The organism is Siphonobacter sp. BAB-5405 (assembly GCF_002872335.1).
In the GTDB taxonomy this organism is placed as follows: Bacteria; Bacteroidota; Bacteroidia; order Cytophagales; family Spirosomataceae; genus Siphonobacter.
In genome coordinates this window covers 57,672-115,206 of record NZ_NJAG01000010.1, presented here as the reverse complement: position 1 = coordinate 115,206, position 57,535 = coordinate 57,672, and the positions used below count along the sequence as shown (strand labels likewise).

56 protein-coding genes and 2 tRNA genes (2 of these 58 only partly in view) are annotated in these 57,535 nt (G+C 49.3%); 30 read left to right on the top strand and 28 right to left on the bottom strand.

The genetic code is table 11. The features are described from left to right. Positions 1–325, top strand: the 3' portion of a protein-coding gene (gene cdd / locus BWI97_RS10130; RefSeq protein ID WP_094809963.1) for a cytidine deaminase. It extends 167 nt beyond the left edge of the window; 325 of the gene's 492 nt are visible here — the last part of the coding sequence; its start codon lies beyond the left edge, outside the window; it ends in the stop codon at positions 323–325. A 134-nt stretch (positions 326–459) separates the two neighbouring features. Here the strand turns inward: cdd and BWI97_RS10125 are convergent, their stop codons facing one another. From BWI97_RS10125 to BWI97_RS10115, 3 genes are all read right to left on the bottom strand, one after another. Next, entirely contained in the window at positions 460–2,985 is a 2,526-nt protein-coding gene (locus tag BWI97_RS10125; RefSeq protein ID WP_102200919.1) for a glycosyl hydrolase, read from the bottom strand. A 172-nt stretch (positions 2,986–3,157) separates the two neighbouring features. After that, on the bottom strand, positions 3,158–4,099 hold the full coding sequence (locus BWI97_RS10120; RefSeq protein ID WP_094809959.1) for an ROK family protein: 942 nt from the start codon (positions 4,097–4,099) through the stop codon (positions 3,158–3,160). 174 nt (positions 4,100–4,273) lie between these two features. Then, positions 4,274–5,035: an SDR family oxidoreductase gene (locus BWI97_RS10115; RefSeq protein WP_094809957.1), complete on the bottom strand. Its 762-nt coding sequence runs from the start codon at positions 5,033–5,035 to the stop codon at positions 4,274–4,276. A gap of 109 nt (positions 5,036–5,144) precedes the next feature. On the opposite strand from BWI97_RS10115, the gene BWI97_RS10110 reads away from it, so the two are divergent. From BWI97_RS10110 to BWI97_RS10095, 4 genes are all read left to right on the top strand, one after another. Next, positions 5,145–5,903 (top strand): outer membrane beta-barrel protein, encoded by a 759-nt coding sequence (locus BWI97_RS10110; protein ID WP_102200918.1) that lies wholly within the window; start codon positions 5,145–5,147, stop codon positions 5,901–5,903. 186 nt (positions 5,904–6,089) lie between these two features. Further along, on the top strand, positions 6,090–6,827 hold the full coding sequence (locus BWI97_RS10105) for an ABC transporter permease (protein ID WP_094809953.1): 738 nt from the start codon (positions 6,090–6,092) through the stop codon (positions 6,825–6,827). 52 nt (positions 6,828–6,879) lie between these two features. Then, a complete protein-coding gene (locus BWI97_RS10100; protein ID WP_094809951.1) occupies positions 6,880–7,635 on the top strand; it encodes an ABC transporter ATP-binding protein in 756 nt (251 codons plus the stop codon). Between the two features lie 4 nt (positions 7,636–7,639). Further along, positions 7,640–8,023, top strand: coding sequence for a VOC family protein (locus BWI97_RS10095; protein ID WP_102200917.1), 384 nt, complete (start codon positions 7,640–7,642; stop codon positions 8,021–8,023). Between the two features lie 68 nt (positions 8,024–8,091). Here BWI97_RS10095 and BWI97_RS10090 read toward each other — a convergent pair whose 3' ends face one another. Both BWI97_RS10090 and BWI97_RS10085 read right to left on the bottom strand, forming a co-directional pair. Continuing rightward, positions 8,092–8,679, bottom strand: coding sequence for a YceI family protein (locus BWI97_RS10090; protein WP_102200916.1), 588 nt, complete (start codon positions 8,677–8,679; stop codon positions 8,092–8,094). 49 nt (positions 8,680–8,728) lie between these two features. Beyond that, the gene (locus tag BWI97_RS10085; RefSeq protein ID WP_094809945.1) at positions 8,729–9,226 is read right to left on the bottom strand and encodes a MarR family winged helix-turn-helix transcriptional regulator; all 498 of its coding nucleotides are present in this window, start codon (positions 9,224–9,226) and stop codon (positions 8,729–8,731) included. Positions 9,227–9,471: 245 nt separating this feature from the next. Here BWI97_RS10085 and BWI97_RS10080 point away from each other — a divergent pair, with 245 nt between their 5' ends. The 8 genes from BWI97_RS10080 (at position 9,472) to BWI97_RS10050 (ending at position 19,360) form a co-directional block, all read left to right on the top strand. Continuing rightward, positions 9,472–10,302, top strand: a complete 831-nt coding sequence (locus BWI97_RS10080) for an MOSC domain-containing protein (RefSeq protein ID WP_102200915.1) — start codon at positions 9,472–9,474, stop codon at positions 10,300–10,302. 31 nt (positions 10,303–10,333) lie between these two features. After that, a complete protein-coding gene (locus tag BWI97_RS10075; RefSeq protein WP_102200914.1) occupies positions 10,334–11,008 on the top strand; it encodes a response regulator transcription factor in 675 nt (224 codons plus the stop codon). Between the two features lie 2 nt (positions 11,009–11,010). Next, entirely contained in the window at positions 11,011–11,757 is a 747-nt protein-coding gene (locus BWI97_RS28295) for a methyl-accepting chemotaxis protein (protein ID WP_233207800.1), read from the top strand. Next, positions 11,754–12,389, top strand: a complete 636-nt coding sequence (locus tag BWI97_RS28290) for a sensor histidine kinase (protein ID WP_369826556.1) — start codon at positions 11,754–11,756, stop codon at positions 12,387–12,389. Before BWI97_RS28295 ends, BWI97_RS28290 begins: the two co-directional genes overlap by 4 nt. A gap of 141 nt (positions 12,390–12,530) precedes the next feature. Then, positions 12,531–13,940 (top strand): TolC family protein, encoded by a 1,410-nt coding sequence (locus tag BWI97_RS10065; RefSeq protein WP_102200913.1) that lies wholly within the window; start codon positions 12,531–12,533, stop codon positions 13,938–13,940. 2 nt (positions 13,941–13,942) lie between these two features. Further along, complete coding sequence (locus BWI97_RS10060; protein WP_102200912.1) at positions 13,943–17,188, top strand: efflux RND transporter permease subunit; 3,246 nt, start codon at positions 13,943–13,945, stop codon at positions 17,186–17,188. A gap of 19 nt (positions 17,189–17,207) precedes the next feature. Next, positions 17,208–18,323: an efflux RND transporter periplasmic adaptor subunit gene (locus BWI97_RS10055; protein WP_102200911.1), complete on the top strand. Its 1,116-nt coding sequence runs from the start codon at positions 17,208–17,210 to the stop codon at positions 18,321–18,323. Positions 18,324–18,532: 209 nt separating this feature from the next. Continuing rightward, entirely contained in the window at positions 18,533–19,360 is an 828-nt protein-coding gene (locus tag BWI97_RS10050) for a hypothetical protein (protein WP_146010904.1), read from the top strand. 410 nt (positions 19,361–19,770) lie between these two features. On the opposite strand, the gene BWI97_RS10045 is transcribed toward BWI97_RS10050, so the two are convergent. From BWI97_RS10045 to BWI97_RS10015, 7 genes are all read right to left on the bottom strand, one after another. Next, positions 19,771–21,105: a hemolysin family protein gene (locus tag BWI97_RS10045; protein WP_094811336.1), complete on the bottom strand. Its 1,335-nt coding sequence runs from the start codon at positions 21,103–21,105 to the stop codon at positions 19,771–19,773. 138 nt (positions 21,106–21,243) lie between these two features. Next, the gene (locus BWI97_RS10040; protein WP_094811338.1) at positions 21,244–21,480 is read right to left on the bottom strand and encodes a hypothetical protein; all 237 of its coding nucleotides are present in this window, start codon (positions 21,478–21,480) and stop codon (positions 21,244–21,246) included. A 4-nt stretch (positions 21,481–21,484) separates the two neighbouring features. Beyond that, positions 21,485–24,088: a cytochrome c biogenesis protein CcsA gene (ccsA, locus tag BWI97_RS10035; protein ID WP_102200909.1), complete on the bottom strand. Its 2,604-nt coding sequence runs from the start codon at positions 24,086–24,088 to the stop codon at positions 21,485–21,487. A gap of 68 nt (positions 24,089–24,156) precedes the next feature. Then, entirely contained in the window at positions 24,157–24,576 is a 420-nt protein-coding gene (locus BWI97_RS10030; RefSeq protein WP_094811342.1) for a cytochrome c maturation protein CcmE, read from the bottom strand. A 51-nt stretch (positions 24,577–24,627) separates the two neighbouring features. Then, complete coding sequence (locus tag BWI97_RS10025; RefSeq protein ID WP_094811378.1) at positions 24,628–24,837, bottom strand: CcmD family protein; 210 nt, start codon at positions 24,835–24,837, stop codon at positions 24,628–24,630. A gap of 122 nt (positions 24,838–24,959) precedes the next feature. Further along, the gene (gene ccsA / locus BWI97_RS10020) at positions 24,960–25,595 is read right to left on the bottom strand and encodes a cytochrome c biogenesis protein CcsA (RefSeq protein ID WP_233207799.1); all 636 of its coding nucleotides are present in this window, start codon (positions 25,593–25,595) and stop codon (positions 24,960–24,962) included. Between the two features lie 60 nt (positions 25,596–25,655). Further along, the gene (locus tag BWI97_RS10015; protein ID WP_094811346.1) at positions 25,656–26,318 is read right to left on the bottom strand and encodes a heme exporter protein CcmB; all 663 of its coding nucleotides are present in this window, start codon (positions 26,316–26,318) and stop codon (positions 25,656–25,658) included. Between the two features lie 308 nt (positions 26,319–26,626). On the opposite strand from BWI97_RS10015, the gene BWI97_RS10010 reads away from it, so the two are divergent. After that, positions 26,627–26,851, top strand: a complete 225-nt coding sequence (locus BWI97_RS10010) for a FeoA family protein (RefSeq protein ID WP_094811348.1) — start codon at positions 26,627–26,629, stop codon at positions 26,849–26,851. A 28-nt stretch (positions 26,852–26,879) separates the two neighbouring features. After that, positions 26,880–28,991 (top strand): ferrous iron transport protein B, encoded by a 2,112-nt coding sequence (feoB, locus tag BWI97_RS10005; protein ID WP_102200907.1) that lies wholly within the window; start codon positions 26,880–26,882, stop codon positions 28,989–28,991. A gap of 531 nt (positions 28,992–29,522) precedes the next feature. Here feoB and BWI97_RS10000 read toward each other — a convergent pair. The 6 genes from BWI97_RS10000 to BWI97_RS09975 all read right to left on the bottom strand — a co-directional run bounded on the left by BWI97_RS10000 (position 29,523) and on the right by BWI97_RS09975 (position 34,825). Then, positions 29,523–30,710 (bottom strand): acyltransferase, encoded by a 1,188-nt coding sequence (locus BWI97_RS10000; RefSeq protein ID WP_102200906.1) that lies wholly within the window; start codon positions 30,708–30,710, stop codon positions 29,523–29,525. Positions 30,711–30,782: 72 nt separating this feature from the next. Beyond that, positions 30,783–31,400, bottom strand: a complete 618-nt coding sequence (locus tag BWI97_RS09995) for a YigZ family protein (RefSeq protein WP_094811354.1) — start codon at positions 31,398–31,400, stop codon at positions 30,783–30,785. A 6-nt stretch (positions 31,401–31,406) separates the two neighbouring features. After that, positions 31,407–31,736 (bottom strand): L-rhamnose mutarotase, encoded by a 330-nt coding sequence (locus tag BWI97_RS09990; RefSeq protein WP_094811356.1) that lies wholly within the window; start codon positions 31,734–31,736, stop codon positions 31,407–31,409. A gap of 16 nt (positions 31,737–31,752) precedes the next feature. Next, positions 31,753–32,922 carry a 1-deoxy-D-xylulose-5-phosphate reductoisomerase gene (locus BWI97_RS09985; RefSeq protein ID WP_102200905.1) on the bottom strand — a complete coding sequence of 390 codons (1,170 nt, stop codon included), beginning with the start codon at positions 32,920–32,922 and terminating at the stop codon, positions 31,753–31,755. A gap of 41 nt (positions 32,923–32,963) precedes the next feature. Then, positions 32,964–34,463, bottom strand: a complete 1,500-nt coding sequence (locus BWI97_RS09980; protein WP_102200904.1) for a GH3 auxin-responsive promoter family protein — start codon at positions 34,461–34,463, stop codon at positions 32,964–32,966. 56 nt (positions 34,464–34,519) lie between these two features. Beyond that, positions 34,520–34,825 (bottom strand): co-chaperone YbbN, encoded by a 306-nt coding sequence (locus BWI97_RS09975; RefSeq protein ID WP_094811362.1) that lies wholly within the window; start codon positions 34,823–34,825, stop codon positions 34,520–34,522. A 617-nt stretch (positions 34,826–35,442) separates the two neighbouring features. Between BWI97_RS09975 and BWI97_RS09970 the strand changes: the two genes are divergently transcribed. From BWI97_RS09970 to BWI97_RS09935, 8 genes are all read left to right on the top strand, one after another. Next, positions 35,443–36,432 carry a pyruvate dehydrogenase complex E1 component subunit beta gene (locus BWI97_RS09970; protein WP_255157807.1) on the top strand — a complete coding sequence of 330 codons (990 nt, stop codon included), beginning with the start codon at positions 35,443–35,445 and terminating at the stop codon, positions 36,430–36,432. Positions 36,433–36,628: 196 nt separating this feature from the next. Further along, positions 36,629–37,489 carry an STAS domain-containing protein gene (locus tag BWI97_RS09965; protein ID WP_094811366.1) on the top strand — a complete coding sequence of 287 codons (861 nt, stop codon included), beginning with the start codon at positions 36,629–36,631 and terminating at the stop codon, positions 37,487–37,489. A 3-nt stretch (positions 37,490–37,492) separates the two neighbouring features. Beyond that, complete coding sequence (locus BWI97_RS09960) at positions 37,493–37,891, top strand: STAS domain-containing protein (protein ID WP_094811368.1); 399 nt, start codon at positions 37,493–37,495, stop codon at positions 37,889–37,891. Beyond that, a complete protein-coding gene (locus BWI97_RS09955) occupies positions 37,875–38,285 on the top strand; it encodes an anti-sigma regulatory factor (RefSeq protein WP_094811370.1) in 411 nt (136 codons plus the stop codon). The genes BWI97_RS09960 and BWI97_RS09955 overlap by 17 nt, the downstream gene beginning before the upstream one ends. After that, a complete protein-coding gene (locus BWI97_RS09950) occupies positions 38,278–39,282 on the top strand; it encodes an ATP-binding SpoIIE family protein phosphatase (protein ID WP_102200903.1) in 1,005 nt (334 codons plus the stop codon). The genes BWI97_RS09955 and BWI97_RS09950 overlap by 8 nt, the downstream gene beginning before the upstream one ends. Before the next feature lie 41 nt (positions 39,283–39,323). Then, positions 39,324–40,952, top strand: coding sequence for an ATP-binding protein (locus BWI97_RS09945; RefSeq protein ID WP_158242730.1), 1,629 nt, complete (start codon positions 39,324–39,326; stop codon positions 40,950–40,952). A 152-nt stretch (positions 40,953–41,104) separates the two neighbouring features. Beyond that, complete coding sequence (locus BWI97_RS09940; RefSeq protein ID WP_102200902.1) at positions 41,105–41,824, top strand: tetratricopeptide repeat protein; 720 nt, start codon at positions 41,105–41,107, stop codon at positions 41,822–41,824. Positions 41,825–41,842: 18 nt separating this feature from the next. After that, a complete protein-coding gene (locus BWI97_RS09935; protein ID WP_102200901.1) occupies positions 41,843–42,211 on the top strand; it encodes a transmembrane 220 family protein in 369 nt (122 codons plus the stop codon). A 34-nt stretch (positions 42,212–42,245) separates the two neighbouring features. On the opposite strand, the gene BWI97_RS09930 is transcribed toward BWI97_RS09935, so the two are convergent. Next, positions 42,246–43,754 carry an acetyl-CoA hydrolase/transferase family protein gene (locus BWI97_RS09930; protein WP_102200900.1) on the bottom strand — a complete coding sequence of 503 codons (1,509 nt, stop codon included), beginning with the start codon at positions 43,752–43,754 and terminating at the stop codon, positions 42,246–42,248. Between the two features lie 260 nt (positions 43,755–44,014). After that, positions 44,015–44,731, bottom strand: a complete 717-nt coding sequence (locus BWI97_RS09925) for a DUF1080 domain-containing protein (protein WP_158242729.1) — start codon at positions 44,729–44,731, stop codon at positions 44,015–44,017. A gap of 557 nt (positions 44,732–45,288) precedes the next feature. Here BWI97_RS09925 and BWI97_RS09915 point away from each other — a divergent pair. Continuing rightward, on the top strand, positions 45,289–46,290 hold the full coding sequence (locus tag BWI97_RS09915) for a glycosyltransferase family 9 protein (RefSeq protein WP_102200897.1): 1,002 nt from the start codon (positions 45,289–45,291) through the stop codon (positions 46,288–46,290). A 71-nt stretch (positions 46,291–46,361) separates the two neighbouring features. Here the strand turns inward: BWI97_RS09915 and BWI97_RS09910 are convergent, their stop codons facing one another. From BWI97_RS09910 to BWI97_RS09890, 5 genes are all read right to left on the bottom strand, one after another. After that, a complete protein-coding gene (locus BWI97_RS09910; protein ID WP_094812573.1) occupies positions 46,362–47,417 on the bottom strand; it encodes a sugar phosphate isomerase/epimerase in 1,056 nt (351 codons plus the stop codon). Positions 47,418–47,491: 74 nt separating this feature from the next. Then, positions 47,492–48,637 (bottom strand): Gfo/Idh/MocA family protein, encoded by a 1,146-nt coding sequence (locus tag BWI97_RS09905; protein WP_094812575.1) that lies wholly within the window; start codon positions 48,635–48,637, stop codon positions 47,492–47,494. A 19-nt stretch (positions 48,638–48,656) separates the two neighbouring features. Further along, complete coding sequence (locus tag BWI97_RS09900; protein WP_102200896.1) at positions 48,657–49,013, bottom strand: DUF5615 family PIN-like protein; 357 nt, start codon at positions 49,011–49,013, stop codon at positions 48,657–48,659. Further along, positions 49,013–49,258 carry a DUF433 domain-containing protein gene (locus BWI97_RS09895; protein WP_094812579.1) on the bottom strand — a complete coding sequence of 82 codons (246 nt, stop codon included), beginning with the start codon at positions 49,256–49,258 and terminating at the stop codon, positions 49,013–49,015. Before BWI97_RS09895 ends, BWI97_RS09900 begins: the two co-directional genes overlap by 1 nt. Positions 49,259–49,283: 25 nt before the next feature. Beyond that, positions 49,284–50,420: a Gfo/Idh/MocA family protein gene (locus tag BWI97_RS09890; RefSeq protein WP_102200895.1), complete on the bottom strand. Its 1,137-nt coding sequence runs from the start codon at positions 50,418–50,420 to the stop codon at positions 49,284–49,286. Between the two features lie 410 nt (positions 50,421–50,830). Here BWI97_RS09890 and BWI97_RS09885 point away from each other — a divergent pair, with 410 nt between their 5' ends. The 5 genes from BWI97_RS09885 to BWI97_RS09865 all read left to right on the top strand — a co-directional run bounded on the left by BWI97_RS09885 (position 50,831) and on the right by BWI97_RS09865 (position 54,971). Beyond that, positions 50,831–52,084, top strand: coding sequence for a sugar MFS transporter (locus BWI97_RS09885; protein ID WP_094812585.1), 1,254 nt, complete (start codon positions 50,831–50,833; stop codon positions 52,082–52,084). A gap of 100 nt (positions 52,085–52,184) precedes the next feature. After that, a complete protein-coding gene (locus tag BWI97_RS09880) occupies positions 52,185–53,018 on the top strand; it encodes an SMP-30/gluconolactonase/LRE family protein (RefSeq protein ID WP_102200894.1) in 834 nt (277 codons plus the stop codon). Positions 53,019–53,345: 327 nt separating this feature from the next. Then, positions 53,346–53,417, top strand: a tRNA-Glu gene (locus tag BWI97_RS09875). 356 nt (positions 53,418–53,773) lie between these two features. Further along, on the top strand, positions 53,774–54,598 hold the full coding sequence (locus tag BWI97_RS09870; RefSeq protein ID WP_102200893.1) for an SDR family NAD(P)-dependent oxidoreductase: 825 nt from the start codon (positions 53,774–53,776) through the stop codon (positions 54,596–54,598). 298 nt (positions 54,599–54,896) lie between these two features. After that, positions 54,897–54,971, top strand: a tRNA-Glu gene (locus tag BWI97_RS09865). 50 nt (positions 54,972–55,021) lie between these two features. On the opposite strand, the gene BWI97_RS09860 is transcribed toward BWI97_RS09865, so the two are convergent. The 3 genes from BWI97_RS09860 to BWI97_RS09850 form a co-directional block, all read right to left on the bottom strand. Then, positions 55,022–55,978 (bottom strand): sugar phosphate isomerase/epimerase, encoded by a 957-nt coding sequence (locus BWI97_RS09860; RefSeq protein ID WP_102200892.1) that lies wholly within the window; start codon positions 55,976–55,978, stop codon positions 55,022–55,024. Between the two features lie 360 nt (positions 55,979–56,338). Then, positions 56,339–56,776, bottom strand: a complete 438-nt coding sequence (gene aac(6'), locus BWI97_RS09855; RefSeq protein ID WP_102200891.1) for an aminoglycoside 6'-N-acetyltransferase — start codon at positions 56,774–56,776, stop codon at positions 56,339–56,341. A gap of 80 nt (positions 56,777–56,856) precedes the next feature. Beyond that, positions 56,857–57,423 carry an NAD(P)H-dependent oxidoreductase gene (locus BWI97_RS09850; RefSeq protein ID WP_094810485.1) on the bottom strand — a complete coding sequence of 189 codons (567 nt, stop codon included), beginning with the start codon at positions 57,421–57,423 and terminating at the stop codon, positions 56,857–56,859. A 106-nt stretch (positions 57,424–57,529) separates the two neighbouring features. Here BWI97_RS09850 and BWI97_RS09845 point away from each other — a divergent pair, with 106 nt between their 5' ends. Beyond that, positions 57,530–57,535, top strand: the 5' portion of a protein-coding gene (locus tag BWI97_RS09845) for a helix-turn-helix domain-containing protein (protein ID WP_094810483.1). Its footprint extends 369 nt past the window's final position; 6 of the gene's 375 nt are visible here — the first part of the coding sequence; the start codon lies at positions 57,530–57,532; its stop codon lies off the right edge, out of view.

Sequence of the window (57,535 nt, the reverse complement as noted above, 5' to 3'; positions counted from 1 at the left end):
CATTTTTACGGCTGGCAATCAGGAAAATGCAGCTTTCCCTTCAGGCTCCTGTGCCGAACGCTCGGCTGTCTTTTACGTAGGATCCAATTACCCCGATAAGAAAATCAAAGCCATTGCGGTACTGGCTCGTCCCGGCACGGGCGATGTATTTCAGGCCGTATCGCCTTGCGGTAATTGTCGGCAATCGTTGTTGGAGTATGAACATCGGCAAAAACAGCCCATTCGTTTATTGATGTTACAGCCGAAGGGCGGCATTATTGCCATGGATTCCATCGCTGATTTGCTACCGGTGAAGTTTGACGCGGATGATTTGTTTGGTAAATAGTTAAGGACGGATTGAAATCCGTCCTTAATAAATTAGCCGAGCCTACGGCTCTGCAATGTCCCCTAAGAACATCAGTAAGAGCCATAGGCTCGACCCATCTTGTAAGGTCGGATTTCAATCCGACCCCAGCCCCCTCATTTCAACAACACCACCGGCCCCAACAACCCCGAAGGTTCCGGCTCCCATTTGGAAGCGTCAAACGGTTTATATTGAATGCTCACAAAGTTGATATCGTAGAACTTACGCCAGGGGAACTTGTCCTCATCCAGCTTACGGATTCGGTTGGCGGAACTATTCGTCACGTCAATTTCCAATATATTCTCCTCCTGCAGTACATTGGCCGGAAGCTGAATCCGGTAGGGTAAACTCCAGAGTTTCCCCAAGGATACCTCGTTTAGCCGCACCTGAGCCGTTTCGCGTACTACTCCCAAATCCAGCAGGATTGGTTGATCGGTCTTCCAGGCTTCCGGACGTTTGAATCGTAATGTATACCGACCCGTTCCACTAAAATTCTGACTTTCCGCGTGATCCAGTTCCGTCCAGGAAACCAGTCGCGACGTAGCCAATGGCATGGGTAGTTCGGGCTGTCCTTCCTGAAAGTCAATCTGCCAGATTCCGGTTAATTTGAGCGTATCCTTCGTAGCGGGGTACTCCGGCCAGGGAGCCCCTTTTCGCAGGGACGCGTACGTCTGGAGGAATACCGATTCGCCCGGTTCCAGAGCCAGTTCAATGTCCGACGTACTATCTGCCTGAGCTTGTACGGGTACGTACCCCTGCCGTTTCCGCAAAGGATCGGTTACCTGCACCGAGCGGGCCCAGCTGCCGAGTCGTACTGTCCCCCGATGAAACTGATTACCAAGATTAGTTACGAAGTATAAGGTTCCTTCCGTATTGGTTTTCCGTAAGAACGAAAGTCCCTGCTCTGCCATTTTTTCCTGCCGAATCTTCAAACGCTTGAGTTCAGACAGGTAATCTTTCTTTACCAGCGTCGCTAATGATTTGCGAATATTTTCCAGTTGCTGTTGCCGGTTTTTCCAGTCCTTGTAGCCACTCACCCGACCCGGGGCTTCGGCGAAGACTACGTTAGCTCCCTGCTGTACCAATTGCTGAATCTTTTTCAACGTTTCCAGCGGGACATACTGCGTTTTGGGAATCAGCAATACCGGATACGTCGTACCCGCCGCTGAAATCAGCTTTCCTGCTTTTACTGAGAAACCCTGTAAGAGACTATCCGAAACAAAATCGGTCTGGTACCCGTGATTGCGAAGTTGTTGAGCCGTTGCTCCGAAGGGCGTATCGTGCAACCAGCGGCGGGAGTTGGCGTGTACGTCAAAGAGAAAGGGAGCTTCGCCCGCCGCTACGCCGTGCCAAATGTCCTGTACCGGAAAGTACAGCAACACGCTGGCATCCGGACGAGCCGTTTGTAAGCGTTGCTGACACTGTTCGATGTACTGGTTGAGTTCGGGTAAGTCTTTCCAGAAGTGACTTTGCTGATTGTAGTTCGTGGACGCGTAAAACAGCCAGCCCGGCCATTTTTCCTCCGGAGGTGAGTACGGGATACCGTGGTAGAAAATGTGATTCACGCCGCCCGTAAACAATTCATCCACAATGGGTTTGATCTGCGAAAGCGATACGCGGAAGTGCTCCGCCAGCCAGGTAGAGGTCTCCGAAGATACGAGTGGCTTTCCCGTCAGGTGAGCCGCCGAAGACGCAAATTGCATAGTCAGTACGCCTGGCACGCCGTAACGGGTAGAATCATAATCCGGATCGAGGCGATAGTTCGGAATGGCGTATTGTTTACTACCAAAATACTCGGTTTCAGGAATGTCCGTCAGGGCGTACAAATCTAGCAGGTTTCCCGGCGAGCCATGGGCCTGATCACGGGTGATTTTACCCTGTTGCTGCGACCAGCCCGTCCACATGCGGGTGAAGCGGTCCCGCAGTAATTCCGACAGCGTCGTATGGTAATCGGCCCAGATGCGGCGTTCGTCTTCCGTTAAATTCTTCGTTTTAGTAAGAACCGCTGGTTTGAGACTATATCCCCGACGACGTTTAAATTCGGCCAGAAAATCGTTCGTCCAGTTGGCTCCATATACTTCATAGGAATCATTGTAAAAGGAACGAACCGTATTGCCTTTGGGCAGATTCGCGTCGAAATGCTCCAGGTAGTTTCGTACGGCCGTTTCATCGAACGGGTTCATCACCAGCCCTTCGCCCCCCGGTGCAGCCCGTTTGACCTGCTGCTTCGTGGGCAATACCAACAGGGAATCGCCCTGAATACTGAATTTCTGAGCTCCATCACGGGCGGATACCCAGGGACCTCCGTAGGGCCAGCCCGTACCCAGCGATAAATCAATGCCCAGCCCTAACTTCTGGGCTTCTTGCAGGGTGAAGGTTAAGGCTTTGTTCCACTCGGGACTCAGAAAAGGAAGAAATTGCTGCTCGTACCCTTTGACGCCGTAGATGGGAATGATATGCAATCCTCCCAGACCGGCTTTGGCGTAATCCTGTAAATTTTTCCGGATGCCCTCTTCCGTCACGGCACTGCCCATCCACCACCAATACGCCCAGGGCTTGGCCGTATTCACATTACTAGCTGGGGCCTGGGCCAGGGAAGAAAACGACCACAAGATCAGCCATGCACAAACGATACGCTTCATTCTGTTCAAATTAATCCTCTAAAAAAACAATACGCCGGACGATGTCCTAGTATTTTTTCAATTCTTTCTTGGAAAGACGATGAACGGAATGACTTTCTCGTACGGGTAGAACGATAAAAAGCCCCGCTTCGCGAACGAAACGGGGCTTTTAAAGGGGATATATTCGTGATGCTTAACCTTCTGCACCCACGCCATCCTGTACTTCAAAGCACAAGGAAGCGGCTCCCAGCAAACCAGCATCATTACCGAGCGTAGCCCGTTTGATTTCCAGTGTGTCCAGGTTATACGGCGTCAGCCAGTAGTTTAATTTCTTGAATACGGCCGGCATAATGAAATCAAAGGAAGCCGACAGACCGCCACCAATCAGGATGAGGTTGATGTCCAGAATCCGTACCAGCGAGGCCAGACCGTCGCCCAGAATTTCACCCACCCGCTCAAAGATTTGCAGAGCCAGAGCGTCGTCTGCCGCAGCAGCTGCTACCAGACCGGTCGTTGAGATCGTACCATCGCCGGGTAATTGTGTCGCTCCCGTGTATTCGGAACGCATTTTCGTGGCGAGGTTCAGCAATTCATTTTTACCAATGTTCCGCTCCAGTACTTTTCCTTCTACGGAAGGAATATGGCCGGGCTCCATGGCATTTCCGTTACCGCCCGTAAATACGCGGCGATTCAGGATGGCGGCACCGCCTACGCCCGTTCCCAGGGTAATGAAAATATAATTTTCGTCGATCTTTTCTTCACCGAAATAGAATTCGCCCAAGGCCGCAGCGTTGGCGTCATTTTCCAGATAGAAGGAAACGCCAGCAAACCGATTGGACAGGTACTCGACCAGCTTTACATTATTTAACTCCGGAATGGCCGTAATTTCAAGGGGTACGGTACGCTTGCTGTTGATCATTCCCGGCAGACCAATTCCTACTTTCGTAAGCGTAGGGTTATCGAGCAGTTGCAGAGAAATGGCATCGCCCAGTCGTTCTTCAAAGTGACCGGATTGCCGCCAACTAAGCGTATCGTGGCTGTAAAAATTTGAAATTTTACCCGTGGTAGCGTCTACGATGCCCATTTTGACATTCGTTCCACCCACGTCTATGCCTAGGTACTGGTTATCGGCCATGAATGTTGGTAACAGGTTTGGTAAATCAATTGCAGAAAACTACGGCGAAAATAAGGGTTCTCTTCCTTTATTTAATAAGATTTTTTAATAAGTTGTATAGAGTTCCTTACTTTCGTCCGTTAACCAAATAAAATAGTGGAAATTAACCGACTGGCTATCAAATTCCGAGATCGGTTACAAATCCCCCAATTGTGGGCGTACCAGTAGTTCTTCGACCACAGCCGAAGGAGATAGATGGTAACTGGTCCAAAGCAGTTCGGCCATGTCATCTACCTGCATAAAACGGCTTTCGGGTAAATCGCTGCCCGCCCAGCTTTCAGTATAGGTGGCACCCGGCAGAATGGCCGTTACTTTGATTCCTTTGGTTTTGAGTTCTTCCCGTAATTCCCGCGTCAGTCCCAGTAAGGCATGTTTCGCAATACAGTATGAACCACCGTTGGGATAGGCTTTGATACTGGCCGTCGAACATACATTCACAATATACCCCCGTTGCCGCTCCATCATGGCGGGTAGCAAGGCCCGGGTCAGGTGATACGCCGAACCTACGTTGACGTTGATCATCGTTTCGAAGGTACCTTCCGCTTCGTTGTAGATCTGGCCGGGCAGAAAGAGTCCGGTATTATTCACCAGCATTTCAATGGATCGCTGCTGGGCCTTGACGAAAGCGGCAAAGGCTTCAATCTGTTCGCGTTCACCCAGGTCAGCCGTGTAAATGTGTACCTGCCGGCCTTCAAACTCCTGTTCCGTTTCTTGTTTGAGTTTCTCCAGATCTGCCGTGTTGCGAGCGACTGTAATGGCGTCGAACCCTCCTTTTACGAATCGGCGTAAGATGGCCTTGCCAATACCCCTGGTCGCTCCGGTTACAATAACCAGCGGTTTTCCCGCCAGAGGAACATCTTTTGTTTTAATCAGTTCACTATTCAATAAATCACTCATTATCAGTATTTTGTTTAGTAAATAATGGAACCTTCAGGAAAGATCCGTACCGGATTTGCGTACAGATCGATCATAGAAGTGCTTAATTCGTAAAAAAATCCCTGTTGCGATGCGAAAGTACCTCCTCCTGCTGGGTTTCCTGACAGCCTTTTCTTCCCTCTATGCTCAGTCGAAACTGATTGTAAAAGTCGGTATTGGACCGAGTTTTCCGTACGGAAAATTTGAAGATTCTGAAACGCAGGACCTCGCCAAGCTTCTGAAAACCGGTCCTCATCTGGGTTTGACCGTGGCCCATGATTTTAGTCGACATTTCGGAGTGGCCCTGACAGCTTCGGCCTGGACCCATGCCGTGAAAAACGAAGAAATGACGCAGTACCTGAAAGACAAGTATTTACCCGCGGCCTACATTCCCCTGGTCAAATCGATTAATGCTTCTGCGAAAAAGTTTGAATTTTATACGGGCTACCTATCTCCTTATTACACCTTTGAAGTAGGCGAACGAATTCGGATCGATTTGCGGTTCAATGCGGGGATCATGCATTTGCGTTTTCCCTCCATTACGGGGCAGGGAGAAGCCGTCAATCCGCTGGAAACGCCCATGACCGGAGTTGCGTCTCCCCTTACCGTGTCGAGTGAAGCCCGGGAGGCAACCGCGTTTATGTACGGAGCCGGAGCGAGTTTCGCTTATAAATTATCCGAAACGCTCCGAATTTTTACGGACATTGATGGCTTACGGGCCCGTCCGTCGTTTGAGGATATTCCCGTAACGGCTACGCTCGGGCCCGTAACGCTCGCCTCGGCCCGTCCGGCCTTTTCACAAACGGCGGGTACGCTGAGTGTTCGTTTCGGAGTGGGATTGTTTTTTTAGTAGCTAGATTACTGCCCCTATTCACCCGTGAAGAAGCCAGTTATTTCGGGTACTCTTTCACGCCTTTGTATCGTCCTGGCAAAACAGCTTACGCCTGCGTGAGTTTTACTGAAAGCCGATACGTATGTAAATGGATTTGTCTTCCAACTGAAAACCGAAAACAGACAATTGTAAACTGATTAAGCCATGAATTTACTTACCCGTGTGGGTCGTTATTTTATCTTTCTGGGAACCCTGTTTACGCGTCGCGAAAAAGTGAGTGTGTACGCAAAACAGATCCTGGAAGAAGCCGTAGCACTCGGCATCGACTCCATTTTTATTGTCTCCATCGTTTCTACCTTCATCGGAGCCGTAACCTGCGTGCAGACGGCCTACAACCTCGTAAGCCCCTTCATTCCCGACTACGTTATTTCGCTGATCGTACGGGATATGACGCTGCTGGAACTGGCTCCTACCATTACCTGTATCGTACTGGCGGGGAAAGTGGGTTCCAATATCGCCAGCGGTTTGGGTACCATGCGTATTTCGGAACAGATTGATGCCCTGGAAGTGATGGGCCTCAACTCCGCCTCGTACCTGGTTCTGCCCAAAATCATTGCTGCGGTTCTGGTATTCCCGATGCTCATTACAATTGCCGGATTTCTCTCCATCTGGGGTGGCTATGTCGCGGGTACACTGTCGGGGGCTATTACGCCCGAGGATTACGTGTACGGAATCCGGGCTGACTTTATTCCTTTCAACGTACCATTTGCGTTGATTAAAACCGTCGTATTTGCCTTTTTGATCACTTCTATTTCAGCTTTCCGAGGGTATTACACCGAAGGCGGAGCCCTCGAAGTAGGAAAAGCCAGTACTACGGCCGTTACGAATAGTTGTATTGCTGTATTAGTAGCGGATTACCTGCTGGCTCAGTTGCTGTTATAATATAAGCGTGAGCCCCGCATGAATCGACTGATTTTTAGATGCCTTGTTTACAATGATTGAAATAAAAAATATCAGGAAAGAATTTAACGGACGCGTAGTACTCGATGGCATTTCGGGTACGTTCAAACCCGGCAATTGCAGCCTCATTATCGGTGGTTCAGGTACGGGAAAGTCCGTTTTACTGAAATGCATCGTAGGGCTGATCAAACCCGAAGGCGGCAATGTTCTGTACAATGGCCGTGATTTCTGGTCGGGCGACAAGGATACCAAACGTGACATCCGCCGGGAGATGGGTGTACTGTTTCAGGGCAGTGCTCTCTTTGACTCGAAGACGGTACTCGAAAACGTAAAGTTTCCGCTCGATATGCTTACCGATCAATCGGAAGAAGAGAAGATGGATCGGGCTCAGTTTTGTCTCCAACGGGTCGGGCTGGAAAAAGCCGCCCAGCGGATGCCTTCTGAGGTTTCGGGTGGGATGAAAAAACGCGTCGGCATCGCCCGGGCCATTGTGATGAATCCAAAGTACCTGTTCTGCGACGAACCAAACTCGGGTCTGGACCCTCTCACCAGTGTAAAAATCGATGAGCTGATCCAGGAAATTACCGATGAGTATCAGATCACGACGATGGTCATTACGCATGATATGAACTCCGTACTGGGCATTGGCGAAGATATTCTGTTCTTACACCAGGGACATAAACTCTGGGAAGGGACGAAAGACAACATTCTGGATACCGACGTGCCGGAACTTCAGGAATTTCTGTACTCCAACCAGTTGGTACGTCGTATGAAAAAGAGTCAGCAGTAATCGTATGTTAGAAGCTATTCACCATATCGCCATTATCTGCTCGGATTACGAGCGTTCCAAACACTTTTATACGCAGGTGCTTGGACTGGAAGTGGTTCGGGAAGTGTACCGGGCCGAACGCGATTCGTACAAACTGGATCTGGCCGTGAAGGGTCATTATCAGATTGAACTGTTCTCGTTTCCCAATCCACCCGCCCGGCCCAGTCGGCCCGAAGCTCAGGGTTTACGCCACCTGGCTTTTGCGGTAACCGATCTGGACGCGGCCATTGCTTCCCTCCGTACGCACGGCGTGGAAACGGAACCCATCCGTACCGATGAGTGGACCCAGCGACGATTTACCTTTTTCGCCGATCCCGACGATCTGCCGATTGAGCTGTATGAAATATAGGAAAATCTACCATAAAAAAGGCCCGGAATTGAATTTCCGGGCCTTTTTTGTAAAACACTGGGTACGAATTATTTCGTCGTTGCCAGGTTTACGTCCAGTTCAAAATCGTCATAAATGACTTTGTCTCCAAGGTTATCGAAGAAGCTCTTTGAATTGTAACGGATGTCGTATTTCGAACGGTCAATTTTGATTTTAGCCGTACCCGTACCCGTTTTCGGATCAACCGTTGCGGGGAACGTTACTGCGTTGGTTTTTCCTTTGATCGTCAGGTCGCCGGTTACGTCGTAGTTGTTACCACCTTTAGGGGTCACTTTCGTAATTTTCATCGTTGACGTCGGGTGATTAGCTACACCAAAGAAATCTTCACCTTCGAGGTGGGTTTTCAGTTTGGTGTTCATTTTTTCGTCTTTCACGTCGGTTACTTTCAGCGTACTCATGTCCATCGTGAAGTTACCGCCAACCAGTTTACCACCGTCGAGCAGCAGTTGACCATCTTTCAAAGCAATGGTTCCGGTGTGCTCACCCGTTACTTTCTTACCTAACCAGATTACTGATGATTTCGCCGTATCCACTTTAACCGGCGTAGGCTTTTTACCAGCGTTTACGAACAACATGGTAGCAGCCAGAGCCGCAGCGAAAAATTTAACCGTTTTCATTTGTTTGATTAATTGGGAGTTTAAATTCTACTGAAGGGAGAAATTTTGGTTAAGGAGCTACTACTTCATTTCCATCGCAATCCATCGAAACGTGCTTGCCTCGCATTTTGTCCAGCAACAGACTCAGTTGCTCGGCTTCTTCTTCGGTCAGGCCTTCGATCAGGTCTACTTCCCACTCTCCGATTCGTTCATCGATTTTTTCGAGCAGGGCCAGGCCTTTTTCGGTAATGAGCACGTCCACCGCCCGGCGATCGTTCGGGCACACCATCCGGCTGACGAGTTCTTTCGCCAGTAATTTGTCCACCAGACGACTGGCATTGGACATTTTATCCAGCATGCGTTCGATAATGGCATTGACTGTAATCGCACTGGGATACTGACCCCGAAGGATACGCAGCACGTTGAATTGCTGTATCGTTAATCCGTACGGTTTCAGCTTTTCCGAATGCAGCGAAGTCATCCAGTTATTCGTATAAATCAGATTTACCATCACCTTGTGATAAGGACTGGTAAAAGCTCGTTGCTTTATTTCATTTTCAATGGTCATGGCGTTATTGAAAGGTGATGCAAATATATACCATAACATTTAATGTATATACATATTTACATCTTTTTATTTTGGATTTTAACGTTTCTTAAGGAATACACGGCGAAGAAGCCGCAAGTTCCACCACAAGCGAAAGGCTTGAAAATGGCCCAAAATTAACTGATAACGAAAAGAGTAACTATCGGTATTGTCCGAGATTATCGACTTTGTGATGAACGGAAAACCAAAAAAAAGTAGCTTTGCGTATGCCTACCTTACAGCTTTCTGAAATCTGGATTTACCCGATTAAATCATTGGCAGGGCTTTCCCTGCCCCAAGCCACGCTTACTTCCCGTGGACTTCTGTACGACCGCCGCTGGATGCTGGTGGACGAAACGGGTCGCTTTCTTTCCCAGCGAACCTTACCCCAACTGGCTCTGTTTGAAGTTCGCATGGAGGAGGACAGCCTGATCATTACGCATCGTGAGTCTCCGTCCAACCCTCTGCGTATTCCTCTGGTTGCTGAAGGTGGCGAAGCCCTTCAGGTGGAAGTCTGGGATGATACGATGTCGGCTCAGGGAGGTTTTCCGGAAGCGGACGCCTGGTTTAGTGCGATTTTGGGTCGAAACTGTCGCCTCGTATACCAGCCCGAGAGCACGCATCGAACGGTTGACCCGAAGTACGCCCGGCAGGGAGAAATCACCAGCTTTTCGGATGGTTATCCTTTTCTGCTGATCGGGCAGGCATCGTTAGATGACCTGAATACGCGACTGGAAACACCCGTACCGATGAACCGCTTCCGGCCCAATCTGGTCGTGACGGGCGGACAGCCCTACGAAGAAGAAGGCTGGGAAAATTTCCGAATCGGTGAACAGGAATTCTGGGGCGTGAAACCCTGTGCCCGTTGCGTACTAACCACGATTGATCAGCAAACGGCTGAAAAAGGAAAAGAACCCTTGCGTACCCTAAGCAAATACCGGAACTGGAATAACAAGATTCTTTTTGGCCAGAATTTACTACCGGCAACCGATTTGTACACGCTTCGGGTGGGCGATACCGTTGACATTCTAACCAGTAAGCCGGGCCCCTTACAGTAGCATTGATTCGATTCAAACGTAGGAGAAGATTATGAAGGTATTGTTGGTGGAAGATGAGGTCAGCCTGGCTTCGTTCATCCGAAAAGGGGTTGAAAGTGAAGGATACGTACTTGACATTGCGTATGACGGTCTGATGGGCCAGCGGATGGCGGATAATAACAGTTACGATGTGATTATTCTGGATGTTAATTTACCCCATATTAACGGCTTTGAGCTGTGCCGATACATCAAGCAACAGTCGCCCCGTCAACCCGTACTGATGCTCACGGCTCTGGACAGTCTGACGGACAAGGAAAGCGGTTTTGATGCTGGTGCCGATGATTATCTGGTGAAACCCTTTGTCTTCCGTGAGCTTATTCTACGGATCAAAGCCCTGGCCCGCCGGAATGCCACCCACGAAGGGATGAAGTCCGTATTACGCGTGGCCGATCTGGAATTGAACACCGAGGCCCGTACCCTCACCCGCCGGGGCCAGCCCATTGACCTGACGGCTCGGGAGTACGCCCTGCTGGAGTATCTGATGATCAATCAGGGTCGAATCGTGAGCCGGATTGACATTGCCGAAAAAGTCTGGGATCTGCACTTCGATACCAATACGAATATCATTGACGTGTATATCAATTACTTACGCAAGAAAATTGACAAAGAATTCGATCATAAACTCTTACACACCGTCGTCGGCATGGGGTATGTGTTACGGGCCTGAGTATGAAAATCAAGCACAAGATCATCCTTTGGTTTTCTTCGCTGGTAGCGGGTAGTCTGCTGCTTTTTTCGGTATACGTTTATTTCACCTATTCGTCCCTGCGGCAGCGGGCCATGGACGGCTGGCTGGAACGCAAAGCCCGCGTTACGGAACAACTCATTACCAAAGACGATGCCGTTGTGGGTAAGATTACCACTTCCTTACCGGAACAGGTCGTTTTCATCTATTCGCCGAAAGACAGTCTCATTTTTGCCAGCGAAGTCACCAACGACTTTCTGGCTAGTCAGGCTTTTCGCAAGCGGGTACGCGATGAACGGTTGGTTCGGTTTAGTTACCAGACTCCTCACCACAAGTACCCCAAAGACGGTATGGCCCTTACCTACCCCGGCCCCTGGCCCTCGCCTTCGGGTCAGGAGTATCTGGTACTGGTGACGGCCTACGATGAAGATGGCTACAATCGCCAGAGTAACCTGATGGATTTGCTCATTCTGGGGGACATTTTTGCAATTGTCGTAGTCGGATTGCTGGGATATTTCTTTTCCCGGCAAGCCCTGAAACCTTTACATCGCCTCATTGATCAATTGCCGCAGGAAGGCTCCCTCGGTTTTCGTTTACAACCCGAAAACCCGAATGACGAAGTTGGCGTACTGGCTTCTGCCTTCAACGAACTGTTACAACGCCAGGAAAAACTGGTGGATAATCAGCGGGCCTTTATTTCCCAGCTTCCCACGAATTACGGACGCCGCTGACGACTATTAAAGGCTGGCTGGAAACCTCGCTTACCTACGATTCCAACGTACAGGAACTCAAAAAAGGCATGAGTCAGGCCGTGCGGGAACTCGACAAGCTCACGGCTCTTTCGAATGGCTTACTGCAATTGGCTCAGCTCGATAATGTACAGATACAGATTGATAAGCAACCGCTGGATGTGGTTGAGCTGGTACTGGAAGTAGCGGATCTGCTAGGTCAGCAGAAGCCGGGACAAACGCTTTCCGTCAACGTCAGTCAGGACGTGCTGGAACAATCCACGCCCGTACTCATTCTGGGCAATCCGTACCTGCTCCGTACGGCCTTGTATAATTTGCTCGACAATGCGGTCAAGTATTCCCAGGGTCAGCCCGTTTCGTTTTCGCTGGAAATCACCCAAGATCAACAAGCCCATATCCGGATTTTGGATCAGGGCATCGGACTGACGCCCGGTGAAGAGGAACGTATTCTACAACCGCTGGTTCGGGGTTCGAATGTTCAACGTATCGAAGGTTTTGGCGTGGGACTTACCCTCACCCACCGGATTGTATTACTGCATCAGGGACAATTGACGTTGAGCCCCCGGGAAAGCGGCGGGACTTGTGCCGAGGTTCAGTTGCCTTTGTACTCCTAAAGTTTTTTTGTCTATCCATTTTCCGTTTAAAACCTTCATTTCTGGCTTTCTAATGCCGTTCTAATCTCTTCTAATAGGGTTCTAATCTCGTTCTAATGTCCGCTTCATAGGTTTGTTCCATTCCCCAGTGAATGGATTGATATGTCGAACATTAAACGAATACTGCTTTTACAGGTAATCCTGGGCTTATCGCTGCTACAAACCCTGTACGGACAACCGCCCCGTTTGTCGCTTGATGAAGTATTGGATAAGGCCCGTACCAATTACCCTTCCATCCGCGGTAAACTGGCCGCAATTAGAAGCTCCGAAGCGGATGCTCAGTCCATGCGGCTGTCCTTTCTGCCTCAGGCGGGCGTTCAGGCCCAAGCCTTTAACGCCACTTCCAATCAGGTCCGTGGAGCTTCGGCTTCAGCCGGTGGCCTGATGATTCCCATTACCGGGGTACGTACCGATGGATTCAATAACCAGGCCGCCTGGACGAGTGCGGCTTCAATGGTTATTGACTGGGAGGCCGTCACCTTTGGTCGTCGGCAGGCCCGCCGGAATCAGGCTAATCTGTCGATTGAACAAGCCAAGGCGGATTACGAGAGCGAGTTATTTCTCCACCAGGTTCGCGTGTGCGATGCGTATCTCCTAGCTCTCAATTTGAAAAAATCGGTACTCCTGCAAATTTCCAACCTGCAACGAGCCAAGGCTTTGCAAATCATTACGCGAGCCAGTACTTCCGGCGGTTTACGTCCCGGAATTGACAGTTCGGTGAGTGCGGCGGAAGTGGCCCGTGCCCGACTTCAGGTGCTGGAGAGCCAGAAAATGGCCCAGCAGCAAGTACTACGTTTGACAGAATTGATGGGCGAACCGAGTCTGGGTTACGAACTGGATTCGCTCATTTTCTACCACCGATTACCGGACATGAACCGGGTTTCGGGGGAAAAAGCGTACATCCACCCGCAGTTACGGGTTTTGCAGAAACAAATGGCCTTGGGTGAAGCCAACCAAACGTTACTGAAAGCCAATGCCCTGCCTTCCATTTCCGTAATCGGTTCACTCCAGGGCCGGGGATCGGGCATTAGCGAAGCGGCTCAAGATGGTACGTTTCGGATTGACCCGACGCTCGGGGCTGGTTTGCCTTTGCGGGCGTTCAACTACATCGTAGGGTTTACAGCCATCTGGCGACCGACGGAATTATTTCGGGTTAAACCCAATCTTTCCGCTCAACGCGAGCGGGTTCGGGTATCGCAGGAAAGTTATAATCAGCAAAAACTGGCCTTAGACGCAGGTTCCGAAAATGCGAATCTCCAGATCGAACTGGCTCAGGCTACGGTACGGCAGGCTCCACTCCAACTGGAGGCGGCCCAGCAGGCCTACGCCCAGTCGCGAGCCCGGTACGAATCGGGATTGGATAACATTCAAACGCTGACCCAAACCGCCGCCCTGCTGAACCGGGCGGAAGTAGATCAGGCTCTGGCCGTGAATGGCCTTTGGCGGGCTTTGTTACTAAAAGCCGCGGCGGATGGAAACCTGGAAGAATTTTTGAATCAGATTCTCAACTAATTATGATAAAAGCGGCCTTAGCTAAACCCATTACGATTATCGTAGCTCTGCTGGGAATCGTCGTCTTCTCGATTCTGGCCCTGAGCCGGATTCCGGTCGATATTTTTCCCCGGCTGAACTTACCGACGATCTATATTGCCCAGCCCTACGGTGGCATGACGCCCGCTCAGATGGAAGGTTTCGTTTCCACGCGTTACCAGAACCAGATGCTGTATGTATCGGGAATCAAGAGCGTGGAAGTGAAAAATATTCAGGGTCTGTGTCTAGTCAAATGTAGTTTTTACGAAGACGTGGACATGGCCCAGGCCGCCGGGGAAGTGGCCAGTCAGGTCAGTCGGGTGATGAGTTACTTACCTCCCGGAACCGTACCTCCAATTGTTGTTCGTTTCGATGCGTCCAGCTTACCGGTGGGGCAATTGGTCTTTAGCAGTAAGCGGGCTTCGCTCGGCGAGATGCAGGATCTGGCTTCGACGCGGATTCGGCCCCTGTTCTCCCAGATTCCCGGTGCTTCGGCTCCTTCGCCTTTTGGTGGTAACGAGCGTACGGTTGTCGTACGGGTAGACCCCGAACGGATGCGGAGTTATGAATTAACGCCCGATGAAATTGTATCGACCGTGGTTCGGAACAACCAGATTTCACCCGGCGGTAGCATCCGGATCGGTGATTTTTCCATTCTGACGCCGAATAATACGGTTCTCGATAAAGTCGATGAATTCCTGAATATTCCCCTGCGAAAAGGGGTCGGTCCGACGGTATTCGTGCGGGACATTGCCACCGTAGAAGATGGTACCGATGTGCCCGTGGGTTACGCCTTGGTGAATGGCAAACGGTCGGTGTACATCCCCGTAACCAAATCCGCTGACGCTTCCACCATGAGTGTGGTAAATGCGTTGAAGGGGAAACTGGCCGATATGAAAGCCCTGTTGCCCGACGATGTGGAGCTATCGTATGAATTTGATCAGTCGGTATACGTGACCCAGGCCGTGCATAGTCTGGCCGTGGAAGGGGGACTGGGTGCCTTGCTGACGGGACTAATGGTACTGCTTTTCCTGGGCGACTGGCGTAGCTCGCTCATTGTGGTTCTGACGATACCCGTTTCCATTCTGGCTTCGATTCTGATGCTTCAGCTCATGGGTCAGACCATCAATATCATGACCTTGTCAGGACTGGCTCTCGCCATTGGAATTCTGGTCGATCAGGCGACGGTGGTGATTGAAAACATTCACCAGCATCTGGAAATGGGTAAGCCCAAGGCCCGGGCCATTTTCGACGGCTGTAAGGAAGTATCCTTTCCGCTATTGTTGATTACGCTCTGTATTCTGGCCGTATTTGCTCCGGCGTTCCTGATGAATGGCGTACCCCGGGGGATGTTCCTGCCGCTGTCCCTGTCCGTAGGTTTTACCATCATTGCGTCGTACCTGCTTTCACAAACGTTTGTACCGGTGGTTTCCAACTGGTGGATGAAAGCTCACGCCCACCCCACGCCGCATGACCTTAGCCTGCTGCCCGACCTTTCAGAGCAACAGGAGGTCCACCAGGAAAACTTCGAAACGCAGCATCCTGAAAAGGTAACGGGTTTTGAACGCTTCAAACTAGGCTACTTACGCTTACTTGACCGCTTGTTGCAACGCAAGGGAATCGTGATTGGAGCCTACCTGATTTTTTGTGCCGTACTCATTGGCGTCGGTTTCACGCAGATTGGTCAGGACATGATGCCCCGGCAGAATCACGCCCGGCAGTTTCAGGTCCGCATCGTTGCTCAGGAGGGCTTACGGATTGAACGTACGGAAGAAATCACGAAAGAAGTCATCCGCCAGATTGATGGTATCGTTGGTCCGAAAAATGTGGCCATTTCCTCGGCTTTCGTGGGAATGACGCCCTCTAGTTACGGTACCAGTTCGCTGTACGTATTCAATGCCGGTCCGCACGAAGCGGTCTTACAGGTGAAGCTTTCGGATCAGTACGAAGTGGCCTCGCTTGATAACCTGAAGGATGAAATCCGGAAACGAGTACACCAGAAGCTTCCCGGCGTAAAATTATCCTACGAACCCATTGACCTGACGGATAAAATCATGAGTCAGGGTGCCCAGGCTCCCATCGAGATTCAGGTGGGTGGCAAAAGTCTGGAAGAAGGGCAGCATTACGCCAATCGCCTTCTGACGCAAATGAAGAAGATTCCGTATCTGCGGGATTTACGGATCAATCAGCCGCTGAGTTATCCAACCATTCAGATCAAAATTGACCGCGAACGAGCCGCTCAGCTCAATGTGAGTATTGATGAAATTGCAAAATCGCTGGTAGCGGCGACTTCTTCCAGTCGGTTTACGGCCAAGAACCTCTGGCTGGATGAGTCTAAAGGTTTTGCCTATCAGGTACAGGTCGAGATGGAGCAGCAACAGATGAACACCGTGGCCGATATTCAAAGCATTCCGCTGGTGAAAGGTCAGTTGCGGCCTACGCTAGGCGATGTGGCTACCATTACGCCGAGTACCGTTCCCGGTGAGTACGACCGGATTGGCCCCCGCCGAATCATTACGGTATCGGCGAATATTGCTCACAAAGATTTGGGTACGGCCTCACGGGCGGTACAGCAAGCCATCAAAAATGCCGGCGATCCGCCCAAAGGCTCCAGTGTGGAATTACGCGGGATGGCTCAATTGCTGGATGAAACATTGACGAGTCTTCAGTTTGGTCTGGGACTGGCGGTGGTGGTAATCTTCCTGCTGCTGGCGGCCAATTACCAATCCTTCAAGCTGGCGGGTGTGGTACTGGTGAGTATTCCGGCGGTACTGGCGGGTTCGCTGACGTTGCTGCTCGTGACGGGTCAAACGCTGAACCTGCAATCGTACATGGGAATTATCATGTCCGTGGGAGTGTCAGTGGCCAATGCCCTGCTGCTGGTTACGAATGCGGAATCGTTGCGACTTCGGTACCGCAACGCCCTGACCTCCGCCCGAATGGCGGGAGCGGCTCGTCTGCGACCCATTTTGATGACGGCTCTGGCGATGATTGCCGGGATGATTCCGATGGCGAGTGGCCTGGGCGAATCGGGTGAACAAACGGCTCCGCTCGGACGGGCGGTAATTGGGGGCCTGCTGTTCTCGACGGTGGCGGCTTTGCTTATTCTGCCCCTGGTCTTTGCGGCCGTTCAACGAAAAACATCACTTATTTCTCCTTCCCTCGATCCCGACGATCCGACCAGTGCGGTATACGATGGAACTCCTGTACTTGAAAATGAAATCGCCTAGGCTTATTCCTCCTACTAGCATGTATACCAACGCTTTGATACGAATCCTGACGATAGCAAGCTTCGTTGCGTTCCTGAGTAGCTGTCATTCGGCCTCGAACGAAACCGTGGCAACGGACCCGGCCCAGGATCCGGATATTCGCTACGAAGCCGTAAAAATTGCGGCCTCACGCCCCACCCGCGAGCTGAATTTGCCGGGAGAACTGGAAAGTTATTATGAAACCGACCTCTACCCCCGGGTGAGCAGTTACGTGCGTTCGCTGCACGTAGATATTGGCGATAAAGTCAAAAAGGGGCAGATTCTAGCTCAACTGGAAGCCCCAGAGCTAACGGCTAACTTAACCGAAGCCTACTCCAAGGTAAAAGCCGCTGAAGCCGTACACGAAGCCAGCAAAGCTACCTACCAGCGGGTACTGCGGGCCAACCGAACGACGGGAGCCATCTCCCCCGTCGATCTGGATGCGGCCCGTACCAAATCGATCTCGGATAGTCTGGCCGTAGTAGCTGCCAATGCTCACTATACGTCCGTGCAGCAATTGGTTAGTTACCTTAAAATTACGGCTCCGTTCACGGGCGTGATTACGGATCGTCGCCTGTCTCCCGGAGCGTTCGTGGGTCCCGGTGGCCAGAACAGTGTACCCATGTTGAAAATCCGGCAGCTGGACCGACTCAGGTTACGGGTAGCGGTTCCGGAAGCGTACCTCAACAATAATTACAAAGGCAATACGGTTCAGTTCAGCGTGCGGAGTTTTCCCAATCAGACGTTTACGGGAAAAATCAATCGGGTATCGAATACCGTACGCCCGGAAACCCGCTCGGAGCTGATTGAAATTGATATTCAGAATGGTAACGAAAAGCTGAAACCGGGTATGTTCGCCTCAGCCCGGTTACCGGTTCACTCCACGGAAGGCAGCATGTATGTACCCAAAACGGCCATTGTCAGCACCATGGATCGCACCTTTGTGATTAAAGTAGAAAATGGAAAAGCCGTTCACGTAACGGTGCAGAAAGGCGATGAAGCCGTCGGGCAAACCCAGGTTTTTGGTGATCTCAAACCCGGCGATACGGTCCTGAAACGAGCCAGCGAAGAAATTGCGAATGGTACCAGTCTCAAGGTACAACTGGCCACTAACTAGCCAGCATCGATTGTCCCATGCCTGAATAGTCCGGAAGGAGGCGTAGCTTAAGCTATGTCTCCTTCGTTTTTTACGAAGGCTTCAAAAACTTAATGTATGATTATAATTAGGATTCGGCGGCGAACTTCTAAACATATCCGCCCGATTTCCGCTTTCGCCTTGAAAAGACTTCCTACTTTTGGGGTTTATTAAAGATTTTAGTTTTGGGAGTGCGATCAGTATTACAACAACTTCACTGGCTTAACCTCGATGTAGCGGCGGGGGCAGCCCTTTGTGCCGCCGCTGCCAGTCGACTGCCGGACGGCAAGGGTGAAATTAATTACACGGCCATTGCAGTGCTGACGCTTACGGTATGGCTGATCTATACGGTAGATCGGCTGCTTGATATTCGCAAGAAACCTATTCCGGCGACGCCCCGTCACCAGTTTCACGCCCAGCATGCCGACCTGTTCTGGAAAGTATCGGCGGGGGTGGCGGTATTAGCTGGAATTCTGACTTTGTTTCTACCCTTCCCGTTGATTCGTTTCGGCCTTATTTTGAGTGGGGTGGTCGGGCTGTACCTGTTCATGGTTAACAAGCTGGCTCCGAAAAGCAAAATGTATCTGCTGAAGGAACCCATTACGGCCTGCGTCTACGCGGCTGGGATTTGGGGGGTGGCGTTTACGCAACAGCGATTCATTCCCTGGCAGGATCAGGCCCTAGCGGTGATGTTCGCCCTGATCGCTTTTCAGAATCTGATTCTGTTTTCGTGGATGGAGACGCAGTCGGGAAAACTCTACGCCTCCAATCTGGCCAGTCTACTCCGCGACGGAATTCCGGATTTATTGATGTATCTGATTATTGGAGGTATTGCCGTTCTTTTTCTGTCCATCAGTTTTACGGAAGTACTTCCTTATCAGCGTCGGTTTGCCTTTACCGAACTATTCATGAGTCTGGTACTCGTTGAAATTCGCCGTGATTATCCGTTTTATCTCACGAATGAACGGTATCGCTGGATTGGTGATGGGATTTTCCTGCTGCCGTTCTGGTTGTTGTAAGAGGTCTGGTTTGAGAAGTTTGAGTTGGCCCCGCATTGCATACGGGGCTAATCACATTGAACCCCTCCGGGGTTAGCGAGTCCCGGCCGGGTAGGCACACTGGTGCAGGTTTCCAAACTTGTACCTACTATAGGGGCGTTTATAACTGCCTTTGTAATCATCGTCCTGATAGCCTTTTCCTCACATCGCATTCAGTTCTATTAAGGAGCATACACAACCCCGAAGGGGTTCAATAAAAATAGCCAGGGGTACAACCCCTGGCCTGCCAGTAACTCTAAGCGAAACCAAAATTATTATCGGGTTTATTCATCGCTTCAAACCTGTTCAAACAGCCGCAACGGTATCGAAATTAGATAAAATGGCCCCCATTAGGAATAGTTCAAACGTTTCAAACCATCTTCAAACCCACCCTAATGCCGGATTTCCTTGGAAGGCTTCCGCTCCTCCGGTATCGCTCCGGTAATGGTCAGTTTCACGGTATCGATTCGGGCGTCCTTCATTTCCATGATCTGGAACTGGAATGGATATAAAATCACCACTTCGTTGGGCTGGGGTAAGTCTTCGTTTACTGTAATGATCAGGCCACCCAGCGTATCGTAATCGCCCTCGGGAAAATTCCAGCCGTACTTATCATTGAGGTAATCGATTTCGTGACGGGCCGAAAGCAGGTACGTGCGGTCATCAATTTTCTTTTCTACCCAGTCTTCCGAGTCGTCGTATTCGTCCTGAATATCACCAAAAATCTGCTCGATAATATCTTCCAGACTCACCAGTCCCGAAGTACCGCCAAACTCGTCTACGACCAGAGCCACACTTTTGCGTTCCTGCGTAAACTTGATCATCAGATCCTGAGCCGACATGGCTTCCGGTACAATCAGAATTGGATTGAGAATACTTTCAATATCCTTGGGTTTCTTGAATAAAGCCAGACCGTGGCAATACCCAACGACGTCTTCAATGGTTTCACGGTATACCAGAATCTTCGAATGCCCACTCTCCTGTAACATCTTTTTCAGGCCTTTCATGCCTTCTTCAATATCCACAGCCACGATTTCCGTGCGGGGAATCATACAGTCCCGAACTTTCACCTGCCGAAACTCCAGAGCATTATTGAAAATTTTCGTATCCACATCGGCTACTTCTTCCTTTTTGCCTTCGGGAACGTTAATATTTTCCAGGTAATTGGATAAATCCGTTACCCCGAAAATGGGTTTCACTTCCGAATAATTCAGCCGTAATACGTTAACAATAAACCACCGGGAAGCCGATACAATCGCGAATACCAGTGGATACATCGCGTAATACACCAGCCAGATAGGAATAGCCAGTACTTCCAGAAATACGTCCGGATTGAGCAGAAACAAGGATTTCGGCGTAAACTCGGCCACGGCCAGAATCAGAATTGTTGCCAGCAGAGCAGGTAGCAGAATGCGTACCAGATCGTTATTGAGAAAACGTAGCGAATCGGGTAACTGCGAGAGCCAGAGTTCGAATTCATGGTGCAAAAAACCTTCCATGTAAATCCCGTATACGACCAGAGCCAGCGTATTGCCGATCAGCATCGTTCCGATAAACTTGGATGGTTGTTTGAGAAAGGCTGACATAATCTGCCCCGTTACTACGCCCTGCTTGGCCTGAAGTTCGAAGTACAGTTTGTTGGCGGATACGTAAGCCATTTCAATGCCCGAGAAAAAGGCAGAGGCCAGCATGGAAATAAGGATAATGAGAAATTCCTGGGAAGTCATCCGGTAACACAGGCATCTGCCTGCGGAAGTTTGGTGCAAAATACGCGTTTTCCGTGAAGTTGCGTACGCGAAAGCTTCGAAGCTTTTTTTCGAGCTTTCTACAGAAAAACCCCACTTCCTGGGAAGTGGGGTTTTATCTTATTTTTTCTTTTTCGTTTTTACATCGGGTACTACGGGTGGCGAAGCTTTTCGTTCTTCTGCCATTCGCCGGTTTTTATAATATTGAAACCCCAGCAGGGAAACAATCGAAAACATTAGCCAGAAATACGACTCTTTCCAACTGACTACTCCGGCGATGAGTTCACTCACCCAGATCATTAAAAATCCCAGACTGGCCGAGAGTAACAGGATTTCTTTCAGCGTAAAACCTTTCATTGTACTACTTACTTTCTTTAAAACGACGAGTAGTAGAAAGGAACATACCTACGACGAGCAGACCCGTACCAATCCAGAGCAGATTGATATGCGGTTTTTCAATCGCTTTCATGACGATGTAATCCCGCTGGGTAGTATTGATATTGAACGAGAATAATCCCGTCTTCGGATCGATCTGAGCGAGTTGAATGCGTAAACCCAATTCATCGCTGGTAGCCGCTTTCAGACCAACCGTACGGTCTTTGATGAAGTACGTTGGCTTGATGGGTACACTGCGGCCACTCTTGTCGAATACATCAATCTGGGCCTGTACGGCGGCATCCTGCGGACCTAACTCAATGCCATCAACCTGACGAATGGGTTCGATACCCCGGAAAATCGCTACGTAATCGTTCAGAATCAGCGTATCACCTACCGATACCGATTGGGTTTCGGTGGGGCTCCACTGTTTTTCCTGGTTCGGCATCGGAGCATCCGTAATGTGCGTGTATACATCGCGGGTCAGTTCGTGACGAATCGATGGTGAAACGGCGTTACCCATCCGGGGATTCACCTGTACGCGGGGGTACAGACTGAAAATCTTTCCATCCTGCTGCCGATACTCAACTTCGTAATACGTGTTTTCGGGGAAAACCGCCAGCGTATCGCCTTTTTTGTGGTACGTTTTTCCATCCTTCACAATATCTTGTTTTGCTACGGCGTGGAAATCGTTTTCAATCAGCTCCACGGAAGATTTGGGCAGATAACCGGGTACATCGCGGGCCTCGATAAACTGTCCTTTGTAGGTCACTAAGTACTTATCCAGTTGTTGCGGCTGGTTCATCCAGAGCAACTGGTTTTCTACGTTTTCTTTCGTATCGACTTCCTTGCTATTGAAGATGATCAAACCTGATTTATTCTGGGATACGATCTTTGAATAACCCGAAGAGAACAAAATACCAACCAGCATCAGAGCTATGCCAATGTGCGATACGGCTCCACCCGAAAGCTGCCATTTGCCCTTCAGAACCGTCAGAATAGTCGAGAAGTTGATCACCAGCGAAAATACTGCCGCCAGTAATAAGACGATGTATACCCAGTTCCAGGCTCCCATCTGCATCGCAACGAGCAGAATGGCCGTCAACATCAGTGTAATCATCAGGGGCGTTGAGAATACCTCCCAGGGACCCAGATTAAAGCTCATCCCCCGGGTCACGAGTACCTCGTTTTCAACCGTGGCGGCCTTCTGTTCCGTTTTCACTTTACCCCACCAGAAGTACTGACCGATGGCGTTCAGGATCACGATAACTACGAAGAACCAAAGCTGGAAATCCGTATAGTGCTTCACCTGATCAGCGGGCAGAGCCAGGTTTGACTTGATTCCAAAGTTAGCGACCAGGGCATTGTATACCGGAATGGACGTCGTTGTAATGACCTGGAATGCGGCCAGACAGATCACCGTCGCCCCACAGAAAATCCAGAATTCACGGCTATACGTAGAGATTTCCTTGTCGGAACTCGGTATATCTTTCCAACGCCAGGCCAGTAAGGCAATGGCTCCTACCGTGAACGTTAGCAGGTAAATCAATAACTGACCCGAGAGTCCTAAATCCGTAAACGAGTGGACGGACGCATTTCCGAGAATACCACTCCGCGTCATAAACGTCGCGTACAGAATCAGGATAAACTGAGCGATAATCAGAATGCTGGAAATCTTAAGCGTACTCTTGTTGGTCTGATAAATGATCAAGGTGTGCAGAGCTGCCACCAGTACCAGCCAGGGCACATAAATACCGTTTTCCACAGGATCCCAGTTCCAGTAACCGCCAAAGTTCAGCGTTTCGTAGGCCCAGATGGCTCCCATCATGATACCTACGCCCAAAATCAGCGAACCCAACGCCGTCCAGGGCAAAGCAGGTTTGATCCAGCTTTTATACTCTTTCCGCCATAAACCAGCGATACAGAAGGCAAACGGAACCAGCGTCAGGGCATAGCCCAGGAACAAGGTCGGCGGGTGAATTACCATCCAGGGGTTCTGGAGCAGGGGATTCAAGCCGTTGCCATCTTCTGGAATAAAGTTGGGTTTCAAGGCCCAAACCGGCCACTCGGGGTGAGCTTCGCGTAAGAGCAGGAAGGGCGATGAACCAATTTTCATCTCCAGTCCCGGAATGACTACGCCCAGAATCATGGAGCAAAGGAAAGCCTGTACCAGACCAAATACGGCCATGGTTGGGGCTTCAAAGCGTACCTTGCCTTCGTTTTTACTTTTGCCGAAATACGCAATCAGCGTCATGCCAATCATCGCCAGCCAGAAAATCCAGAGTAGAAAACTCCCTTCCTGATCCTGCCAGAAACTGGATATTACGTAATAAGCCGGCAATGAACGCGAGGAGTTATCCCAGGCGTAGTGGTACTCGTAGTAGTGGTTATAGATGATCCAGTACAGACTGACGACCACCGTCACTACGGCTACTGCATGGGCATAGAAGGAGTAGCGGGCAAACCGCTGCCAGGAACTGGCCTCCAGGGTATTCTGGGAAGCTTTTACGTAGGCAAACGTTGCCACCAACGCCGTGATAAACGAAGTCAGAATGGCTAAGTGGCCCGTATTTCCAATCCAGTAATGCATAAATGTTAGGATAGAATGCGTGAATGGGCGAAGGCAGAAATGATGAATTCCTGCCTTCACTCATCAATTTATTTCATCGCCGTTGGGGCTTTGGCATCGTTGTATTTGGAGGGGCATTTCAGCAATACCTGATCGCAGGCAAAGACACCGTTTTGCATCCGGCCCACGACCACTACTTTCTCGGACTTTTCAATATCCTGGGGTTTGGGTTCGTGGTAAATAACGGTACGTTCTACACCCAGATCATCCACCAGCGAGAACGTCAGCAGGTTCGCATTCACGGCTGGATTGTACTCCATATCCAGAATTTTACCGGAAGGATCTTTTTTTAGATTACCTACCACGTGTACTTTACTTTCGTTGCCTTCCTTAGCCATGGATTCGGCTTTGGCGAAATCAACGTACGTACTGGCATCGCCAGCGGTAGAGAGAAGAATGAAAATAGCCGCAGCAATCACGGCAATACCTAAGAGGTGTATTTTTTTCATTTGTTTGCTCGAAAGGATAACGTTGCGGTTTGCAAGCAATGAGAGGTACGACTAATGTTTAATCTCTTTCTCCAGACGGGAAAGCTTCCGATCCAGGTTCAGCAGGTACAGAATCAACCCGATGAGTACGACCGCAATCACGGCTACTACCACGAAGATTTTTCCGTTGGAACGCATGGTATCGGCCATTTCAACATCCTGCTGAGCAAAAAGGTTGCCCGACAAGAGGCTTAACAATAAAAATAATCCTGCTTTTTTCATGAATGAGGGGGGCATCTGATCACGCGTTCAAGGGTAAAGTAATGAATGCGACTCCAGACAGCCCATTAACTTTTTAAGAGTACAAAATGAGTTCACATTACGGGTACCCACAATGACTTTGCTTACTTATTTTCTACAATTTCGTTCAGACGACGGTACCGAATCCGCAGGGACGAAATCCAGTACCCGAGCAGAATCATCCCGATCACTGCCGGGTAAAAAACCAGCTTCATTTTGTGGTCGGAATCGTAAATCTTGAAACCGGGGTTACTACCATTGCCGGGATGGAGTGAATTAGAAGCCAGTCGCGGCAAAATGATCGTCAGCGGAATAAAAGCAGCAAAGGCAAAAATGTTGTATACCGCCGAGATGCGGGCCCGTTGCTGTTCGTCGCGGAAAGAGCCCCGTAACACCCAATAGGCCAGGTAAATCAGCATCGCAATTTCGGTGGAAAGCAACTTCGGGTCCTGCGGTAGCGGACTACCCCAGGTGTAATTACCCCAGATAGCCCCCGTGATAAAGCCCAAAATCCCGAAAACCAATCCCGTATTGGCCAACTCTACGGACTGAATATCATCGTCAATCTCTCCCTTCCGCAGGTATTTGATCGCATACCAAACCGACAGGACCAGCAACAGAATCATCGCAAACCACAGCGGTACGTGAAAATAAAGGTTACGGGCAGTTTCGTAGAGAATCGGCTGGTGCGGAATGGGCAGCAGCAGACCTCCCGTATACACGTAAAAAAGCAATAACATACAAAGGTACTTCCACCAGGCCATCTTGATCCGTCAATGATTAGAATACTAAAACAGAACTCAGCTTTTCCAGATAAACGGAAACAGTATCAGGGACAGTACCCAGACAATGCCGTTTAGTGCCAGTAACGTGAGTATTTCATCGCTGCTGGAACCCCAGTCGAGCCCATCGAGGGCATTCTTGGAGAGCTTCAGCAACATCAGTAACATGGGAAGGATTATGGGAAAACTCAACACGGACATCAGCGTCGGCGAATTTTCGGCTTTGCTGGCAATACCGGCCACCATCGTTAGCGTTCCGGCAAACCCCAGGGCTCCGAGTACAATCGCCACCAGATACATCCCGACATCCCCTACCGGGTTCCCCATCACAAACGCATAAATGCCGAAGCCCAGTACGGACAAACCCAGCATCAGCACCGTATTGTAAATCATCTTGGAAAGGATGATTCCGACCGGACTCGCCAGCGTGTAGTAGTAGAGCAGTCGTCCGGCCCGCTCCTGCGTAAAGCTCTTGGCAATGGCACTCACGGCGGTAAACAACTGAATGATCCAGAAGAGGGTATTCCAGGTAAGCGGTTCCAGTCGATTGGACTTCAAACGAAAGCTGAGGTAGCACACAAAAATAGTACTCACCAAATATAACAACATCCCGTTAAGGGCGTTTCGCTGCCTCCATTCGAGACGTATTTCTTTCGCTATCAGAGCGTTAACTTCCCGCATACTGGTTTCACTCGTTCAGCCAAAAGGATTGGGTAATGCCTCCGGTTTCAGCCGCCTTTTACCTTCCTGTACTTTCCCGCAAAGGTACGGTACAATTCGGCTGATTGGTTGTATTTTTTATAAAACTGTCGGGATTGCTGGCCTTGGTTGGCGGGAAGCATTGCCTTTCGATAGGTACGGCCTGACTTTACCCGAAAATCAAGCGAATGTGAAAAAATCTGGTTCGGGTTGGGAACTATTTTCTATTTTTGACACTCGTTTAGAATGAATCCAAATAGTAGTACAGTTTTCGGAAGGAAGTAAAAACTATGTCGCAACGGAATTTATCCCAGCTACGAATCGGTGAAAAAGGAATCATTGCCGGGTTTAAAGATACGATTCTGGCTTTGAAACTGTTGGAGATGGGATGCTTGCCCGGTACGGAAATCCGGCTGACGGCCATTGCTCCCCTGGGCGATCCGATTTGTCTGCAGGTAGGCGATTATATTCTTTCACTGCGGCTCGATGAAGCTGCGGTCGTGGAATTGCAGTAACTCTTTCCCGAGCTTTGATTAGTAAGTAATGGCAGATACCCCCATCATTGCGTTAGTCGGCAATCCGAACTGCGGCAAAACTACCCTTTTCAATGCCTTAACCGGCCTCCGGCAAAAAACCGGAAACTTTCCGGGCGTAACCGTTGATCGGAAAGCAGGCCTGACGCGTCTGGATAAAAATACGGATGCTACGGTGGTCGATTTACCCGGTACGTATAGTTTGTACCCGAAGTCGCTCGATGAACAGGTCGTATTGGATGTACTGGCCAACCCTTCCAGCAAAGATTATCCCGATGTAGTCGTAGTGGTAGCCGATGCTTCCAACCTGAAGCGTAACCTGCTTCTGTTTAGCCAGGTGGCCGATCTGGGCTTTCATACCATTCTGGCCCTGAACATGGTGGACGTGGCGGAAGCTCACGGATTGACGCTCGACCCGGAACTGTTATCGACTCGTCTGGGTGTCCCGGTGGTGCTCATTAACGCAAAATCGGCGGAGGGACTGGATAATCTTAAGTTTACCATCAAGGGCGAATTACTCGAACACGCGGAACGGCCTAAACCTACCATGCAGTTCGAGAGTGTGTCCAAGGATTTTCTGGAAGAAGTCAAGGAAAAATTCGGTGTCAACAACAGCTATCTGGCCATGCTGATGGCTGGACAGGCCGAAAAATTACGTTTTCTTACGCTGGAACATCGCTCTCAATTACAGGACATTACCCAGCGACATAGCTTTCAACATACGAATTTCCAGGCCAAAGAAACAGTCGATCGGTACGCTCTATTGGGTAAAATCGCGGACGCGGCCGTTCGTAAAAAAGATGGCGAGTTAAAGGAAACGTTCACGACCCGGCTGGATAAAATTTTGCTGCACCCGGTTTGGGGATATGCGGTCTTTTTTGGTATTCTGTTCCTGATTTTTCAATCCATTTTCTCGCTGGCCGAATACCCGATGGACTGGATTGATACGGGTATGGCTTCGCTCAACGAATGGGTAAAATCCGTTCTACCCGACGGTATGCTTACCAGTCTGCTTACCGATGGATTACTTGCCGGAATTGGCGGGGTGGTCGTCTTCATTCCACAAATCGCCTTTCTGTTCGTATTTATTTCCTTGCTGGAAGAATCCGGCTACATGGCCCGCGTGATGGTGCTGATGGACAAACTCATGCGGAGTGTCGGGTTGAACGGACGAAGCGTAGTACCGTTGATTTCGAGCGTAGCCTGTGCCGTACCCGCCATTATGGGTACACGGACCATTCAAAGCTGGAAAGACCGACTCATTACGATCATGGTAACGCCTCTGATGAGTTGCTCGGCCCGTCTGCCCATCTTTACCATCATGATTGGCTTAGTGGTACCCGATCGGACGATCCTGGGGGTTTTCAATTTACAGGGTTTTGCTTTGATGGCTTTGTACCTGCTCGGCTTTGTTTCGGCCTTGCTTTCGGCCTGGGTAATGAAAAAGATTCTGAAGGTAAAAGAACGGAGCTTCTTCATTATGGAGATGCCCGTTTTTCAGTTGCCCCGTCTGGATCACGTAGCCTTATCGGTTTACAATGCCGTGAAAGCCTTCGTACTGGAGGCGGGTAAAGTAATCGTTGCCATTTCCATTGTACTCTGGGTACTGGCCAGCTATGGTCCGGGCGATTCCTTTGAAAAAGCCGAAGAAAAGGTGAAGACCGAAAACCCAACGTTATCCGAACAAGATCTAAGTAATGCCATCTCCTCGGCCCAGCTCGAAGCTTCGTACGCGGGCCGTTTCGGTCACTGGATTGAGCCAGTGATTCGCCCCTTGGGTTACGACTGGAAAATTGGTATTGCCTTACTGACCTCCTTCGCCGCCCGCGAGGTATTTGTTGGAACGATGTCGACGATTTATAGCCTAGGCGGTGATGACGATACCAATACGGTGAAAGATAAAATGCGTACGGAGATTAATCCTGAAACGGGCGAGCCCCGCTTTACCCCGGCCGTTGCCTTCTCACTACTGATTTTTTACGTGTTTGCCATGATGTGCATCAGTACACTGGCCACTACCTACCGGGAAACGAAATCCTGGTTTTACCCCGCAGTTCAGTTTGCCTACATGACGGGCATCGCCTACGTAGCGGCCTGGCTTACCTATCAGGCCTTGCAATAGCCATAAAAAAGGAAAAGTGGTCAGTTATCACTGGCCACTTCTCAAAAAAACCTAACGCTTGGAAAAGTATCTAGAGCACTTTAATTGTGACTCATCTTTTCCTTTACGACTTTGAAGCGTGCTTCTCCGGTATTCCTTTCTTCTATTGCTTTACTCTCAGGAGTCGAAATAACAAGTACTCAAACCTAATCTCTTGTGTATTTCGTGATCAATATGAAGGGGTTCCAGTATTCACTCCATAGTAACGGTCGTAACCTCTATTCATGGAGTGACGAGATAACCTTATCTAAGCTTTTTGAAATTCCTCAGGGATTTTCTCAGTTAAATAAGTGCTTCGTTTTTCGTTTTATCACATTCGGTTTACGAATATAAAAAGTAAAAGAGTTATGCCAAACGCCTAATGCCTTTTGTTTTTTATCAATTTACTGATATTCAAGTCATTATACCAGAAACAAGAAAGAGATACCAGGGCTTATTCGCCTCAGTCCGTGGATTATTTTCTCAAAAAAGGTATTTTTTTTCTCAGTAAAGTTATACATCCGTAGACTTGCCATTTTTTGCAGAGAGGAAAAACCGGCCATTGATCTTGGCGGCTACTCGCGTGCCCGGTTGTTCGATGTACCGGTAGGATAAAAAGCTGACAGCGATTAAAAGGATACTCGCTCCGATAACGACTAGCCAGAACTCGATTACACCGAGCTGCTGAGCCTTCTCTTCCCCGATGACAAACATAAAAACAGTGTAAAGCACAATCCCGTGTAACAGATAAATGCTGTAGGTAACCTGCCCTAACAGCCGGGAAGTAGTAGCTTTGAGTATACCCCAAAGCGAATTTCCCGCCGCAATGCTCGTAAAAACAATCGTTGTACACACAATTTCCATGCTGTCGTTGCCTTTGAATGGATACACCAAAAGCGTCAGACAACCCAGGATTACGAAAGAGGCTGGCTGACTAGAGGCCAGAGCGACCAGTCGGGGAATACGGATCAAATAAACGGCCAGCCCTCCCGCTAGAAAGGTCAGTAAGTAATAGTTAAAAATGAGGTTATTGTAGAAGATTGAAACGACAATCCCAAGTAGTATAAAAAATAAAACGGGGTTAACTCTGGTACGATAAAAAACAATACCGATAAGCGGTAAAGAAAAGTAAAACAACCACTCATATACCAAGGACCAGGTAACACCCGCAGTGATTAAAAAGGTATTTTCTACGCCATTGATGTTGGGAATACCATAGATCGAAAAACCGAGCCACTGTATAATTTCTGTAGCAATTAAGGAGGGACTTTCGCGTAACGTAAAGTCAGACCTAACGGCAACGATGCCTATCATTACGAGCATTGTAAATACATACAAAGGAGCTAACCGGAAGAATCGGGAAACAAAAAAAGCCGGCCAGTGAATCGGTTTTTCCCGGGATTCACTGAGCTTAAGAAAGAATAAAAAGCCCGTAATCATGAAGAAAACGACGACGCTGATCTTCCCAAGCTGAATATATAAATCGGAATCCGGTACGGCCCATTTTCCGGTATGCAGATACACGTACCAGAATGTGGCATGGTGCAGAAAAACAAAGAAGGCTAGATAACCTCTTAGCCCTTCGATGGTTACGTATTTTACTTGGGCAGGTACTAAAACGGAAGATCGCTGGATAAGTAATAGGATTCCCAGCACAATCCCCAAAGAAGACAAGGCAAAAATACTGTTAAAGGGGGACACGTTCGTATAAAGTCAGGTAGATTACTCCTTCAAATATACTTTAAAAATAGATAGCTGTACTTTACTTATAGTTTAAACGGTAGCAATCCACGTTACGCTTATGTCACTCGTTTTTTCCAGCTTCCCAATGATGGTCTCCCCTAATGCCTTCCGAACCATAAACTCCAAACTACACTGATTATCGAATTGCTGATTCAAAATGCGTACGTTGTCATCTTTCATCACCTTCATAACATCGTTCATTTGCAGATAATCGAAGTCAATGCGATACACTTCATTGACCGTTTTCTCGACTACAGTAGCCTGATGAATGGCCTCCTGCGTGGCCTGTTTATACGCGTTAATTAAGCCCGGCACACCCAATAGCGTACCGCCGAAATAACGAACCACCACTACTAAAATATTGGTCAGATTATTCGATAAGAGGGTATTCAGAATGGGCTTACCCGCCGATCCGGAAGGTTCACCATCATCATTCACGCGAAAGACCGTCCGGTCAGGACTCAGCCGATAGGCCCAGCAATAATGCCGGGCTTTGGGATGTAGCTCCCGCAATTCGGCTACGTACTGTTTAACTTCTTCTTCGTTTGCCAACGGATAGGCGTAACCGATGAATTTACTGCCTTTGTCCTTAAACAGGCCTTCCACCGGAGCCTCTATGGTTTGATACGTATCGTCTGCTGCGGTCATTAACACTTATAACGCAAATATTTTTTTCATCAGTACCCACTTTTCACCGGGCTGGGCGGCGGGAATGGCCTGCTGGTATTTCCACATCAGCTGCTCCCACTCCTGTACTCTCGGATTGGCGGCGTCGGCGGCAGCTTTCGCCTCAAAGGAAAACTGATCCGTCACTTCCATAATCATGAACAGGCGATTACCCGTCCGGTAAATTTCCATGGCCGTTACTTCCTGCCCGAGAATGCTCTCCTTAATTTCCGGCCAGATGACCTCGTGGTAGCGTTCGTATTCAGCAATCAAAATGGGGTCGTCTACCAGGTCAAGGGCCAGGGCGTAGCGTTTCATTCAACAATACAGTTAATTAGTATAGAGAGTGTGATTTTAGTAATTCCGCCGCTAAACGACGCGTTTCCGTATCCGTCTGCACGTAATCTTCGTAACTGGGATTCGCCTGATACGACACCTTTTCCAGGCACTCGCCAATCAGATCCGACATTTCCAGAAACCCAATCCGATCGTTTAGAAACTCGGCTACTGCTACTTCATTGGCCGCATTCAGAATGCAGCAGGCGTTCCCCCCCCGTTCGAGAGCGGTATAAGCCAGGGCCAGATTGCGAAAGGTCTTGGCATCCGGTTGTTCGAAACTGAGGGTTGGATAATCCATGAAGTTGAAGCGGGGAAAATCCGAAGGCATCCGGTTGGGATACCCCAGAGCAAACTGAATGGGAAGCCTCATGTCGGGCAAACCCATCTGAGCCTTCATGGAACCGTCTTCGAACTGGACGAGGGAATGGATGATGCTTTGCGGATGTACCACTACCTCGATCTGCGGAGCTTCGAGGCCAAACAGCCATTTTGCTTCAATGACTTCCAGGCCTTTATTCATCAGGCTGGCCGAGTCGATCGTAATCTTGGCTCCCATCACCCAGTTGGGGTGTTTCAGGGCCTGAGCTTTGGTGACGGTTTTCAGAAACTCCCGGTCCTTTCCGCGAAAAGGTCCACCGGAAGCGGTCAGAATGATCTTCTCGATGGGGTTATGAAACTCCCCGACCAGACACTGAAAAATAGCCGAATGCTCGGAATCGACGGGATAAATATTGACGCCTTTTTTCCGGGCGGCTTCTGTAACCAGCTCCCCTGCCACGACCAGCGTTTCTTTATTGGCCAAAGCGATGGACTTTCCAGCTTCGATGGCTTTCAGCGTGGGTAACAAGCCGGCGTACCCTACCATGGACGTCAGGACCAGATCAATACTTTCCATCTGAACGACGCTGGCCAGGGCCTGAATTCCACAGTAGACTTTTATATCCAGTGATTCCAGAGCGGACTGAACCGTTGGGAAAAGATCTTCATTGCCAATGACGACTACATTCGGCTTGAACTCAGCTGCCTGCTCAATGAGTAAAGCTGCGTTATTCTGGGCGGATAAGACTTCTACCTGAAAAGCTTCCGGGTGACTCCGCACGACGTCCAGGGCCTGCGTACCAATAGAGCCGGTTGAGCCCAGAATGGCAATATTCCGTTTTTGCATACGAATGGGTACTCTTTTTAAATGGGGGCTTTCGCTACGTTTTATACCAGTGGTTTGAGCTGATCCGCAACCGTACGGTCATTGGCCAGGCGAGGTACTTTATTCTGGCCGCCCAACTTGCCCTGGCTTTTCATGAACTCAATAAAGGCTCCCCGACGTAAGGACGTCAATTGAAGACGTTGTAGAATATTTCCGCTGATCAAATCGTCGTAGTACACGTTGAGTTTGGTCAGGTTAGTATCGAGATCCTGGCGGAATTGCTCCAGATCATGCGGTGGATGGGCAAACTCAATCAGCCACTCGTGGTACGGCAAACCGCCCTGCGGAGGGGCTACCTGCGGAGCTACCGTAAATTCGACCACCTGCGTTTCGGGCTGACGACTCACGGCATAGGCCATCGCTTTTTCAACTTCCTCCCCAATCACGTGCTCGCCAAATGCCGAAATGAAGTGTTTGATCCGTCCCGTTACAATAATCCGGTACGGGTCTTTGGAGACGAACTTCACCGTATCCCCAATGTTGTACCCCCACAGACCGGCATTGGTATTCATGATGACGGCGTAGTTCTTGCCTACTTCCACTTCGCCAATGCTCAGGCGACGGGGGTTCTCCGTGAAAAATTCCTCCACCGGTATAAACTCGTAGAAAATACCCTGATTGAGCAACATCAGCAGACCCGGATGCACCTGGCTGTCCTGATAGGCAATGAAACCTTCCGAAGCCGGGTACGTCTCAATGGAATCAATTTTCTTGCCGATGGAATCGTATAGCTTGGCCCGGTACGGCTCGAAATTCACGCCGCCGTACACAAAGAGCTGAAAGTCCGGAAACACATCCTTTATTTTCTTGCCCGTACGAGCCTGAATCCGGTCAAAGTACATCTGCACCCAAGGCGGAATACCCGAGATCAGTGACATGGGCTGGTGAATGGTCTCGTCAATGATCCGGTCGAGCTTGGTCTCCCAATCGTCAATACAATTGGTTTCCCAGCTGGGCAACTGATTCGTCCGCAGATAACCCGGAACGTGGTGATTGGAAATACCGGAGAGGCGACCCACATGAATTCCGTGTTTGGTCGTCATTTCCGGGCTTCCTGAAAGAAAAATGAGTTTTTTATCCAGAAATTCCGAGCGTCCCGTTTCGTGGATATAACTCAACAGAGCATCGCGGGCACCATTGATGTGAAAACCAATGGATTCTTTGGACAAGGGAATGTATTTAATTCCAGACGTAGTACCCGAAGTTTTAGCGAAATACAGGGGCTTGCCTGGCCAGAGAATATCCGGCTCGCCGTGGGTTACTTTCTCTACGTAAGGCTTCAGAGCTTCGTAATCCCGAATGGGTACAGCCTGCTGAAAATCAGCGTGGGAGTGAATGTCTTTAAAAAAGTGATTCCGCCCAAACTCGGTGTTCCGGGCGGAATCCAGTAATTTATTTAACCAAAACTGCTGCGTTTCAGCGGGTTTACGTTCCCACTGACGACGCTTTGATATAACCCAGGCCGCGACGGGCTTTGCTAAAACTGACCGAATGGGTACCATGTACTAGACAATTGCTCTGTCTGCAAAAGTACGTAAACTTTGGGTTGTTCGACCAGTTAGACGTGATTCCCTACCAAACGAGATTCCACCTGATCCATGGTTTGGGCGTCGGTATATCCTTCATGCCGCCAGATTTCCCGACCCTTTCGCAAACCCAGTACCGTTGGGTTTGAACGGATTTTATACCGTTTAAACAATTCATCTTCCTTACCGCAGGCTACTCGAAGCAAACGAGCGTCTTTAGGGTGCTGGCTCACGAAGCTTTCCAGCACTCGTTCAGCCTGGCTTACCGAGGGGCTGTACTGTTGAAAAATCAACATCAGCACACACTCTTCGCTCTGGAGAAATTCTTCCAAAGTCATAACGTTCCGGATTAAAATGATTGAACTATGAAACTTGATACGGCCACTAACTCAGCTGGCGTTCATATTCAGCGTATTAGCTGTCTCAGATGAACTTCTGGTTACAGCCTTTCCTGGGTACGAAGCCTAACTCTTCTGCGTATTCTGGCAAGCAGAATACGCAACGTTGGCAAGCCCTGACCTGCAGAAACTTACCGAGGCACTTAGGAATGGAACGGCGGTTTGTTCATTCCCTTTTTCAGTTCAATGGAGGTGAGTATTCCGTTTCAAATCATCGTATCACCTGATTGGAAAAGCTTAGATGATTTGAGAACATAAGCATAAAGTCTTACTAAAATCTCTCTTCAAAGTAACGAAAAAAATTCAGGATTGTCAACGTTTAATATTACTTTATAATGCAATAATTATATTTTAAAAAAATTTATTTTACCGACCTCCCTTTTTATTCCCTATTTTTTAGTTGTAAGACCGCTTTTCTTAGAAAATTAGACGGAGCTCTCCGTAAAAGTTTAACGATAAATGGGGAATCATGGGTCAGAAACCTTGTCAATTGCTGATCCATTCCTAATTTTGAAGGTCTTTACGAAGACATTCAAGCTGGACATACGACAGAAACTCTGAACATGAGAGAATTACAATTTCGGGAGGCTCTCCGCGAAGCCATGAGCGAGGAAATGCGACGTGATCCCCGCGTTTTTTTGATGGGCGAAGAAGTTGCTGAATACAATGGTGCGTACAAAGTGTCTCAAGGGATGCTTGACGAATTCGGACCGGAACGCGTAATCGATACGCCCATTGCCGAATTAGGCTTTGCCGGTATCGGCGTGGGGGCGGCAGCCAACGGTTTGCGTCCGATCATTGAGTTCATGACGTTTAACTTTTCGCTGGTAGCCATTGATCAGGTGATCAACTCGGCAGCTAAAATCTACGAAATGTCAGGTGGGCAGTACAATGCACCCATCGTATTCCGTGGCCCTACCGGTAACGCTGGCCAGCTGGCAGCCCAGCACTCGTCGAACTTCGAAAGCTGGTACGCCAATACGCCGGGTCTGAAAGTGGTAATCCCCTCAAACCCTGCGGATGCGAAAGGTTTATTGAAATCAGCCATTCGTGACAATGATCCCGTGATTTTCATGGAATCGGAGCAGATGTACGGCGACAAAGGCCAGGTCCCCGATGGTGAATACCTCATTCCCATTGGCGTGGCCGACGTGAAACAGGAAGGAACCGACGTAACCATCGTTAGCTTTGGTAAAGTGATCCCCCGGATCGTGATGCCGGCCATCGAAGAATTACAGAAAGAAGGTATTTCCGTGGAACTGATTGACCTGCGTTCGGTTCGTCCGATTGATTACGGTACCCTAGTGAAATCGATCAAGAAAACCAACCGTTGCGTCGTTGTGGAAGAAGCAGCTCCGCTGGCTTCCATTTCCGCCGAAGTGGCTTACCACCTGCAACGCTACGCGTTCGATTACCTCGATGCTCCCGTAGCCCGTGTAACGAGCCGCGACGTACCCCTACCCTACGCTCCTACGCTGATCGAAGAAGTTCTTCCGAACGCAAAGCGAGTCGTCTCAGCCGTAAAATCGGTACTCTACCGTAACTAGTACGGATACATCTTATTTTTAAAACCCCGTTTTCGTTAGCGAAGCGGGGTTTTTTAGTTGAATAATTTGCTCTCCTTCAGCAATCCCTCAAAGTTTCTTTAATTTACGCTTCCGGCATCCCGATTTATTTCAAAACCTAAAAGGCTCTGCAACGGTTGTCTTCTTTACACCCTTAAATTCAGAATTTTTGAACACTATGAAAGCAAGTACTATTAAAATGCTCCAGTCGAAAAAGGAGCAAATAATAGAACTATGGATGGAAAATCAGATGGAAGATCCCACACTCCGGGAAGATCTGATGTCCAACGAAGATTTACGCGTTCAATCCATCGAACTCATTGATACGTTATTGCATACGCTTAACGAAGGCAATAGTACGCAGGTAGAATCGCAGGACTTTGAACCCGTCTTTGAAATTCTGGCGGGTATTTCGTTGTCTAGAGCTCGTCAGGGCTATACGCCCCGTGAAACGGCCACGTTTATCTTTAGTTTGAAAGACGCCATCTTTTCCGTTTTAGGGGAAAATATTTCGGATCTGTCCCTTCTTAATCAGGAATTGCTGGAAGTTAGCAAGCTCATTGACAGCCTGGGAATCGTTACGTTCGAAACGTTTATTCAGGGAAGGGAAGAAGTCATTCTCCGCCAGACGGATGAAATTGCTGAAATCTCTACCCCTATCATTCGGGTTTGGGATGGCATCATTGCTCTGCCAATCATCGGTACCCTCGACAGTGCCCGCACGCAGATTGTGATGGAAAACCTGCTCGTTGAAATTGTCAATTCCGAAAGCAGTATTGCCATTCTGGATATTTCTGGCGTTCCGGCGGTCGATTCTCTCGTGGCTCAACACTTGATCAAAACCGTTAGTGCTACACGTCTGATGGGAGCCGAATGTATCATCAGCGGTATCCGTCCTGAAATTGCCCAAACCATTGTACACCTTGGGATCGACCTTTCTTCCATCATCACGAAAGCCACGCTGGCCAGTGCCCTGCGGCAAGCCTTCACGATGTTGCAACTGGAAGTTACCAAAGTGAGAAAAGATAAAAAAGTTTAAGGAATGGACCGTATTCCGATTCTTAAAATGGGCCAGTTTCTGCTGGTAACCATTCAGATTGATCTGTACGATCGGATTGCCCTCAATCTGGAAACGGATTTGGTACAGATGATTCACAAAACCGGAGCCCGGGGCGTACTGATTGATATCTCAGCGGTATCGATCGTAGATTCCTTCATGGGTAGAATTTTGGGCAACATCGCGACCATGTCCAAAATTCTGGATGCTGAAACCGTAGTGGTGGGCATGCAACCAGCCGTTGCGATTACGCTGGTCGAACTGGGTTTACCCCTGAACGGTGTATTTACGGCCCTGAATGTGGAGCGAGGAATGAATTTATTACAATCACGGCTGGCTTCCAATCCGGACGAAGAGGAAGACGAGGATGATAACCCTGAATAGAGATCGCCTCCTCATACACAAAGATCAGGATGTCGTGATTTTACGAAACCGGGTGAAAGAATACGCAACCAAAATCGGCATGGGGCTGGTCAATCAAACCAAACTGATTACCGGAACCAGCGAATTGGTGCGTAACATGCTACGCTACGCTCAGGGTGGAGAAGTGCTCATCGAAGTCGTAAGTCGTGGCCGCGAAAACGGCATCCGACTCACCTTCAGCGATCGCGGGCCCGGTATTGCTGATCTGGATAAAGCGATGCAGGACGGCTTTTCTACGGGTAGAAGTCTGGGCCTGGGTCTTCCCGGTACGAAACGACTCATGAGTGAGTTCTCCATTAAAAGTGCTCCCGGCGAAGGAACTACCGTGACCGTTATTAAGTGGAAGAATGGATAATCATCATAAAAGTTTTGCGGCCACGGATCGAAGTTATCTGGCTCTTTTAAAACGGGAAATTCACAGCATGGCTATCCAGCTGGAATTTCCCACGCGTCGGCTGGCGGAGATTGATTTGATTGTGGCCGAATTAGCCTCCAATCTCGTCAAACACGCTACTGGTGGCGAAATTCTGGTTCGATTCTTCAACGAGGCGAACCAAAGTGGCATTGAACTCATCAGCATTGATCAGGGGCCTGGCATTGCCGATCCCACCAAAATGCTGGAAGATGGCATGTCTACGACCCAAACCCTGGGGCACGGGCTCGGTTCGATCAAACGTCTCTCGGATACCTTTCAGATTTATTCCCAGCCCGACTGGGGTACAATTATTCTGTCCCGCATTTATAAGGTAATTCCGTCGCGTCGGGTGTCCAGGCTGGATATCCGTTCCATTGTGGTACCCAAACCCGGTGAAACCCAAAGTGGCGATGGCTTTTTCGTAGAAACATCCCCGGAGCGGGTGAAGCTTTTTCTTGGCGATGGTCTCGGGCACGGTCCGGAGGCAGCTCTGGCCGTTCAAACTGCCATCGAAGCCCTGAAAGCGAGTAAAGAACCCCGCCCTACGGAGCTGATTCGACTCCTACACCGGGCGGTCAAGAAAACCCGGGGCCTGGTGGGTACGATGGGTTTCTTTGATGCCAAAACTCGTACCTGGCAGTTGTGCGGCGTTGGGAATATTTCAACGACGCTGAAAGGGGCCAATTTCGCTAAAAGACATTTCTCCTACAATGGGATTATTGGGATGAATATTCCAACGTCCATGAACGAACAGACTCTGGTGATGGAAGCCGGACAATACCTGATTTTATGTTCGGACGGCATTCGTTCCCGCTGGGAAACGTATAAATATCCTCACATTACCAAGTACGATTTATCTATTCTGGCCGCTGCCTTATACAAAGATTACGCCCGTAAGACGGACGATATGTCGATCGTAGTCTGCCGTTTCAATTGATGATTATGCACGAGATAGCCAAAGTTACCCTGGATACCGAAATGGATCTCATCCTGGCCCACAAGCATACCATGAAACTGGCAGAGCTGACGGGCATGTCCCTGGCCTCTCAAACAACGTTTGCTACAGCCGTCTCAGAAGTTTCTAGAACGGCCATTGATCGGGGCATGGGTGCTTCGCTGATTCTGGGACTGGACAATCCGAAAGGGCAGGAATGGAACCTGGTGGCCTTGATCAATGATCGGCCCGAACACGACCTTGATGAGCATCAATTTGGCTTACATTACGCTCAAAAACTGGTGGATTCGTTTCAGGTGAATACCACGAGTGAGAATACCCAGATTTCCCTGTACTTCCGGATTTTCCCCTCTAAACGGATTACGGAATTAAAAATCAATCAGTGGAAGTCGCTCTTTCAGAATGAACTGGCCCTGTCGCCCTACGAGGAAATCAAGCGTAAAAACCGACAGCTTCACGCCCTGGCAGATCGCCTCAAGGAAAGCGAAAACCGCTACCGTACCCTGACGGATTCGCTCCCGCTGATTATCTGTACCGTCAATCCTCAGGGTAAGTTACTGTACGCGAATGAATGGCTGGTCACGTATACGGGCATGACCATTCAGACCATCAATGACCGACACTGGCAAGGCCTCTTTCACGCAGAAGACCCCGCGGCTCAGTCGGCGTTCTGGATGGATGCGTTACAGAAGCTTCAGCCTTTTCAGTTTGAAGTACGGATTCCCGAGGCCCAAACGCAGCAGTATCGCTGGCACATGGCTTCTTTTGCCCCGATGTTTGATGAGAAGAAAACGCTGACGCACTGGTCAGGTTTTTTCGTAGACATCCACGCTCAGAAAACCATTGAAAAGACGCTACAGGCCAACGAAGCCCTCAAGCACACCCAGCAGAAACTCGAAGAATACCAGCAGGAACTGGAGTCGAAAGTGATTGAGCTAAACCGCAGTAATGAAGAATTGGCTCAGTTTGCGTACGTAGCTTCGCACGATTTGCAGGAGCCCTTACGCAAAATTCAATCGTTCAGTACCATGCTTCGGGTGCATTACGCGGCAGATCTGAAACCTGAAGTGACCAGCCTGCTCGAACGAATGCACAGTTCCGCCGAACGGATGCACGGCCTCATCAAAGACCTGCTTACCTACTCGCGACTGAATACCAAACCGCAGCCTTTCCAGCGAATATCGCTGATGGAAGTCTTTACCGATGTGCTGGAAGATCTGGATTCGGTCATCCAGGCCAGACAGGCCCAAATTGACCTGGGTTCTTTGCCGGAGGTGGCGGGTAACACTCAGCAATTGTATCAGCTTTTTCAGAACCTTATTTCCAATGCCCTGAAATTTGTGCCGGAAGACCGCGTGCCGCAGATTCGTATCTACGCCAGCACTCCCCAGCAGCTACCATCAACGGTACTTCACGACAATCGCTGCGTGTGTATCACCGTAGAAGACAATGGTATTGGTTTCGATGAGCAATACAAAGACCGGATTTTCCAGCTTTTTCAACGCCTGCATACCCGCAGTGAATACGTCGGCACGGGCATCGGATTGACCATCTGTAAAAAAGTAGCGGAATTACACGGGGGCACCATTGAAGCGAGGAGCGTGCCAGGTAAAGGATCGACCTTTCGCGTGTATCTGTGCAAAGGCCAGTAAGGGCAAAAAAAAATGGCAAACCACGAACCGCTACAACCGCCTACCCTTGCTTCGGTCAAGACCTGGGGGATTCAGCAGGAGCTGGCCTGATTTGCCGCTGCAAAGATGGTTTTATTTTGGGCCGAAGTCAAGTCTCAGCGTAACTTTGCAGGATGAAAAAGTTTCGTACGCTTCCGGTATCTGCCCTGTTACTAGGCTTATCTCTCTGGCTGTCAAGCTGTAATTCTTCGAATAAACATTTAGAAGAAGGCCGAAAATTATTGGGTGAAAATAAAATAAACGAGGCTATTACTGCCCTAAATGAGGCCGTATCAGCCGATGCAGACAATGCACAGGCTTTAAACGCCCGTGGCGTGGCTTACTACCAGCTCAAAGATTACTCCAATGCCCTGCTCGATTATGAACAGGCCATGAAGGCTGATTCATCGCTGTATCTGCCCTATTTCAATCGGGCTAAACTACGGATTGCCCAGAATGATTTTGAGTCGGCAATCAAGGATTTTAGTAAAGCGGCCACGTTGGCTCCTGATTCTGCTGAAATTTATCTCAATCGTGGTTTTGTATACGCCGAGCTAAAGCTGCCCCAGAAAGCCACGCCCGACTTTGACAAAGCGGTACAACTGGCTCCGAAGAACGCGGAAACCTATTTTGTTCGGGGTAACCTGTACCTGGAACAGAAAAACTATCCCTCGGCTATTCGTGATTACGAGCAGGCGGTTGGGATACGTTCCGATTTTCCGAAAGCCTTCTACAACATGGGACTGGCCCAGAATCTGGTGGGCAATCGGGAAGCGGCCTGCTTGAGCTTTCAGCAAGCTAAAAAACTAGGGTATGCCGAAGCGGCCGATGCCGTTGCAACGTTCTGTAAATAGCTCTTTTCCTGATTTCCGATGAAATACCTGGCTTTACTACTGGTTCCCGTTTTCGTACTGTTTGCCGGCTGGCAATACAACGACCCCGATCCCCTGCTTTGGGGTACCATTTATCTCCTTGCGGCGTATGCTGCTTTTCGGGCTTTTCAGGGAAAATTCAACCGGGAAATGCTCCTGGTTCTACTGATTTGGTCAGCAGCCTGGGCCATTAGCTCCTGGTCGCAGATGACGGCCTGGGAAGGTTTCTTTTCCGAAGGGGAAGGACTCACGATGAAAACCCCCAATCAGGAACTAGCCCGCGAAGCTTGCGGGCTGGGAATTGTAGCCGTTGCCTACCTGCTTTTTGTAGGAATGAGTTTTGCCCAAAAGCGTTCGTATGAACAATGAAAAAGGGGAGCCGATCGGCTCCCCTTTTTCATTGTTAACTCAATTCTGTTACCGATTTCTTCATGGTTCCGGTCGTGGCCAGTCGCGTATGCCAGCTAAAGGCTTCTTCCAGGACGTGCGGCGTGTGTCCGCCCCGCTGACAGGCCCGCTCGTAGTACGATTGCAATTCGTCCCGGTAATCCGGATGTACGCAATTGGCAATAATCACTTTCGCCCGCTCCCGGGGAGCCAGTCCGCGTAGATCGGCGAGCCCCTGATCCGTTACCAGAATATCAACGTCATGCTCGGTATGATCCACGTGCGAAGCCATCGGTACCACGTGTGAAATGGCATTTTCCTTCGAGGCAGCCTGCGTCACGAAAATGCTCAGGAAGGCATTACGAGCAAAATCGCCGGAACCACCAATCCCATTCATCATGTGCGTACCACTCAAATGCGTAGAGTTGACGTTTCCGTAGATGTCAAACTCAATGGCCGTATTGATACCAATCACGCCCATGCGGCGAATGACTTCGGGAGCATTACTGATGTTCTGTGGACGGAGTACAACTTTATCGCGGTACAGGTTCAGGTTGTTCATAATCCGGTGATACCATTCTTCCGAAACCGTAATGGACGACGCGGAGGCGTAGGTCATTTTTCCGGCATCAATCAACTCAAAGGTGCTATCCTGCAATACCTCCGAGTACATGGTCAGATTTTCGTAATCACTCTTCAAAAATCCGGACATTACGGCGTTGGCCACTTTTCCGATACCCGCCTGCAAGGGTAAAAGCGACTTTTTGAGCCGCCCCTGCTTCACTTCGTTTTTAAAGAAATCCAGCAAGTACTCGGCAATGGCCGTCGTCTTCACATCGGGCGGCACGACCGTCGCTGGACTATCCGGTATGTTGGTGATGACAATCGCTACAATTTTCTCGGGATCAACGGGGATAGAGGTACGGCCGATTCGGGAAGATGGCGACGTAATCGGAATAATGGAACGTTCAGGATAGCCTCCCGTCAGAAAAATGTCATGCAGCCCCGACAAACCCAGCGGCATCGAAAGATTTACCTCCACGATCACCTGCTGGGCCAGAGCCGCAAAGTGAGCCGAGTTTCCCACGGACGTGGTAGGCACCAGACTCCCGTCTTCCTCAATCTTGGTTACTTCAATAACGGCAATGTCTACCGGTGGCAGATGTCTGTTCTGGAGTTGCTCAACCGTTTCGTACAGGTGGTGGTCAATGAACATCACTTCCCCGGCATTAATACTTTTCCGCAATACCGGATCCACCTGAAACGGCATCCGTCGGCTGAGTACGTGGCTGGTGGTTAGAGCCGCATCGGTATTATGGCCCAGCGAAGCTCCCGTGAGTAAGGTAATATGCAGGGGTTCAGCCTGAGCCCGACTGGCCAGGGCGGGCAGTACGGCTTTACTATCGCCAGCTTTGGTAAAACCGCTGGATCCTACGACCATCTGGTCTTTGATGAGGGCGGCCGCCTGATCGGCTGTTACTAGTTTATCGATGAGTTCCCGGCGTAAGATTCGGTCCTGATACATAATTCTTGAATGGTTTTCTGAGCACATTCAAGGTATGGCCTGAATGCACTAAATCATTAACAAAACAAGGGTACGCCTGCTTTACTTGCACTGACTTTTGTGAGTTGGCGAGCGTACAGAAATCAGTTTCCATAAAAAAACACGCCCGTTGTTGCGAGCGTGTTTTGTATTCGTAAGCCTGGACCGTCAGCAAAAGGCTTTCTCCGTTGGTTGGAGTATTGCACTTACACCGATGATTGGGTTCGGCAGACATCCCATTTCTAGTGTTTGATTTCGCGAATCTTAATGTTACGGAACCACACGGTATCGCCGTGATCCTGCAAACTAAAACGGCCCGTAGCGGCTTTGGCAAAATCGGGCATAGACTTAAATTTCGACTTAGCGACCATTTCTGCAAACTGAGGCGTACTCATGTCCGTTTCCACCACTTTCACATCATTTTGATAAATCGTGAATTTGCCCTGATCCAGTACTACCCGCATGGAATTCCACTGTCCGGCAGCATTCGCATTCTGGGGTTGAGCCGGAATCAGATCGTACAAACTACCCGCCCGATGGCTTTCGAGTTTGCTGTCGGAATGCCGCTCATTGTCGATCACCTGAATTTCAGGACCCGTCAGCCAGGGATAACGGTACTTTTTACTTTCCACGACGTGAAACATCACCCCGCTGTTACCATTTTCGGCAATCTTGGAATCGTACTTCAATTCAAAATTGGTGAATTCTGCGTCCGTAACAATGTCACCGGCAGTTGCTCCGGATTTACGGGCGTCCGCATCCAGCTTCAGCGTTCCATCCTCTACTTTCCAGGCGGTACCGATACCCTGACCATTATACGTATGCCAGCCGTTGGTCGTTTTTCCGTCGAACAGTAATTTAAAACCTGCTTTTTTTTCTGCTTTGGAAAGCTTGTTGGGAGATTGGGCAAGACAGGCAACGGTCATCAGTGACAGAATGCCAATTAATGTCTTTTTCATGAATCTGAGGTTAACTAGTTGAAATGCAATAGTTTGCTTATCGACCCGTGGAACAAAGTTGCGTATAGTCCTTTCCGCCCGCATCGATGCCGGACAAAGCTAGTGGCAAAAACACGATTGTCTGCCGGGAAAGCGACATTTTCTTCGGTGTTCCCGGCTCTACTTTCTTATCCTCGATGGGATTTATTTACTGAAATTCAGTCGCTTATCACATTAGCACATCCATACACATTACCGCAGTGCCTTCCGACAACAAAGCCATTTTACTCGACGTATGTTTTTTCGTCTCCTTATTTTCGAGACTGGTCTTCTTATCAAAAGAATCCTCACTTCCTCCAGCCAAAACGTACGAGTAATCCTCTTCAGGGGCTATCTTTACAGCCGTTTTAATTGCCTCCCTATTTCTATTAAAATTCTTTAATCGGAACCGGATGGAAAGGGGAATGTTTACGTTTGTATTCTGCAAGCAACGCATCTATGTCCCGTCGTGTCTCAATGGGCTGTTATTCATGATTCTGATCCTCCGGTGCGTGATCTATTAACTCTTTGATTACCCTATGCCATCGTCTAAAAATAACCTTACTAACAAGCATGTTTTAATTTGTCGTACCGATGCCGTGGGGGATATGGTTTTGGCGATGCCGGTTTGTGGTTTAATCAAGGAATACTTTCCATCCTGTAAAATCTCCGTCTTAGGACGTACGTATACCCGGGACATCGCTCAGGCTAGTCGACACATTGATGGTTTTGTCAATTTCGACGACTGGCAGGGGAAAAGTGTAGAGGAAATCAATACCCTGCTGGCCACTGAAAAGATTGACGTGGCCATTCACCTGAAGGATTTAAGTACGGTGGCCTGGCAGCTGAAACGGGCCGGGATTAAGAAGCGAATCGGTACGACTAACCGGTTGTATCACTGGTTTACCTGCAATACGCTCGTACCGCTCAGCCGAAAAAACTCGGGTTTACACGAAGCCCAACTGAACGTTAAATTGCTCCGGGGGCTCAATATTAAACGGGACCTTTCCTGGAATGAAGTTTCGGATTATTACGGCCTCAGTCGTTTTCAACCCCTCAATCCAACGTTTGAAGCCCTGCTATCGCCCGATAAGTTTAACCTGATTATCCATCCCAAATCGCACAAAAACAGCAAGGAATGGAGTCTGGACAATTACTCGAAACTCGTTCATCGTATTGACCAGAATCGCTTCAAAGTCTTTATTAGTGGCTCACAAAAAGAGCACGAAGAACTACTGCCCTGGGTACAGCAGCACGAAGGCCTGATTACCGACATTAGTGGAAAACTTCCCTTGAGTCAGTTCATTACCTTCATCAGCCAAGCCGACGGTCTGATTGCGTGTAGTACAGGTCCCGTACACATTGCGGCGGCGGCGGGTATCTTTACGCTGGGTCTGTATACGGATATTAAAACCAAGGATGCGGGTCGCTGGGGACCGGTCGGAAAGAAAGCCGAATCGCTGACGGCCGTTAATGCCGACATGGAGACGATTACGGTCGATGATATTCTAAACAAAATAAACGCCTGGCAGAAGCCCTAGGCGTTCCATAAAAAAAGAGTCCGGATACTGAATCCGGACTCTTTTTTTATACCCTTGATCTGCGGTTTGGGTTACGACAGACCCAGTACTTTTTTGTTGAACGCATCATCCGAACCCGTACCAGCAAAATCGTCAAAAGCCCGTTCGGTTACGCGAATGATATGGCTTTCAATGAAGGGGGCTCCTTCCGCGGCTCCCTGCTCGGGATGCTTGATGGCACACTCCCACTCCAGTACAGCCCAGCCATCGTAATCGTACTGAGCCATTTTACTGAAGATGCCACTGAAATCCACCTGTCCATCACCGAGTGAACGGAAGCGTCCGGCCCGATCTACCCAACCCTGGTAGCCACCGTACACGCCCTGTTTGCCCGAAGGATTGAACTCGGCATCTTTCACGTGGAAGGCGTAAATCCGATCGTGGTAGAAATCAATGAATTGCAGGTAATCCAGCTGTTGCAGCAGGAAGTGACTCGGATCGTAGTTGATCCCCGCCCGTGGGTGGTTGTTCACTTTTTCGAGGAACATCTCGAAGGAGATACCATCGTGGAGATCTTCGCCGGGGTGCAGCTCAAAGCCTACGTTTACGCCCGCTTCGTCGAAAGCATTCAGAATGGGCGTCCAGCGTTTAGCCAGTTCCGTAAAAGCCATGTCCACGAGTCCAGCCGGACGTTGGGGCCAGGGATAGACAAATGGCCAGAGTAAAGCTCCGGAGAACGTTACGTGCGACGTGAGTCCCAAATTTTGACTGGCTTTCGCCGCCAGAATCATCTGTTCGGTAGCCCAGGCCTGCTGACCCGCGGGATCGTTGGCCAGTTCAGCCGGACCAAAGCCCGAAAACATTGTGGCATACGAAGGATGTACGGCTACCAGCTGTCCCTGCAGGTGCGTGGACAATTCGGTAATCTCAACACCGATGTCGGCAAGTTTGCCCTTCAGCTCATCGCAGTAGGTCTTGGATTCGGCCGCTGTTTTCAGGTCGATCATTCGGGGATCACCACTGGGTAACTGAAGTCCCTTGTAACCCAGATTCGCCATGTAACGGGCGATGCTATCGAGTGAATTAAATGGCTCCGTATCTCCTAAAAACTGAGCCAGGAAGATACCCGGTCCTTTTAGTGTTTTCATAGTAAATTAGTTTTGAGTGAATGAATGATGATAACATGAGTTATGCACTCATGTTATCATCATTCTAAAATACTCTATACTTCCACCCAGGCTTGCTTGGTGTTGGATTCGAGGATTTTTTCGCAAATCAGTAACTCGCGGTATCCGTCAGCAAACGTTGGGAAGGTTGGTTTTTCCGGCATTTTACCCGCTTCGATAGCGGCATACACTTCCTTAAACATTTGCTTGGACGTATCGGCGAAACCTTCGTTATGGCCGCCGGGGAAGGTGATAATCGAGCGAACGTCGGGGTGTACCAGCGACGGATCCCGCAGCAGTACTTCATTCGCTCCATCGCGTTTACCGATCCACAACTCGTTGGGAGCTTCGGAATTCCAGGCAAAGGATTTTTTCGATCCGGCGATTTCGAGTTTCAGCTGGTTCTTCCGGCCTGCTGCCACTTGTGATACCGTAATCACGCCGCGGTTTCCGTTGTTGAAACGGAGTAATACGTTGGCATGGTCTTCCGTCGTGATGGGTACATCGGCGTAATCTTCGGGTTGCAACATTTTGCCCGAGTAGGTTTCTACGGGCTTCAATGGCTTCTTACGCGTTTTATGAATGATGTTGAAATCAGCGAGTACGGCTACGGTTTTCAGGCCGGTAATGTACTCGATAATATCCATCAGGTGCGAGCCAATGTCAGCAATCGCCCGGCTGTTGCCCGACTTATCGGGTTCCAGACGCCAGCTGTAATCGGTTTCGTAGAACAGCCAGTCCTGGAGGTACGAGCCCATTACGGAGTACACATCGCCCAGTTCGCCACTTTCGTGCATGGCTTTCATCTGACGAGCCAGCGGATAATACCGCAGGTTGAAGTGAACCGCATTCACCAGACCCGTCTGAGCGGCCAGTTCTACCAGTTCTTCGGCTTCGTGGAGGTCTTTAGCCAGCGGTTTTTCGCAAACCACGTGTTTACCCGCCAGCAAAGCAGCTTTTGACTGCGAATAGTGAAGGAAGTTAGGCGTACAGATATGCACAACCTGAATGTCGTCCTGCTTCAGCAGTTCATCGAAAGTATACGAACGCTCGATGCCCAACTGAGCAGCTTTCGTAGCGGCGAGTTCAGCGGTTACTTCGCACAGGGCGGCTACTTCTACATTCGGCAAACGCCGCAACGCCTCAATGTGAGCGGGTCCAATGAAGCCCGTACCAACTACGCCTACTTTAATTTTGGTCATTTTTTGAATTGGTGAAAGTTTAGATTTTTCGCTGACGAATGATGAAGTTTTCATCGATTACCGAAAAATTTCCTGTCAATTGAACGTCAGCATTCGTTAAAAGCTCATGTATGAACTGCCCGGGAGCTTCGGGGGTAAAGGAATTCCATCGAAAATAAACGACTCCCGCCAGAGGCTTATATCCTTTTTTGAAAATCAGTTCACCGTAATCCCGATCAAAAGTAAGAATCGTACGGTTCTCCTGAATGGCAAGGTTCATTACTTCTTCATCTTTCGACCCAGAATAGTGTTCACCAACGGATATAATATCGACGTGACGTTCCCGCAACCACTGAATACTGACTTTGGGAAAGTTTTCGTTGGCTAGTATTTTCATCAGGCCGCTTTTGATGGAATGGATTGATGAAACAGTAAGCCATCCCGCAGGCAATCCTGAATATATCCGAACACGGCCTGCAAGTCCTCACGAGACAACTGAGGATAGTTCTCGAGAATAGTCTGTTCCGACCATCCATCGGCTAGTCTGCCAATCAAAAATTCAACTGAAAGTCGGGTTCCTTTAATGACGGGCTTCCCTAGTAATACCTGTTCGTCTGATTCAATTCGCTCCTGCCAGTTCATACTACGTAAAGAAATTTAGTTGAGTCTACTCAAACTTCGTCCAGACGGCTCCATTGCTGTTCGACTTCAGCACCGTATCAATGAACGCCATTCCGCGTAAACCGGCTTCTACTCCGGGAAAATCGAAATCGGGATCAGGTTCCTGACCGGCTTCCTTCGCCCGTACGGCAAAAGCGAAGTTACGGTACAGACTGGCAAAGGTTTCCACGTATCCTTCCGGGTGACCGGCGGGCTGACGCGTGTGTACCTGAGCTGCCCGGGACTCGGCATTCACTCCCGTACGAATAATCCGGGAGCCTTTCTCCTGATTGGTCCAAACCAGCGTATTGGGTTCCATTTGTCGCCATTTCAGACCGCCCAGTTCGCCGTATACGCGGATGTTCAGGTCATTCTCCTCGCCGTTGCAAATCTGACTGTTGTGCAGAATACCCTTGGCTCCGTTTTCAAAATGAAGCAACATATTGGCATCATCATCGAGCTGACGACCTTCCACAAAAATCGTTAGGTCAGCGAGTAATTCTGTAATCTTTAATCCCGTAATATACTCCGCCAGGTTTTCGGCGTGCGTACCAATGTCGCCCACGCCACCAGCAGCCCCACTCTTGGAAGGGTCCGTACGCCACGCGGCCTGTTTGTTCGTACCGCTCGATTCCACCAGTTGAGACAACCAGCCCTGCGGATACTCGACAATCACTTTGCGTACCTTGCCGATGGCTCCGGATTTGATCAGGTGACGGGCTTCCTTCACCATGGGATAAGCCGTGTAATTGTGCGTCAGGCAAAAGACCAGATTTGTCTGTTCCCAAATCGCTTTTAATTCTTCAGCTTCGGCCCGGTTCAGCGTAATGGGCTTGTCCAGTACGACGTGGAAACCGTTTTCCAAAGCCATTTTTGCGGGCGGAAAGTGCATGTGATTGGGGGTTACGATGGATACAAAATCCATACGTTCACCCTCGGGAAGTTCTTTTTCCCGCCGAATCATTTCTTCAAAGCTGCCGTATACCCGATCCTCCGGCAAATACAGGGCTTTACCTGTTTCTTTTGACTTTTCAGGATTAGAACTAAAGGCTCCGCAAACGAGCTCAATTTCGCCATCTAAAGCGGCTCCCCGACGGTGTACAGAACCAATGAAAGCATCGAGACTGCCTCCAATCATTCCCATTCTGAGTTTTCTGGCCATGGATAGAGGTTTTTTGACTACGTGTGAATGTTTAATGGAAAGGTATGTACGGAAGAAAATACGCTGCCGCATTTACTGCGATGTACCCTGATTTTAGTACTAAACGGTCAGGCGAAATGTTTTCGGCAGGCGGTAATCCTTCTTCTTCCTTCGATACAAGCTGCCAAAGTTTGACAAGAAAATGCATATTTCAAATGAAGAATCGACATAAGCCGGAGAAAGTACCGGTTTGGCATACCGAATTTTTCACGCTTGCGTTTCAAGAATAAACCCTATTCTTTCTAGCAAAAATGCCCATCTTTTCGTTTTTTAGCCGAACTATTCATATGCACATTCCCTGTGCTAAACGTCAAATCATTCATACTAAACCCTTTATCTAAACCTCAATGGCTATGATACAGTCCGTTAACCGGGATCGTTTGTTTCTGGCAAGCTGCTTCGGTCTAATTACCACTGCCATGATTTTTGGAATTCGGGCCGGAATTCTTCCCCAACTGGGTGCCGAATTTGGGCTTACCTCCAAAGAACTTGGCTATGTAAACCAAATGGCTTTTCTAGGTTTTCCCATTGCGATGATCGTAGGCGGCCCGCTGTACAACATCATCGGTCCCAAACGAATTGTATGGGTGGCTTTCGTAACGCACCTGATCGGGATTGTCAGTACCATTTTCGCCGACGGTTTCTGGACTCTGCTGCTTTCTACCTTCTTCGTTGGTTTTGGTAATGGTACCATCGAAGCCGCCTGTAACCCCATGGTAGCCGATATGTACGAAGGCAATCAAACGACCAAGATGCTGAGTCGCTTTCACATGTGGTTTCCCGGCGGTATCGTCATCGGAAGTCTGGTCTCTAAATTCATGACCGACGCCGGATTGGGCTGGCAGTTACAGATGGGGGTTATTCTGATTCCCTTGGTGTTGTACGGGGTTCTGTTTTTTGGTCAGTTATTCCCGGAAAGTACGGCCGAAGAAGGTCACTCCAACACGACCAACATCAAGGCTATGCTCTCGCCGCTGTACATTTTCATGCTGATCTGTATGGCCCTGACGGCCATTTCCGAATTCGGTCCGGAACAATGGGTAGGTCCTATTCTGGAAAAAGCCGGAGCCAGCCCCATGCTGATTTTGGCTTTGGTGACGGGCTTGATGGCCGTTGGTCGTTACTTTGCCGGACCTCTGGTACACAGCCTTAATCCCACGGGCGTACTCTGGGCTTCCTCGGTTATTGCTACGATCGGTATTGTACTGATGAGTCAGGCTACGGGTGCTATGGTTTATGTTTCGGCGGTCATCTTCGCTATCGGTGTATGCTACTTCTGGCCGACGATGATCGGTTTTGTGGCCGAATACATTCCTAAATCCGGAGCCTTCGGGATGTCCATTATTGGTGGTATGGGGATGTTCTCTACGTCCATTTTCCAACCGATCATTGGTGGCTGGATTGACGATGAAATGAAAAATGCTACCGCACGCGGACTGACGGGCGATGCCGCTCAACTGGCTGCCGGACAGGAAACGCTCGATAACATGGCCATTTTCCCGGCCATTCTGATTATCGCCTTCGGTGTCCTGTGGTTTGTGATGCGTAACAAGAAACCCGGCCATCACCACGATGAAACGCTGGCCGCTCAACAGCCTCAGTTATAATTTTTGCCTACCTTTGTATAAAGTTTAGGCAGATGAAGGCTGGAAAGACGGACGTTTTTCCAGCCTTTTTTACTATTCCAATCCCTCTTTTCACTCGTATATGAAATACCTTGTTTTAGCGACCAGCCTGCTCTCAGGCCTTACGGCTTCGGCTCAGGTTCAGCTACAAAAACTCTGGGAAACTGACTCTACCCAACTTCGTACACCCGAGTCCGTACTGGTGGATCCAGCCAGCAGTTCTATTTACGTCAGTAACATCGACGGCAAGCCCTGGGAGGCCGATGGCAAAGGCTTCATTTCGACGCTGGCCGCCAATGGCCAGGTACAAACCCTGAAATGGGCCGAGGGGCTCAACGCTCCCAAAGGCATGGGGATTTCGAAGGGCAAAATGTACGTAGCCGATATTACCGAAATTGCGGTTATTAACGTCCGCAGCGGCCACATCGAACGAAAACTGAAACCCGAAGGAGCCGTCAACCTCAATGACGTAACCGTTGGCCCCAACGGCGATGTGTACGTGACTGATTCGGGTAATAGCCGGATTTATCACGTAAAAGGTAAAAACGTATCGGTATACCTGGAAAGTCCCGAGTTACAGCGACCCAACGGCATTAAATTCGTGGGTGACCGGATGTTCGTACTGACGTCCGGTAGTGGCGTTTTCTACGAAGTAAATCCGGATAAAAGTTTGAAGAAACTCGCGGAAGGCTTGCCCTCCGGGGATGGCATTGAGCCCGACGGTACTAACTTTTTTCTCTCGCGTTGGGAAGGGGTGCTGCACTACTGGTACGCTGCCGACGGCAAACTCGTTCAGGTGTTGGATACACGGGCTCAAAAGAAAAACTGTGCCGACATTGGCATCGATCAGAACAAGAAAGTGCTGTACGTGCCCACGTTCAATGGGAATACGGTAGCTGCTTACCAGATTCCCTAGATGACCTTCGACCCGGGTTGGAATAACTGCTAAAAGAAGACCCGGGTTGGAATAACTGCTAAAAGAAGACTCGGGTCGAATGGTTCATTTTTAAATTATATCCACGAGAAGATAGTCGCGAATGTCGTGTAAATCCTTTTTTCGGGCCAATAGACGCTTCCCGGGCATTTTCTTGAACAAAAGCCATAAAACGCATAAACTTTAAAAGAAAGAAAACTTTTTTCAGGCGATGACTTGCGTTCGCGTCTGACAATCCCTTATCTTTGCACCACGTTAAACGAAACGGCTTAGCAAATCGCAAAAAACGTATCGATTAATACCTTAAATGGTCCGTTCGTCTAGGGGTTAGGACGTATCCCTTTCACGGATAAAACACGGGTTCGATTCCCGTACGGACTACTAAATTGGCAAAGAGCTCTGAGCAATCAGGGCTCTTTTTTTTTCTTTCTTTCCAGCAATGTTGATTGAAACAGCCCTTAGTTTCGACGTATCCTGCCTCTTAGCAAACTCGCGTACCTCTGGTGATACGATCAGTCCTGCTTCTATCATTAAAGCTGCGTATGGATTGAGTCACCCCTGATGGAAATTCCTTTTTTGTCCAGACTAGTACAAATATTCCCAACTTGAATTCTTTCCCGTATTTCTGTGCTATTCTTCCGCTGAAATGAGCTATTCCGGCCCGTATGCGTCCCTCTACCTTTGTAACGTCAAAAGGCACTAAAGCCTAATCAGATTTTACAAAACAACGCACGATCATGTCGAAAGTCATTTTTATTACCGGAGCATCCAAAGGATTTGGCAAATTATGGGCAGAAGCCTTCCTCAAACGCGGCGATAAAGTAGCCGCCACGGCCCGCAATACCGAAGCCCTCAACGATTTGGTGAACACCTATGGCGAGAATATTTTGCCTCTCACCCTCGATGTTAACAACCGGGAAGAAGCCCATACCGTCGTGCAGAAAATCGGGCAGCACTTTGGTCGGATCGATGTACTGATCAACAACGCGGGTTACGGGCTTTTCGGAACGACGGAAGAAACCACCGAAGCCCAGGCCCGCCTGCAAATGGAAACCAACTTCTTTGGCTCCCTGTGGGTCGCTCAGGCCGTATTGCCCGTATTTCGGAAGCAGAAAAGCGGCCACCTGATTCAGGTTTCCAGCTTCCTGGGTCTGACGACCTTACCGATGCTGGGCCTCTACAATGCCTCCAAATTTGCGGTAGAAGGATTAATTGAAACCATTGGCTCGGAAGTAGCCCATCTGGGTATTAAAACTACGCTGATCGAACCCAACGGCTACGCTACCGACTGGGCGGGTGCCTCCGCTACCCAAACGTCCAGCGACATTGCCGACTACGCTCCGGTACGCGAAGCCTTCAGCAGTTCCAGCGAAAGTGCGGATACCTGGGGTAAGCCCGAAGCAACGGTCGAACCAATTCTGCGTATCGTCGACAATCCGAATCCACCGCAACGACTGTTGCTGGGTAAAATGGCCTACCACGGCATGCATCAGGTGTATACCCAACGCCTCAAAGACATTGAAGCCTGGAAAGAGGTAAGTATTGCCGCCCATGGTCATTAAGGACTTGGTAACCGGGGCGAACGTAATTTCTGATCGATAAAAGCGGCTTCCCACTTTCAAACCGAATCGTCCCTTGCTTTTTTTCAAAGAGTACGCATGACGACGCTTCCGAGGAAACTAGCTGGTTCTCAAATCAATAGATTGTACCCCAATTTAGATCAGACTTGTTCTGTAAAAAAATTAGCGGTAAAGGGCTCAAAAGACTTGCGTTCGCCTCATTTATTTACTTATCTTTGCACCTCGTTAAACGGAACAGGATGGCAAAACAGCTAAAACGAACCGAATATCGATGCAAAATGGTCCGTTCGTCTAGGGGTTAGGACGTATCCCTTTCACGGATAAAACACGGGTTCGATTCCCGTACGGACTACCAAACTGGCAAAGACCTCTGAGCGATCAGAGGTCTTTTTTTATTACCCTTCCCTACGCTGTAAACGTAAAAGCTTTCCGCAGTAATTCCAGACTTTTAGGTACCGCCGTTCGTGGGTCTTCCTTCCCTTCCATTTCCAGTGATACGAATCCATTGAAATTAGCTTTTTGTAGAATCTTTCCAATGCGGGTGTAATCCAGCTCCTTGTCGTAGTAATGGCCGCCGCCGTAGTAGGTTTTGGCCTGCACAATGGTGGCGTACGGAGCAATGCGTTCCAGCTGAGCGTACGGTTCGCCCACGAAGTTGCCCGTATCCACGTTCATGCCCATGGCGGGCGAGGCTTTCAGGGGTTCGTATATTCGTAACAGGTAATCGATGTTGGAGGAAAGGCCCCAGTGATTTTCGATGGCTAGTACCACGCCCGCCTTTTCGGCTATTTTCAGGCATTCCTGCATGCCTTCGATACACCATTTGATCGCGTCATCGTCGGTATAGCCTTTCAGCGGTGGTTCCACGCCATCTCTATAATAAGCCGCATCGCGTTTGACGGTCCGCCAGCTCCCCGTGTTCATACGTACGCAGGGAATACCCATTTGCACGGCCAAGTTGATGCACCGCTCGGTATGTTCGATGTCTTTTTTACGTTTGGCCGGATCGGGGTCGACGAAGCTCTGGTGGATGGACAGGAGCGGCAGCGATAAGCCATTATCGAAGGCCATTCGCTTGAGTTTATTCTGATAGGCAATCGTTTCATCGGTCATCTGGCGATGCAGAATCTCGACGCCGTCAAAGCCAATGCGGGAGGCATCCTCGATGACTTTCTCAATGGGATACTTCTGCTCCTGAAAATGCCAGTACGAGTACGTCGAAACGCTAATCGGAATGCGACGAACCACGGCCGGAGCGATCGTACTTACCGGAAGCGATTCCCGATTTTGCCCGACTAGCACGGCCGAGCCAAACAGAGCCGTTTTCCGGAGCCAATCCCGGCGATTGGATGCGTTTTTCATAGTCGTAGAGGTTTTGTTGATAATTAATCGTTTTTAGTGGATAGAGGTGATTTGTTTCTGTGCGTAAACAAGTTATATAAATTTCAGCATATCTGTTGTACGTTATCAGGCATGAACCTATAAATCAATTAACGTATAGCATTCGCCAAAATTTAGCTCACGAATTCAGATACATTGCGGCGTCCTAGCCCAACGGAAATACGCCCGAAAAATACGTGAACAGAAGAAAGACCTACACCGATCAGCGTACGAACTCAAGTGAGGTAAAGGAATCAGATCGACTCATAGACTTATACACAGGCAAGAATGAGAAGCAATCTATGGTTGTTAACAAATACGCAGGAAAGACTGAAACCCACTTTATAACCGTTTGATTAGACAGACGATTCGGTTTGCTTCTTCAAACCCCAGCTTCTGGTGAAAGGCCAGACTTTCCGTATTATCCAGCTCCGTATCCGAAGCCACTTCCAGGCATTTGTTTTCCCGAGCCCAGTCCTCTCCCGCCCGCATCAGCAACCGCCCGATGCCCTGGTGCTGAAATTCCGGCTTCACATACAGGCCTTCCACGTACGCCACCGGCGAGTGCGAAGCTCCCTCGACGTAATTCGTCCGCAGGGTCAGATGTATGAAACCAATGTAGTCCGGTCCTTCTTTCGCCAGATAGCAAATTTCGTCCCTGGCCGTAAGCAACCGCTGGTAATTCTCCCACTCTTCCTCAAACGAGCATTCCGGCCACAAGGCCAGGACGAGAGTTACTAATGCGGGGAGGGTTTGGGGGGAGAGGGGTTGGATGGGCATGGGTGGTTTTTTATGGCCTCGCCAAGGTAAAAGTTAAACTTGGTATTACCCTCCCCACCGCAATAATGACAAGCTGATACCTAACGATATTGTTTTACCTGACTCTCCAACTCCCGCAACCGCCCCATCAACCGCCCCGCATGCCCCCTCGCCTTTTCCCTAACCTGCTCCTCCGTAAAACCCGCATTTATTGACGTTCCATGAAAGTAAATCGGCTCCAGATAATTCATTCCCGCGTAATAGGCCGTTTGTTCCAGGTTTTTCCAGAATTCGTACACGCGAAAATGGTGCTCTCCTTTGGTATGATACTCCTCCTCGGGACCGCCGACGGTGAAGCTTGGGAGGAAGTTTTTTCCTTGGAGCTTATCGCCCTTCGAGCCGTAGGCAAACTGGTATTCAAAGACGGTATCGAACCAGTGTTTGAGAATAGCGGGCATGTTGTACCAATAGACCGGATACTGGAAAACGACGGTCTGATGGTGAAGCAAAGCTGCCTGTTCCGCTTTTACGTCGATTTGGTAGTCCGGGTACAAGTCCTGCAGGTTTCTTACTTCCAGCTCCAGATTACTCTTCAGCAGTTCTTCGATGATCGTTTTGTTGGCAAGGGACGATGAAAAGTTCGGGTGTCCCAAGATTACTAAAGCCATACGTTGTCGTGTTTTGTACTCTAAAAATGATAGTTGCAAAACTATTTTGAGTAGCCTAGCTTTGCAATAACTATCCAGATGGATAGATCAAAATCGGAGACGTACCATGCAA

Bases quoted from the DNA above. Each gene is read 5' to 3' on its own strand.
- BWI97_RS09935 (WP_102200901.1), top strand. From the start codon at position 41,843: ATGAAATACCTGGCTTTACTACTGGTTCCCGTTTTCGTACTGTTTGCC.
- ccsA (WP_102200909.1), bottom strand. From the start codon at position 24,088: ATGCATTACTGGATTGGAAATACGGGCCACTTAGCCATTCTGACTTCG.
- BWI97_RS09860 (WP_102200892.1), bottom strand. From the start codon at position 55,978: ATGAAAAACGCATCCAATCGCCGGGATTGGCTCCGGAAAACGGCTCTG.
- BWI97_RS10065 (WP_102200913.1), top strand. From the start codon at position 12,531: ATGTCGAACATTAAACGAATACTGCTTTTACAGGTAATCCTGGGCTTA.
- BWI97_RS10045 (WP_094811336.1), bottom strand. From the start codon at position 21,105: ATGACTTCCCAGGAATTTCTCATTATCCTTATTTCCATGCTGGCCTCT.
- BWI97_RS10100 (WP_094809951.1), top strand. From the start codon at position 6,880: ATGATTGAAATAAAAAATATCAGGAAAGAATTTAACGGACGCGTAGTA.
- BWI97_RS10115 (WP_094809957.1), bottom strand. From the start codon at position 5,035: ATGAGTGATTTATTGAATAGTGAACTGATTAAAACAAAAGATGTTCCT.
- BWI97_RS10125 (WP_102200919.1), bottom strand. From the start codon at position 2,985: ATGAAGCGTATCGTTTGTGCATGGCTGATCTTGTGGTCGTTTTCTTCC.
- BWI97_RS09945 (WP_158242730.1), top strand. From the start codon at position 39,324: ATGGATCTCATCCTGGCCCACAAGCATACCATGAAACTGGCAGAGCTG.
- BWI97_RS09850 (WP_094810485.1), bottom strand. From the start codon at position 57,423: ATGGCTTTAGTAATCTTGGGACACCCGAACTTTTCATCGTCCCTTGCC.
- BWI97_RS10120 (WP_094809959.1), bottom strand. From the start codon at position 4,099: ATGGCCGATAACCAGTACCTAGGCATAGACGTGGGTGGAACGAATGTC.
- BWI97_RS28295 (WP_233207800.1), top strand. From the start codon at position 11,011: ATGAAAATCAAGCACAAGATCATCCTTTGGTTTTCTTCGCTGGTAGCG.
- BWI97_RS10075 (WP_102200914.1), top strand. From the start codon at position 10,334: ATGAAGGTATTGTTGGTGGAAGATGAGGTCAGCCTGGCTTCGTTCATC.
- BWI97_RS09900 (WP_102200896.1), bottom strand. From the start codon at position 49,013: ATGAAAATACTAGCCAACGAAAACTTTCCCAAAGTCAGTATTCAGTGG.
- BWI97_RS09890 (WP_102200895.1), bottom strand. From the start codon at position 50,420: ATGGGAATGATTGGAGGCAGTCTCGATGCTTTCATTGGTTCTGTACAC.
- BWI97_RS09880 (WP_102200894.1), top strand. From the start codon at position 52,185: ATGAAATACCTTGTTTTAGCGACCAGCCTGCTCTCAGGCCTTACGGCT.
- BWI97_RS09965 (WP_094811366.1), top strand. From the start codon at position 36,629: ATGAAAGCAAGTACTATTAAAATGCTCCAGTCGAAAAAGGAGCAAATA.
- BWI97_RS09950 (WP_102200903.1), top strand. From the start codon at position 38,278: ATGGATAATCATCATAAAAGTTTTGCGGCCACGGATCGAAGTTATCTG.
- BWI97_RS09910 (WP_094812573.1), bottom strand. From the start codon at position 47,417: ATGAAAACACTAAAAGGACCGGGTATCTTCCTGGCTCAGTTTTTAGGA.
- BWI97_RS09925 (WP_158242729.1), bottom strand. From the start codon at position 44,731: ATGAAAAAGACATTAATTGGCATTCTGTCACTGATGACCGTTGCCTGT.
- BWI97_RS10080 (WP_102200915.1), top strand. From the start codon at position 9,472: ATGCCTACCTTACAGCTTTCTGAAATCTGGATTTACCCGATTAAATCA.
- BWI97_RS09915 (WP_102200897.1), top strand. From the start codon at position 45,289: ATGCCATCGTCTAAAAATAACCTTACTAACAAGCATGTTTTAATTTGT.
- BWI97_RS10110 (WP_102200918.1), top strand. From the start codon at position 5,145: ATGCGAAAGTACCTCCTCCTGCTGGGTTTCCTGACAGCCTTTTCTTCC.
- BWI97_RS09960 (WP_094811368.1), top strand. From the start codon at position 37,493: ATGGACCGTATTCCGATTCTTAAAATGGGCCAGTTTCTGCTGGTAACC.
- BWI97_RS10040 (WP_094811338.1), bottom strand. From the start codon at position 21,480: ATGAAAGGTTTTACGCTGAAAGAAATCCTGTTACTCTCGGCCAGTCTG.
- BWI97_RS10095 (WP_102200917.1), top strand. From the start codon at position 7,640: ATGTTAGAAGCTATTCACCATATCGCCATTATCTGCTCGGATTACGAG.
- BWI97_RS09985 (WP_102200905.1), bottom strand. From the start codon at position 32,922: ATGCAAAAACGGAATATTGCCATTCTGGGCTCAACCGGCTCTATTGGT.
- BWI97_RS10015 (WP_094811346.1), bottom strand. From the start codon at position 26,318: ATGCGGGAAGTTAACGCTCTGATAGCGAAAGAAATACGTCTCGAATGG.
- feoB (WP_102200907.1), top strand. From the start codon at position 26,880: ATGGCAGATACCCCCATCATTGCGTTAGTCGGCAATCCGAACTGCGGC.
- ccsA (WP_233207799.1), bottom strand. From the start codon at position 25,595: ATGTTATTGCTTTTTTACGTGTATACGGGAGGTCTGCTGCTGCCCATT.
- BWI97_RS09905 (WP_094812575.1), bottom strand. From the start codon at position 48,637: ATGACCAAAATTAAAGTAGGCGTAGTTGGTACGGGCTTCATTGGACCC.
- BWI97_RS09895 (WP_094812579.1), bottom strand. From the start codon at position 49,258: ATGAACTGGCAGGAGCGAATTGAATCAGACGAACAGGTATTACTAGGG.
- BWI97_RS09975 (WP_094811362.1), bottom strand. From the start codon at position 34,825: ATGACTTTGGAAGAATTTCTCCAGAGCGAAGAGTGTGTGCTGATGTTG.
- BWI97_RS09980 (WP_102200904.1), bottom strand. From the start codon at position 34,463: ATGGTACCCATTCGGTCAGTTTTAGCAAAGCCCGTCGCGGCCTGGGTT.
- BWI97_RS09885 (WP_094812585.1), top strand. From the start codon at position 50,831: ATGATACAGTCCGTTAACCGGGATCGTTTGTTTCTGGCAAGCTGCTTC.
- BWI97_RS10105 (WP_094809953.1), top strand. From the start codon at position 6,090: ATGAATTTACTTACCCGTGTGGGTCGTTATTTTATCTTTCTGGGAACC.
- BWI97_RS09940 (WP_102200902.1), top strand. From the start codon at position 41,105: ATGAAAAAGTTTCGTACGCTTCCGGTATCTGCCCTGTTACTAGGCTTA.
- BWI97_RS10085 (WP_094809945.1), bottom strand. From the start codon at position 9,226: ATGACCATTGAAAATGAAATAAAGCAACGAGCTTTTACCAGTCCTTAT.
- BWI97_RS09870 (WP_102200893.1), top strand. From the start codon at position 53,774: ATGTCGAAAGTCATTTTTATTACCGGAGCATCCAAAGGATTTGGCAAA.
- BWI97_RS10025 (WP_094811378.1), bottom strand. From the start codon at position 24,837: ATGAAAAAAGCAGGATTATTTTTATTGTTAAGCCTCTTGTCGGGCAAC.
- BWI97_RS09955 (WP_094811370.1), top strand. From the start codon at position 37,875: ATGATAACCCTGAATAGAGATCGCCTCCTCATACACAAAGATCAGGAT.
- BWI97_RS10030 (WP_094811342.1), bottom strand. From the start codon at position 24,576: ATGAAAAAAATACACCTCTTAGGTATTGCCGTGATTGCTGCGGCTATT.
- BWI97_RS10090 (WP_102200916.1), bottom strand. From the start codon at position 8,679: ATGAAAACGGTTAAATTTTTCGCTGCGGCTCTGGCTGCTACCATGTTG.
- BWI97_RS10060 (WP_102200912.1), top strand. From the start codon at position 13,943: ATGATAAAAGCGGCCTTAGCTAAACCCATTACGATTATCGTAGCTCTG.
- BWI97_RS09995 (WP_094811354.1), bottom strand. From the start codon at position 31,400: ATGACCGCAGCAGACGATACGTATCAAACCATAGAGGCTCCGGTGGAA.
- BWI97_RS10010 (WP_094811348.1), top strand. From the start codon at position 26,627: ATGTCGCAACGGAATTTATCCCAGCTACGAATCGGTGAAAAAGGAATC.
- BWI97_RS09930 (WP_102200900.1), bottom strand. From the start codon at position 43,754: ATGTATCAGGACCGAATCTTACGCCGGGAACTCATCGATAAACTAGTA.
- BWI97_RS10055 (WP_102200911.1), top strand. From the start codon at position 17,208: ATGTATACCAACGCTTTGATACGAATCCTGACGATAGCAAGCTTCGTT.
- BWI97_RS09990 (WP_094811356.1), bottom strand. From the start codon at position 31,736: ATGAAACGCTACGCCCTGGCCCTTGACCTGGTAGACGACCCCATTTTG.